The sequence below is a fragment of the Leptothoe kymatousa TAU-MAC 1615 genome (genome assembly GCF_018739865.1).
Classification (GTDB): domain Bacteria; phylum Cyanobacteriota; class Cyanobacteriia; order Phormidesmidales; family Phormidesmidaceae; genus Leptothoe; species Leptothoe kymatousa.
In genome coordinates this window covers 172,426-230,096 of the sequence record NZ_JADOER010000011.1, presented here as the reverse complement: position 1 = coordinate 230,096, position 57,671 = coordinate 172,426, and the positions used below count along the sequence as shown (strand labels likewise).

General features: G+C 50.2%; 53 protein-coding genes (2 of these 53 only partly in view). 29 read left to right on the top strand and 24 right to left on the bottom strand.

Features of this window, described 5'->3' with window-relative positions; genetic code table 11:
* A protein-coding gene (locus IXB28_RS12630; protein WP_215618952.1) for a Crp/Fnr family transcriptional regulator crosses the window boundary here: on the bottom strand, nucleotides 1–205 show its beginning. The gene continues 500 nt to the left of window position 1, outside the view; only the first 205 of its 705 coding nucleotides appear in the window; the start codon lies at nucleotides 203–205; its stop codon lies off the left edge, out of view.
* A gap of 566 nt (nucleotides 206–771) precedes the next feature.
* Here IXB28_RS12630 and IXB28_RS12625 point away from each other — a divergent pair.
* Nucleotides 772–6,030, top strand: a complete 5,259-nt coding sequence (locus tag IXB28_RS12625) for a hypothetical protein (RefSeq protein ID WP_215618951.1) — start codon at nucleotides 772–774, stop codon at nucleotides 6,028–6,030.
* A gap of 201 nt (nucleotides 6,031–6,231) precedes the next feature.
* Here IXB28_RS12625 and IXB28_RS12620 read toward each other — a convergent pair whose 3' ends face one another.
* A complete protein-coding gene (locus IXB28_RS12620; RefSeq protein ID WP_215618950.1) occupies nucleotides 6,232–6,621 on the bottom strand; it encodes an AbrB family transcriptional regulator in 390 nt (129 codons plus the stop codon).
* Between the two features lie 662 nt (nucleotides 6,622–7,283).
* Here IXB28_RS12620 and IXB28_RS12615 point away from each other — a divergent pair.
* On the top strand, nucleotides 7,284–7,475 hold the full coding sequence (locus IXB28_RS12615) for a chlorophyll a/b-binding protein (protein WP_215618949.1): 192 nt from the start codon (nucleotides 7,284–7,286) through the stop codon (nucleotides 7,473–7,475).
* Nucleotides 7,476–7,478: 3 nt separating this feature from the next.
* Here IXB28_RS12615 and IXB28_RS12610 read toward each other — a convergent pair whose 3' ends face one another.
* From IXB28_RS12610 to IXB28_RS12590, 5 genes are all read right to left on the bottom strand, one after another.
* Nucleotides 7,479–8,891 (bottom strand): trypsin-like peptidase domain-containing protein, encoded by a 1,413-nt coding sequence (locus tag IXB28_RS12610; protein WP_215618948.1) that lies wholly within the window; start codon nucleotides 8,889–8,891, stop codon nucleotides 7,479–7,481.
* 167 nt (nucleotides 8,892–9,058) lie between these two features.
* Nucleotides 9,059–9,262 carry a phycobilisome linker polypeptide gene (locus IXB28_RS12605; protein WP_215618947.1) on the bottom strand — a complete coding sequence of 68 codons (204 nt, stop codon included), beginning with the start codon at nucleotides 9,260–9,262 and terminating at the stop codon, nucleotides 9,059–9,061.
* Between the two features lie 383 nt (nucleotides 9,263–9,645).
* Nucleotides 9,646–10,131 carry an allophycocyanin subunit beta gene (gene apcB, locus IXB28_RS12600; RefSeq protein ID WP_215618946.1) on the bottom strand — a complete coding sequence of 162 codons (486 nt, stop codon included), beginning with the start codon at nucleotides 10,129–10,131 and terminating at the stop codon, nucleotides 9,646–9,648.
* Between the two features lie 75 nt (nucleotides 10,132–10,206).
* Nucleotides 10,207–10,692, bottom strand: a complete 486-nt coding sequence (locus IXB28_RS12595; protein ID WP_215618945.1) for a globin family protein — start codon at nucleotides 10,690–10,692, stop codon at nucleotides 10,207–10,209.
* A gap of 531 nt (nucleotides 10,693–11,223) precedes the next feature.
* A complete protein-coding gene (locus tag IXB28_RS12590; protein WP_215618944.1) occupies nucleotides 11,224–13,917 on the bottom strand; it encodes a phycobilisome rod-core linker polypeptide in 2,694 nt (897 codons plus the stop codon).
* 499 nt (nucleotides 13,918–14,416) lie between these two features.
* Here IXB28_RS12590 and IXB28_RS12585 point away from each other — a divergent pair, with 499 nt between their 5' ends.
* From IXB28_RS12585 to IXB28_RS12530, 12 genes are all read left to right on the top strand, one after another.
* Nucleotides 14,417–15,619, top strand: a complete 1,203-nt coding sequence (locus IXB28_RS12585; protein WP_215618943.1) for a class I SAM-dependent methyltransferase — start codon at nucleotides 14,417–14,419, stop codon at nucleotides 15,617–15,619.
* A gap of 264 nt (nucleotides 15,620–15,883) precedes the next feature.
* Nucleotides 15,884–16,309, top strand: coding sequence for an ATP synthase subunit I (locus IXB28_RS12580; RefSeq protein WP_215618942.1), 426 nt, complete (start codon nucleotides 15,884–15,886; stop codon nucleotides 16,307–16,309).
* A 76-nt stretch (nucleotides 16,310–16,385) separates the two neighbouring features.
* A complete protein-coding gene (gene atpB, locus IXB28_RS12575; protein ID WP_407659200.1) occupies nucleotides 16,386–17,147 on the top strand; it encodes a F0F1 ATP synthase subunit A in 762 nt (253 codons plus the stop codon).
* A 101-nt stretch (nucleotides 17,148–17,248) separates the two neighbouring features.
* Nucleotides 17,249–17,494 (top strand): ATP synthase F0 subunit C, encoded by a 246-nt coding sequence (gene atpE / locus IXB28_RS12570; RefSeq protein ID WP_006516215.1) that lies wholly within the window; start codon nucleotides 17,249–17,251, stop codon nucleotides 17,492–17,494.
* Nucleotides 17,495–17,667: 173 nt separating this feature from the next.
* Nucleotides 17,668–18,096, top strand: a complete 429-nt coding sequence (locus IXB28_RS12565; RefSeq protein ID WP_215618940.1) for a F0F1 ATP synthase subunit B' — start codon at nucleotides 17,668–17,670, stop codon at nucleotides 18,094–18,096.
* Nucleotides 18,097–18,185: 89 nt separating this feature from the next.
* Nucleotides 18,186–18,713 carry a F0F1 ATP synthase subunit B gene (locus tag IXB28_RS12560; RefSeq protein WP_215619084.1) on the top strand — a complete coding sequence of 176 codons (528 nt, stop codon included), beginning with the start codon at nucleotides 18,186–18,188 and terminating at the stop codon, nucleotides 18,711–18,713.
* Nucleotides 18,710–19,273: an ATP synthase F1 subunit delta gene (gene atpH / locus IXB28_RS12555; RefSeq protein ID WP_215618939.1), complete on the top strand. Its 564-nt coding sequence runs from the start codon at nucleotides 18,710–18,712 to the stop codon at nucleotides 19,271–19,273. The genes IXB28_RS12560 and atpH overlap by 4 nt, the downstream gene beginning before the upstream one ends.
* Before the next feature lie 140 nt (nucleotides 19,274–19,413).
* Nucleotides 19,414–20,928 (top strand): F0F1 ATP synthase subunit alpha, encoded by a 1,515-nt coding sequence (gene atpA / locus IXB28_RS12550; RefSeq protein ID WP_215618938.1) that lies wholly within the window; start codon nucleotides 19,414–19,416, stop codon nucleotides 20,926–20,928.
* Nucleotides 20,929–20,997: 69 nt separating this feature from the next.
* Entirely contained in the window at nucleotides 20,998–21,942 is a 945-nt protein-coding gene (locus tag IXB28_RS12545; RefSeq protein WP_215618937.1) for a F0F1 ATP synthase subunit gamma, read from the top strand.
* 162 nt (nucleotides 21,943–22,104) lie between these two features.
* On the top strand, nucleotides 22,105–22,572 hold the full coding sequence (locus IXB28_RS12540; RefSeq protein WP_215618936.1) for a hypothetical protein: 468 nt from the start codon (nucleotides 22,105–22,107) through the stop codon (nucleotides 22,570–22,572).
* A gap of 377 nt (nucleotides 22,573–22,949) precedes the next feature.
* Entirely contained in the window at nucleotides 22,950–23,165 is a 216-nt protein-coding gene (locus IXB28_RS12535) for a thioredoxin domain-containing protein (protein WP_215618935.1), read from the top strand.
* Nucleotides 23,166–23,333: 168 nt separating this feature from the next.
* Nucleotides 23,334–23,849, top strand: a complete 516-nt coding sequence (locus tag IXB28_RS12530) for a hypothetical protein (RefSeq protein ID WP_246559764.1) — start codon at nucleotides 23,334–23,336, stop codon at nucleotides 23,847–23,849.
* Between the two features lie 25 nt (nucleotides 23,850–23,874).
* Here the strand turns inward: IXB28_RS12530 and IXB28_RS12525 are convergent, their stop codons facing one another.
* Together IXB28_RS12525 and radA are read right to left on the bottom strand one after the other, a co-directional pair.
* Nucleotides 23,875–25,329 carry a cyclic nucleotide-binding domain-containing protein gene (locus tag IXB28_RS12525; protein WP_215618934.1) on the bottom strand — a complete coding sequence of 485 codons (1,455 nt, stop codon included), beginning with the start codon at nucleotides 25,327–25,329 and terminating at the stop codon, nucleotides 23,875–23,877.
* Between the two features lie 20 nt (nucleotides 25,330–25,349).
* Nucleotides 25,350–26,783 carry a DNA repair protein RadA gene (gene radA, locus IXB28_RS12520; RefSeq protein ID WP_215618933.1) on the bottom strand — a complete coding sequence of 478 codons (1,434 nt, stop codon included), beginning with the start codon at nucleotides 26,781–26,783 and terminating at the stop codon, nucleotides 25,350–25,352.
* Nucleotides 26,784–27,205: 422 nt separating this feature from the next.
* Between radA and rpaB the strand changes: the two genes are divergently transcribed.
* From rpaB to IXB28_RS12465, 11 genes are all read left to right on the top strand, one after another.
* Nucleotides 27,206–27,934: a response regulator transcription factor RpaB gene (gene rpaB, locus IXB28_RS12515; RefSeq protein ID WP_031294240.1), complete on the top strand. Its 729-nt coding sequence runs from the start codon at nucleotides 27,206–27,208 to the stop codon at nucleotides 27,932–27,934.
* A gap of 548 nt (nucleotides 27,935–28,482) precedes the next feature.
* The gene (gene plsX / locus IXB28_RS12510) at nucleotides 28,483–29,517 is read left to right on the top strand and encodes a phosphate acyltransferase PlsX (RefSeq protein ID WP_215618932.1); all 1,035 of its coding nucleotides are present in this window, start codon (nucleotides 28,483–28,485) and stop codon (nucleotides 29,515–29,517) included.
* A 6-nt stretch (nucleotides 29,518–29,523) separates the two neighbouring features.
* Nucleotides 29,524–30,522 carry a beta-ketoacyl-ACP synthase III gene (locus IXB28_RS12505; RefSeq protein WP_215618931.1) on the top strand — a complete coding sequence of 333 codons (999 nt, stop codon included), beginning with the start codon at nucleotides 29,524–29,526 and terminating at the stop codon, nucleotides 30,520–30,522.
* A 112-nt stretch (nucleotides 30,523–30,634) separates the two neighbouring features.
* Complete coding sequence (gene fabD, locus IXB28_RS12500) at nucleotides 30,635–31,546, top strand: ACP S-malonyltransferase (protein ID WP_215618930.1); 912 nt, start codon at nucleotides 30,635–30,637, stop codon at nucleotides 31,544–31,546.
* Nucleotides 31,547–32,203: a lysophospholipid acyltransferase family protein gene (locus tag IXB28_RS12495; RefSeq protein WP_215618929.1), complete on the top strand. Its 657-nt coding sequence runs from the start codon at nucleotides 31,547–31,549 to the stop codon at nucleotides 32,201–32,203.
* A 65-nt stretch (nucleotides 32,204–32,268) separates the two neighbouring features.
* Entirely contained in the window at nucleotides 32,269–32,592 is a 324-nt protein-coding gene (locus tag IXB28_RS12490) for a DUF2288 domain-containing protein (protein WP_215618928.1), read from the top strand.
* On the top strand, nucleotides 32,576–33,646 hold the full coding sequence (locus IXB28_RS12485; RefSeq protein ID WP_215618927.1) for an AI-2E family transporter: 1,071 nt from the start codon (nucleotides 32,576–32,578) through the stop codon (nucleotides 33,644–33,646). The genes IXB28_RS12490 and IXB28_RS12485 overlap by 17 nt, the downstream gene beginning before the upstream one ends.
* Before the next feature lie 169 nt (nucleotides 33,647–33,815).
* On the top strand, nucleotides 33,816–34,778 hold the full coding sequence (locus IXB28_RS12480; protein WP_215618926.1) for a homogentisate phytyltransferase: 963 nt from the start codon (nucleotides 33,816–33,818) through the stop codon (nucleotides 34,776–34,778).
* A gap of 71 nt (nucleotides 34,779–34,849) precedes the next feature.
* A complete protein-coding gene (locus tag IXB28_RS12475; RefSeq protein WP_215618925.1) occupies nucleotides 34,850–35,770 on the top strand; it encodes a 2-hydroxyacid dehydrogenase in 921 nt (306 codons plus the stop codon).
* 447 nt (nucleotides 35,771–36,217) lie between these two features.
* Entirely contained in the window at nucleotides 36,218–36,985 is a 768-nt protein-coding gene (locus tag IXB28_RS12470) for an HAD family hydrolase (RefSeq protein ID WP_215618924.1), read from the top strand.
* 6 nt (nucleotides 36,986–36,991) lie between these two features.
* Nucleotides 36,992–37,753, top strand: coding sequence for a serine/threonine protein kinase (locus tag IXB28_RS12465; protein ID WP_215618923.1), 762 nt, complete (start codon nucleotides 36,992–36,994; stop codon nucleotides 37,751–37,753).
* On the opposite strand, the gene IXB28_RS12460 is transcribed toward IXB28_RS12465, so the two are convergent.
* The 8 genes from IXB28_RS12460 to IXB28_RS12425 form a co-directional block, all read right to left on the bottom strand.
* Nucleotides 37,705–38,001, bottom strand: coding sequence for a DUF4058 family protein (locus tag IXB28_RS12460; protein ID WP_215618922.1), 297 nt, complete (start codon nucleotides 37,999–38,001; stop codon nucleotides 37,705–37,707). The genes IXB28_RS12465 and IXB28_RS12460 overlap by 49 nt on opposite strands.
* Before the next feature lie 45 nt (nucleotides 38,002–38,046).
* Nucleotides 38,047–38,880, bottom strand: coding sequence for a M48 family metallopeptidase (locus IXB28_RS12455; RefSeq protein WP_215618921.1), 834 nt, complete (start codon nucleotides 38,878–38,880; stop codon nucleotides 38,047–38,049).
* Between the two features lie 87 nt (nucleotides 38,881–38,967).
* The gene (locus IXB28_RS12450; RefSeq protein ID WP_215618920.1) at nucleotides 38,968–39,411 is read right to left on the bottom strand and encodes a YbjQ family protein; all 444 of its coding nucleotides are present in this window, start codon (nucleotides 39,409–39,411) and stop codon (nucleotides 38,968–38,970) included.
* 29 nt (nucleotides 39,412–39,440) lie between these two features.
* Nucleotides 39,441–39,785 carry a YbjQ family protein gene (locus IXB28_RS12445; RefSeq protein WP_215618919.1) on the bottom strand — a complete coding sequence of 115 codons (345 nt, stop codon included), beginning with the start codon at nucleotides 39,783–39,785 and terminating at the stop codon, nucleotides 39,441–39,443.
* Nucleotides 39,786–40,135: 350 nt separating this feature from the next.
* Nucleotides 40,136–40,522 (bottom strand): hypothetical protein, encoded by a 387-nt coding sequence (locus IXB28_RS12440; RefSeq protein WP_215618918.1) that lies wholly within the window; start codon nucleotides 40,520–40,522, stop codon nucleotides 40,136–40,138.
* Nucleotides 40,523–40,774: 252 nt separating this feature from the next.
* Nucleotides 40,775–41,848 carry a glycosyltransferase family 4 protein gene (locus tag IXB28_RS12435; protein WP_215618917.1) on the bottom strand — a complete coding sequence of 358 codons (1,074 nt, stop codon included), beginning with the start codon at nucleotides 41,846–41,848 and terminating at the stop codon, nucleotides 40,775–40,777.
* Nucleotides 41,849–41,953: 105 nt separating this feature from the next.
* Complete coding sequence (locus IXB28_RS12430; RefSeq protein WP_215618916.1) at nucleotides 41,954–43,417, bottom strand: HEAT repeat domain-containing protein; 1,464 nt, start codon at nucleotides 43,415–43,417, stop codon at nucleotides 41,954–41,956.
* A 764-nt stretch (nucleotides 43,418–44,181) separates the two neighbouring features.
* A complete protein-coding gene (locus tag IXB28_RS12425) occupies nucleotides 44,182–45,291 on the bottom strand; it encodes a DMT family transporter (protein ID WP_215618915.1) in 1,110 nt (369 codons plus the stop codon).
* Between the two features lie 157 nt (nucleotides 45,292–45,448).
* Here IXB28_RS12425 and sppA point away from each other — a divergent pair, with 157 nt between their 5' ends.
* A complete protein-coding gene (gene sppA / locus IXB28_RS12420; RefSeq protein ID WP_215618914.1) occupies nucleotides 45,449–46,306 on the top strand; it encodes a signal peptide peptidase SppA in 858 nt (285 codons plus the stop codon).
* Nucleotides 46,307–46,412: 106 nt separating this feature from the next.
* Nucleotides 46,413–46,811, top strand: a complete 399-nt coding sequence (gene aroH, locus IXB28_RS12415; protein ID WP_215619082.1) for a chorismate mutase — start codon at nucleotides 46,413–46,415, stop codon at nucleotides 46,809–46,811.
* Nucleotides 46,812–46,876: 65 nt separating this feature from the next.
* Here the strand turns inward: aroH and crtR are convergent, their stop codons facing one another.
* Nucleotides 46,877–47,779: a beta-carotene hydroxylase gene (gene crtR, locus IXB28_RS12410; protein WP_215618913.1), complete on the bottom strand. Its 903-nt coding sequence runs from the start codon at nucleotides 47,777–47,779 to the stop codon at nucleotides 46,877–46,879.
* A gap of 388 nt (nucleotides 47,780–48,167) precedes the next feature.
* Here crtR and pyk point away from each other — a divergent pair, with 388 nt between their 5' ends.
* Entirely contained in the window at nucleotides 48,168–49,952 is a 1,785-nt protein-coding gene (gene pyk / locus IXB28_RS12405; protein WP_215618912.1) for a pyruvate kinase, read from the top strand.
* A 124-nt stretch (nucleotides 49,953–50,076) separates the two neighbouring features.
* Here the strand turns inward: pyk and leuD are convergent, their stop codons facing one another.
* The 4 genes from leuD to leuC form a co-directional block, all read right to left on the bottom strand.
* The gene (leuD, locus tag IXB28_RS12400; protein ID WP_215618911.1) at nucleotides 50,077–50,676 is read right to left on the bottom strand and encodes a 3-isopropylmalate dehydratase small subunit; all 600 of its coding nucleotides are present in this window, start codon (nucleotides 50,674–50,676) and stop codon (nucleotides 50,077–50,079) included.
* Nucleotides 50,677–50,954: 278 nt separating this feature from the next.
* Nucleotides 50,955–52,769, bottom strand: a complete 1,815-nt coding sequence (locus IXB28_RS12395) for an alpha-amylase family glycosyl hydrolase (protein ID WP_215618910.1) — start codon at nucleotides 52,767–52,769, stop codon at nucleotides 50,955–50,957.
* 594 nt (nucleotides 52,770–53,363) lie between these two features.
* Complete coding sequence (locus IXB28_RS12390) at nucleotides 53,364–54,023, bottom strand: Crp/Fnr family transcriptional regulator (RefSeq protein ID WP_215618909.1); 660 nt, start codon at nucleotides 54,021–54,023, stop codon at nucleotides 53,364–53,366.
* Between the two features lie 343 nt (nucleotides 54,024–54,366).
* Nucleotides 54,367–55,770, bottom strand: coding sequence for a 3-isopropylmalate dehydratase large subunit (gene leuC / locus IXB28_RS12385; protein ID WP_215618908.1), 1,404 nt, complete (start codon nucleotides 55,768–55,770; stop codon nucleotides 54,367–54,369).
* Between the two features lie 200 nt (nucleotides 55,771–55,970).
* Here leuC and petL point away from each other — a divergent pair, with 200 nt between their 5' ends.
* Nucleotides 55,971–56,066: a cytochrome b6-f complex subunit PetL gene (gene petL / locus IXB28_RS17085; protein ID WP_215618907.1), complete on the top strand. Its 96-nt coding sequence runs from the start codon at nucleotides 55,971–55,973 to the stop codon at nucleotides 56,064–56,066.
* A gap of 56 nt (nucleotides 56,067–56,122) precedes the next feature.
* On the opposite strand, the gene IXB28_RS12375 is transcribed toward petL, so the two are convergent.
* Together IXB28_RS12375 and wbaP are read right to left on the bottom strand one after the other, a co-directional pair.
* Nucleotides 56,123–57,427 (bottom strand): O-antigen ligase family protein, encoded by a 1,305-nt coding sequence (locus IXB28_RS12375; protein ID WP_215618906.1) that lies wholly within the window; start codon nucleotides 57,425–57,427, stop codon nucleotides 56,123–56,125.
* 59 nt (nucleotides 57,428–57,486) lie between these two features.
* A protein-coding gene (gene wbaP / locus IXB28_RS12370; protein WP_215618905.1) for an undecaprenyl-phosphate galactose phosphotransferase WbaP crosses the window boundary here: on the bottom strand, nucleotides 57,487–57,671 show its end. Its footprint extends 1,258 nt past the window's final position; the window shows 185 of its 1,443 coding nt (coding positions 1,259–1,443); the start codon falls outside the window, past its right edge; it ends in the stop codon at nucleotides 57,487–57,489.

Below are 57,671 nucleotides of genomic sequence, written 5' to 3'. Positions count from 1 at the left end.
TTTTCACCCAGCCATCCAAAATGAAATAGACCGAGTTCCCCCAATCATTTTCCAATAGCAATACTTGTCCAGCGGGGTGGCGCCGTGTCACAACCTGCGCAGTTGCCTGCTGAACAGTAGCTTCAGGTAACGCTTGGAAAAATGGAGCCGTTGCAATCAGGTTTTCACTGGCTGAACTATCTCGGGTGCCGAATCTGCTGTCCATAGGAGGGGGAGGCCATGATTACGTGGACTCATTAAACAAGAAAATTAAACATAGAGATCATTATTTAGACGATCGATGTTTGGCACAATGCGTAGCCAAACCCCCGTTGACCTCATCCAAATGATGCTTGGGGAAATGCAAAAACCCTGAGGATTGTGCCCGAAAGCATCCGTGCTGGGTTAAACCAGCTTAATAGTTAAGACAACGGCTCCCCTAAACATGCAGGATTAGTTTGTCTTTAGTTCACTATGTGTTTGCCTAAATCAGGGTACAGCACGATTGCATTATCCTCCTATCCCCCTCGGCTCTTAACGTAACTTCATATGCTGGCTGTAAGCCGGGGCCTATCGACTAGGATGGCATGCATCTCAAGGTGCATTGCTAGATAGCGCTGATCCTCAATGGCATTGTCAGGATTTTTCCCTAGATGCCTGTAGATAGGAGGAAATTGTGATTTTTTAGCCAGCCTGCTTTACACTTTGGGCATTCCATAGGTTGGTGTTGCCCTGTCCTTGATGGGGCGGGTACCCTCCGCTTTGCAGAGTTCGTTGTTGAAAGGCCTCACTGTGACTTCTCAAAAGGATCAAATCCAACGCCTAATTGCTGAAATAGAAGCTACCCTAGCCAAGCCAGCGTCTCGCTTATCGTTGGGTTTGTCGGGGGAGGCAGATCGACAGCGGCAGCTTCTGAGTAAGCTCTCTGACTATTTGCAATCCCTAGATCAAGAATTGGAGTCTCCGGGTGGTTGGGGTCCCTTAGATCCTGGCACAGGTCAGCTGGTTTCGCCTCAGCCGTCTAATAGTGCTGCTAAGACTGAGCAGGAAGCCTCTCAGGTTTTGCAGGAATTAATGCTGGAGATGCGCTATCTCCGTGAAAATTCCCTGCGGCCCATGCGTCAAGAGCTGGAGGTATTGCAACAAAAGCGGGAAAGTCTGCAGGCGGAGTTGAATGTGCTGGAGGCTCAGCAGCGTGGCAATTCGGTGGTTCCGTTGCACTCTGAGGAGCAGCTCACGGCCTTTTTGGAAACCTTGATGCAGCGTCTGCAGGAGCAGTTGTCGACGCAGATGGTGCAAAATATTGCCACCATGGAGGCCGCCGCCGTCGAGCAGCTGTCGACGTCAGAAAATCCGGCACCGTTGCTATCGGGTCAGCGATTAGAGCAAGTGCGATTGTTGCAGGCCCAGTCGGATCATCTGCTTTTAAAGTTAGATGCTACGTTGGCCGCTGTTTTTGACTCTTTGCAAAAGAGCGTGGATAGTTATCGCGACTCTTTGGAGGAAGGGCTATCCCAAATGCATGGTTTGGGTCGTCAAGGGGAAGTTATTTTCCATGCGTTTGTGAATCATTTGGCGCAACAGCTGGGGCAAGATGCGTCTTCTTATTTGGCTGGGGATTTAGCGTCTGAGCAGAAGAACGTTGCCCAGGAGCCGATTCCGGGTGGGGTGGAAGTTGATTTGGATCCGATTCAATTGGATGAGTTGGACCAGGCCCTGGAAAATTTAGCGTTAGAAGAAGAAATTGGCGCGCCAACGACTCAGCCGGCCATTGGTATCGATCCAGATTTGATGCTGGATGATGAAGCGCCTCAAGGGGATGGCGAGGTTGCGCCGGGGCAAACGGGTGATGATCTTGCGGTGGATCCTGATTTAGCGCTCCTGGACGATGATCTGATTCTGGATGGTGATCTTAACTTTGAGGAAGATGCCCCTGGCCTGGAGATGGGGATTCAGAGCCTGGAAGCTTTGGAGGACGGGGCGGTTCAATCTGGGGATTTGCCGGGGCCGTTGGAAACTGCGATCGCAGATGCTAGCGCTTCTGGTGCCAATGATGATGATCTGAGCGCCGATAAAATTCCACTATTTGACGATCAAGAGGCTGCCCTAGCGTCCCAAAGCGATGCATCCTTAAACTTGGATGCTGGCCTAGGCGATATGGATGAGAGTCTGGGACTATTGGCCCTGGGGGCAGACAGCGCCACCGAATCAACCCTCTCAGATGAAGCACTAGAGTCCATCGTCCTATCTCCAGAATCCGACGATGGAGAACTATTTACATTTAATACGGGCTTTGATCTGTCCGAGTCGTCTGTAGATCTGTCGGAATCAGAAGCCGATGGCCCAGAGGCCGATGGCCCAGAAATTGCTAGCCCAGAAATTGCTAGCCCAGAAATTGCTAGCCCAGAACTCGATGGCCCCGCCGCCGATGGCCCAGCTGCCGCGGCTCCAGAGCAACCCAATGCAAGCCCTCTGTCCGAGGATCTGCTGGCATTCAGTTTCGCCGATGACGATGTCGCCCTGGAAGAGACAAATCTTGAGCTGGCTGAGCCGCTGACTGACACGGAACTGCTGGATGCTAGCCAGGTTGCAGAAGACTGGCTATTTGATCAATCCGATGATGCTCAAAATGATGCCGTAGGCGATGGCACAGCCCCAGATCCAGCCTTGGTGGCAGAGGATTTGGATGATGGGGGAGACCCTGAGCTGGAGCCAACGGTTGAAAACCTGTTTGGCGATAGTATTGCGGCGCCCCTCGACTCCGACGCTACGCCCGTGGACCAGCCGGATACGGTGGTGTCTTTGGAGGAAATTCTCCCGGAGACCCCGTTGGGTACGGTCGATGTCTCAGAAAATGTGCCTGATGATGTTTATATCCCGGCTTCAGCCGATGAGGATTTAATCAATCTGGTGGAGACAGATACTGAGCAGCGTTTACTGATTGAGTTAGCTGACAAGCAATTGGTAGAACAGCTGGATGAAGATCTCCAAAAATTAGCCAGCGACTCCTTGGATTCTGACTATGGTGTCGACGATGACGATGCCCTGGAACCCATTGACCAAAACACCCTGGAAACTATTGTTCGGGATTTAGAAATTGAGGATGTGGGGCTGATCGACTCATCTGAGGGAGAGGATGCAGATGAGGGCCCCTTCGAGCAGGGGCTAGTGGAGCAGGGGCTAGTCGATGCAGACCCTGCAGCTCAAGACCTGGTGGTGGATGCTTTACCTGAGACTCCGCTGGTAGAGGACCAGAGCGATCGCGATCTATTTGGCTCATTTACAACCGATGCGTTGGCTGTTGATGCTGATGCGTTGGCGGTGTCGAGTGATGGTGACCAGGAAGCTAGGGTAGACTTGCCCGAATTCGATCAAACCTTCGATTCTTTTGGGGATGACGGTGACTCGTTGGACGATGCTATTCCCGATTCTCTTGCGGATGAGCTCGCCGATCTGAGTCAGCAGTCCAATGCCCTGTCTGAACAAATTGATGACACTGATATCCAACTCCTATCCGATTTAGAGGAACCGGTGGTGGCCCTGGATGAGTTAGCCACCGAGGTGCCCACCGTAGAAAATGCTGCCCCCCATTTAGATTCAGCCTCGACGCCAGACGTTCCCTTGGATGGCGAGGGCGCTGATGGGGAAGACCTAGATTCTTCTGAGTTTTTGCAGGCTGAGCAACAGGCATTCTGGCAAACGTTAGCCAATGGTGACAGCGGTGCCGATGGGGCCAATCTTACCGCTGAGGCGACCGACGTGGCTCCTTTGGCCGAGCTTTCCTTGGGAGTAGATCCATTGGCTGCCACATCTGAGGCCACCTCTGATGCGGAACCAGATTTTGACGATTTATTGGTGTTAGACGATCTAGATGTCTCCAGTGAAGAACCCTCCAGCGAAGGCAATCTGGATCTAGGGGACTTAGATGACTTGTTTGGGCAATCCACGTTGCCCGATTTAGAAGAGTTGGATCAAGATAGCCTTGATATGGCTCCCACTGAGCCGGCTGATCCCTTAACCGTTTTAGGCTTAGATACGTCGTCGTCCACCGAAATGCGATTGCCCCAGGTGGACGCCCCTGATGCTTTCGTTGACCGGGATGTTGAGACCTTGGCGGATGTCCCATCTGCTGATGTCGATCTAATACCTGAGTCAACGGCGGATGTATCCCTGGCGTCTTCGGTGCCCCCGGTGAAAACAGCGCTGCCGGTAGTAGATATTGAAGGGGCTTGGTTTTTAGGGTTAGATGTGGGCTCCACCGGATTATCTGCGGTGCTGATGAATCGTCGCACAGGCCAGGTGTATCCCCTTTACTGGCAGATGGATTCGTCTGAGGCGAAGCACTTTCGCTTGCCAGCGATGGCTGTGGTGACGGCGGCCCAAGAAACGGTGGCGGTGGGCCATGATGCCCTGGGCGATCTGGAAGACTTGATGGATGCCTTTGGGCCAAAGATGGCTGACTTGATCGGGGTTAATCGTTTGAAGCCCCTGCTGAAAGTGGCGGTGGGCCATGGCCAAACCTTGCCCAATTCGGATCCTTGGCTCCGCTGGTCCGATACGGTGGAGCTGCCGATGTTGCAAGTGTTGCAGTCAATGGTGGCGTTGCTTAAGTCCGTGGTGGATCGTGGGCAGGCGGTCGGGTTGGATGGCGATAACCTGGCCCAGGTGTGGACCAAGCTGCAGGGGGTGATTGTGGGCTATCCGACCAATTGGCCTGATACCTACAGTTTTAATTTGCGGGAAGCGATTTTGATGGCGGGCATCATCACTCAGCCCGAGCAGATTGTGTTTGTGGAAGATTCCATTGCCACGGTACTGTCTGGGTTGCCCGATCCTAATGAGGTGTCGGTTGCCGAAACGGTCTCCTTATCCCGTCAGCCCAGTTTGTATAACTGTCAATGGCAGGACGGCACGGTGGTGATCAGTGCCGGTGCGACGATGACGGAACTGGGGCTAGTTCATGTGCCGAAGGATCTGTCCAGTCTAAATTATGGCGATTTTGCCCTCCGCAGTTTTGCCTATGCTGGCGATGCGCTGGATCAAGATATTATCTGCCAGCTGTTGCTGCCAGCGGAACGTAGTCAACCCTTGGGGGCTGATGATGTTGCCACCACGTCTTGGGATTGGCAGGGGCACCTATCTAGCGAAGATGGGGATTGGAGTCAGCTACGGTTGAATGACCTGACCCTACCGGCTGTGGGACATGTGGACTGGGCCCAGCGCTATCGTCTACAGCATCGACTGTTGACGTCGAATTTGGGGCAAAGTTTGTTAGCGGTTGCCCGGCATTTGAAGTTAGTGCTGCAACAAAAGAGCCAGGCACGCATTACCTTGGCGGGGCAGCAATGGTTGATTAAGCGCAGCCATTTGGAACAGCTGGTCTTTTTGCCCTACATTCATCGTATTAATCGTTATTTGAATGTGCTGCTAAGTCAGCATACGGTTGATGCCCAAGCGATTAAACAGGTGGTTTGCACCGGTGGGTCTGCTTCGTTGCCCGCCATTGCCCGGCTGTTACGGTCGAAGTTTCCCAATGCCACGATTATTCAAGATACCTACGCGGCGGAACTCCCCCAAAGCTGTAGCCGTGTTGCCTATGGCTTGGTGAATATTGCGCGCTATCCCCATGTGTTTAACATCACGCGTCAGCAGTATAGTGACTATTTCTTGCTGATGGAATTGTTGCGAGTCTTTCCTCAGCAGCCCTTGCCCGTGGGGGCGATTATGCATCTGTTGGAACAGCGCGGCATCAATACCCAGGCTTGCCATTTGCATATTTTGGCGTTGTTAGAGGGCCATTTACCCCCGGGGCTCGTGCCTACGACGGCGGATCGTGGTTTGATTTGCGATCGCACCACCGACTTACCCACCTATCGTGCACTACTCCAAACGCCGCTGTTTAGCAAAACCGTAACCGAGTCAGGTGGGCAGATTTACATTCCCAATGAAGCCCAAGCAGAACAATTACGAGCCTACTGTAATCGCCTTTTGCTGCATAAGGCTCAAACATTAGAGGAACCCTTGATTGCCCATCTTGAAGTAGCTGTTTAGGCTGAGTTTAAGACGTTGGTTATAGTCTTGCAGGTGCCCATGGTTGGGGCTGCATTCACGACATTTCCGCTATTCCAAAATCACTAAAAAAGCGACTGAGTAAATCCCAGTCGCTTTTTCGTGTATGGCTAAAATTTAGCGTGCGTTATAGGCCCTTCGTAAAAGTTTTAGCCTAGCCTGATGGGTCAAGCAACAACCCCTTTACTCATCGTCCTCATCCTTATTCCCATCTAATTGAATAAGATGAATGTGCTTGTACCCTAGCTTGATTTCGAATTCATCGCCCGGCTTCAATCCCATTTCCTGGGTATAGGTGGAGCCAATAACAATCTGGCCATTTTTATGGACGCTAACGCGATAAGTTGGTTCACGCCCGCGACCATCTTTTGTGCTTTCTGGTCCTAGAGGAATTCCCCGTGCCGCTAGTAAAGCATCATAAAAATCGGTTAAATTTACCCTAACCTGTTTATCTTTAGTAATGCTGAAATACCCACACTCCTTAGCTTTTTCGCGCTTAGGTAGATGGGTGATTTCCTTCATTTTTTGAAGTAAAGCTTTCCCTGTTAGTGGCGTGGTTTTGCTATCAGCCATCGGATTTGAAGATTGAATGAGTTAGAGCTAAAAAGATTGATTGTAGTTGATTCGCCCAAAAAAAATGGACCAAAAACTTTTGACTTTTAACCTATGATAGATAGATTTTTTAGATAGGACATGATTATAACAGACAAAAAACACGTTTATCTAGAAGTATGCAAAGTCAACGTATTATTAAAGTTAAATGCCAAATTTTTAGTGCAAAAAACTAATTTTAGAAAAGCTGATTGCCATGGTCTAAATACCTAGCCTATGTACAAAAAAGTAATGCTTGGATGTTAGCTATACTCTTGTTTTTACTGAATTTAGAAGTCCTATATCTTTCAGGGGACAGTCTTTAAAGTATTTATTTTTTGGGACTGTATGAAGATTTTTGCATTGTTTTATCTTAAAAACCAGGTTGAATTAAAGATTTAAAACAACGCTATATATCAAAGATTAAGCTGGCAATAGAAAGGTTTGAATTTTTAGCCATAGGTCTGCTTCACCTATTAAGGTGTGATGCCCCGTGACTGTTTGGAAAGGCGCAATCACTCAGGTTTGATGGGCAGACCTACCGGGTAGTCTGCAGCAGCAGCGATATTATAGGTAAGTTAATGGCGATGGCCTTCGGTAGAATGGTGAGGCTTTTAGGTAGCTAGCAATTTTTGATGGTAAATATGTCCAGTTCTGATTCTACACAGCCCGATTTGTCTGCAGCCGCTGAGGACGACGGCAATCAACCTGGGTTTGGATGGACTGTCTACGCAGAACGCATTAATGGTCGTTTTGCGATGGTCGGTTTCCTGGCTTTATTGATCCTAGAAATCTTTACCCGGCAAGATTTTTTTACATGGCTGGGGTTGCCATAGGAGTTAGCGAACACTGATTTGATATTGTCCCTGTCCCTGTTGATCGTAAGCGTTAACAATGATGCGATACTCCCCGGTATAGGGTAAAGCAATTCGGATGGAGGAGTTCGTATTGCTTTGGGAAATGTCATCACTTTCTGCCAGCTTGTTGCCTTTATTATCAACCAGTAGCAAGTATGCATCAAACTCTTCGCTGTTGAGGTTGATTGTGATATTTTGGCCACGCTCGCCACTAAATAAATATTCATCGTAGAGGCTGTTATCGGTGAGGCGCCTATCTTGATTGCTTAAGGTGCCGTCCTCATTGATCAAGTAAGGGTTATTGGCTCTGTTGCTGCTACCGCCGCTGCTACGGACCGTGAGTTCGTATTGTCCTTGTTCGCGTGCGCCATAGGAATTGGCAAAGACAAGGTAGGTCCCACTATTGGGCAGGGTGATGTCTAAACGCGCATTGCGACTATTGGAATTGTCGTCGTTTTCGCCTAAGTATTCTTGATTGGGTCCATATAGGAGCAAGTAGGAATCTAGCTGGCGACTGCTCATCGTAATGCTGATGCGTTGCCCGGCTTGGCCTTCAAAGCTATGAACGTTGAAATAGCTGTTGTCGGGTAGCACATTACTGGTGTTGTCGAGGCTGGCGCGGGTGGTTTCTCCGTCAATGCGGATGGGAGAGGGTGCTTTGAAGTTTTGGGATGGGCGGGACGCGACTGTACTGGCTGTTCCGTTTTCGATAGCGTTGATAAATGGCTGAATTTCGGATGTTGCGATCGCAAAGCCAATACCGATATTCCCCACATTTTCCCCGGTGCTAAAAATAGACGTATTGACCCCAATCAGTTCACCCGATCGATTGAGTAAGGGGCCGCCTGAATTGCCTGGATTAATCGCCGCATCCGTTTGAATCAATCCTCGTTCTGGATCAATACGACTCACAATGCCCACGGTGAAGGTCCCTTGCAGGCCAAAGGGATTCCCAATGGCAAAGGCTTGCTGACCTACCTGGGGACTGGCGTTTTCCAAACGGATGGTGGGAAATACAGTATCCCCCCCTTCAATTTCAACGGCGGCCAAGTCCAAATTGTTGTCCGCATACCCCACGACACGGCCTGAAAACTCACGACCATCCGCCAATCTAATAGTGACTTCTCGAGCATTTCCCACCACGTGGGCGTTGGTTAAAACTAAACCCTCCGACGTGATGATGCTTCCACTGCCTGTACTGTCGCCTGCATCAATGGCAACAACGGCAGGACTTGCCTGTTGATAGACCCGAATGTTGGTATTTTCATCAATTTGCTGAGCGTTCGCGACAGTTGGCACCAGTCCATGTTGCCAACTCAGCTGAGTCCCAATGACAGTCCATCCCAAGGCACATGCCAATAGCCCGGTGCAGGATTTAAAAACAATGGATGCCATGACTGTATTAACGGAGTGAACGACTTTTTTACAAGATACTCTGGGTGTTCAAACTATTCCGGTAACCATCATAAGATTTACGCTTTTTGCACAAAAAACGGCAGCAGTTTAACTGCTACCGTTTTTTCTAAAATTTTTATGGGAGAAATTATCTCTACTAGCTGTTTCTAAGCTAGACCAGTATTAGCGCCGGGCTTCCCAGTAGCCAATTCTACCTTGACAATTTTTCCACCCATTTTTTGAATTCGCTGCTGTTCACGAAACCAGCTGTCGTAGGGAACGAGCTTAGTAAAAAAAGTATTCTGAAGCTCACGCTGGGTGCGAATGCGAGATTGACTCGGCACACAGGCAGTAACCCGAAACATACGCATAGTAGAGATGTCTCCTAATCTCAAACAAAAACCTTATTTTGCAAATTAATTGCGAATAGCTAAAGACCTAACCTATTGAACGATTTGGCCCCAGCCTAATTTGGCTAAATATCAGTTGAGTGACTACACTAGCGCTGTTCAACTAGATGTCAATTCTCAAACTGCCCGTACATAAAGTCTGTCTAATTAAATTCTAGGATCTTAGAAAAACGATTTCTACGCTTTAACAATCCAGAAATAGACCGAAAATATCGGAAGTCCGACAACCAATGACCGTTACAAAAACCTCTTAGAAAAAAGACTATGCAATCAACACTCGTTTCAGACTTCCGAATCTGGCTTAGATCAACCAACTTTGGCTAATCAAACCACATTTTTACGACCTAGCTAAGGCCAGAGCAAATGTAGTCGAAGTAAACGCCCATTTCCTTACCAGCGTCAGCGCCAACAACACTAGCAGTAACTTCTTTCATAGCTTGGATAGCTTGAACAGTTGCACCAACGGGTACACCCAAGGAGTTATAAGTTTCCTTTAGGCCGTTTAGTACACGCTCATCCAGGATGGAAGGGTCACCAGCCAACATTGCGTAGGTGGAGTAGCGTAGGTAGTAGTCCAAGTCGCGGATGCAAGCAGCATAGCGACGAGTGGTGTACATGTTGCCACCAGGACGGGTGATATCGGAGTAAAGCAGAGCTTTAGCAACAGCGTCCTTAACAATCTCGGAAGCGTTAGCACCGATTGCAGTCGCCGCACGAACACGAAGTTCACCAGTCTGGAAATAAGCAGCTAGCTTATCCATGGAAGACTGATCAAGATATTTACCTTGAACGTCTGAAGAATTAATTACAGCAGTAATCGCGTCTTGCATGATCTATATTCCTTAGTGAAAATTAACGAAGTGGCTCAACAATGTGACCGGCAAATGACAATAACTCCTGGAGAGTTAGAGCATTGCGCCAACAACGTAATCAAAATAAGAAGCGGCTTCAGCTGCGTCATCACCAGAGAGCAGAGAAGAGGCAACGCCCTTCATGAAGCGAATGGAGTCAGCAACAGCAGGAATGGAAGTCCCTAAGGAGTTGTACATTTCCTTAGCACCTACTAGACCAATCTCTTCGATGGGAGTTACATCACCAGCAACAATACCGTAGGTGATCAGACGTAGGTAGTAGTCCATGTCACGTAGGCAAGTCGCAGTCATTTCTTCACCGTAGGCGTTACCACCGGGAGAAACAACGTCAGGGCGCTTTTGGAAAAGCTGGTCACCAGCTTGCTTAATGATGCGCTCACGGGACTCAGTTAGCACCTGAGCGATACGTAGACGACGCTCGCCAGAGGTAACAAATCCCTTGATGCGATCTAATTCGCCAGGGCTCAGGTAGCGAGCCTCAGCATCGGCATTCACGATAGATTTCGTGACAATACTCATTTATGGATTCCTCCGAAAGAATATAACCAGACAAATTATCTGGCTTTAACCTTCAAAGGGCTAAAACCTACCAATCTTCAATAAAAAGATTAACAAGTTAGCCCCTACTTACTTTAACTCTGAATCGAGCCGGCATTTGATTCTCTAATGCCATGCTTAATTCGAAAATTGAAACACACCAATTAGGTGAGCCAGATTCTATGAATCCTATATGTCAGCTCAGCTGCCTTCCGATAGTATTTTCCGGCATTCGGTTAACCTTCTAAGGGGATGCGAAACATTTTGTAACATCATCCTCAGAATTTATCAAAAATGGCTCAAACGTTAAGCAACGAGGGCACATCTATGGGACTCGTTGCTTCTACCATTTTTGAGTACTCCACAAAAGCAAAACACCCACGCGCTTCATTAAACGCGCCTGTATATGGATGAACATGACAGTGCATGGGCAACACCTATTAACCCATGCACTGTCTATTATTTCCAAGGTGTGAGCACATTAGTTGTTCTTACACCTTGGTGGGTCTTTACCTACTGAGCCTTAGTGTCAATGGATGATAAGGCTGATACTGAGGGTTCGAAGCTCGGTACCACCACATCATCGCTCTGACGGGTGAGCTGCTGATATAGGCGCTCTGTGTTCGGGAAGTTAGCCGCTGGCAAGGTGGGGAAACGACGGTAGGGGACGGTGTCCTCACCGAAGAATTCGGCATATTCGGGGGTCTCTACCATGGTTTGGATAAAGCCACGGATACCCTTCGTTGCCAAAATCTGGTTGTACTTGCGGATTTCAGCCTGGTTGAGTGGCGCACGACCTAGGAAGTGCTTAGTGCCAAGCTCAATCACCTTGGTATTGGGATAGGGAGCATAAAACTCCTTCTGATATAAATCAGAGCATCCCAAGGCTTCGATAAATTCCTTCATGTTGATCTCACCGTTGCTCAACTGACTCTCAATGGAGGTGAACTCGGTTTTGATTACATATGGAGAGATATCCCGCTCAAAGATTTGACGATAGGCTGCCTGGGTAACCAGTTTGATATTTGCCTTGTCGAACAGGCTGGTGAGTTTGAATACCTTGGATTGAACACGCCGTAGATTAACGCCTTGGGTGACGCGATTATTAACTTCGATATCACCACGGGAAGAGCTGACGGCACCTAGTTCGACAAAGCGGGGAACCTGGGGCTGAGGTACGGGCTTAATGCCAGTGCTGCTGACGGTGCCGGCGCGGAACGATCTGAGGGACTGGCCCGCCGGAGTCACATAGCGTTCATAGGGGATGGTGTCTTCCCCAAAGGATTCGTTGTACTCAGGGCTATCAATCAGGGTATCGACCAGGGCATAGAAGCCTTGCTTGGCACAAATATCGAAATACTTGTTGGTTTCTTGACGACCGTAGGTAGGACGTCCCAACAACCGACGATGGATGTACTCAACGGCCTTCATTACATAGAGAGAAGACCAGTAGGTTTTGCGGAATGCTTCTGATTTAGCGATCGCACGAACAAAATCGCGCATGCAGATATCACCATTTTCCAGGCGATTTTCCGCAGACTTTAGCTCTTGTCCGGCATACACATCACGCCCGAACACCTGCCGATAGGCGGCCCGAATAATGCTTTGGGTAGAGCTTTCTGAAAATTTGATGCTGTCGCCATTGCCCGCTGGAATCTGGTCTAGTTTGAAGACCTTGGGGCCTAAGCTACCTGGAGCCTTAGGCCGTGCCCCTGGATTGCTGACCTGGCTATCAATACCTGCACCGCGACGAATCAAAATACGACGGGTGTCCTTATTGAAGGGCGCAGGGCTGCTGCTGGGCTTGCGAGTTTCCTTCGGGAAGATTGCGCCAAATTGAATTTCCAGTGGGTCGTTACCCGAGCCATAGGGGTGCTGATCGGGCAGCGGCTGGTCGTAGGACGCAAACGTAGTTAGAAACTCAGGATTCTTGCGGAAGGGAGCGCTGTAGTTCAGCAGGTTTTGCTGAGGGCCCCAGTTGCGACACTCCTGGGCTTCTTGCCCTAGTCCGCGGAGATAGGGGACGGTTTCTTCGCCAAAGTAGTCACCGTACTCATTCGAGTCGATTAGGGCGTCCACTAGCTTAGCCAGACCCCCTTCAGACACGATGGAGAAATATTTTTGAACTTCTTCGCGGGAGCTGGGGCCACGACCCAAGATATGGCGGAAAGCAAGTTCTAGGGCCCGACTATTAATGTAAGGCTCGAAGAAATTCTTCCGATATAGGGGGGATTTTGCCAGGCGACGGATAAATTCCTTCATGGCGATTTCGCCATTTTTAACCTGGGATTCCAAATTGGAAATCTCTAGGGAATAGGCCCGCTTGATATCGCGCTCAAATACTTGTCTGTAAGCGGCCTTCACAACAGTAGATTTCTCTGCTGTGGATAGCCCTGGCTTCATTACAAACTTGGGGCGACGCTCCGAGGCGTTGAAGTAAATCTGAGGTAGCTGCAGACCTTGGAGATCTTTAGAGGGACGCTGACGTAACTTGTCAGAAGGAGCCGGTGCTTTGAATTCGTCAATTAAAAGGTTGAAATAGAATCTGACTAATTCTTGTGCATCCGCATCACCGCGAAAATAGCCGATGCTGGCAGCCCGCATGGTTTGTAGGGCCACAATGGTGGCTGCCGATGAACAGGCATCTTCGATAATTTCCCGCAGACCGCGCACGTTAACCGCAATGATATTGGGATCCCCCGCCACCAGTGCATAGGTTAAATAGCGCAGGAACCAGCTCATGTCACGCAGAGACTTCTGCATGTTGCTGGGGCCATAGCGGCCAATATTAATGGGGCGAAAACCAGCTGGCGTTTGGCCTAAATCACCACTGCTACTAACTAGACTTCTCAGTCCAGAAAAAAGACCGGTATCCGCACTTTCAATTAGCCCTTCTTCCTCAGAGCTGTCTTGGGCAGCCACGGCCATTTGGGGGTCTGGCTCAGTCCTTTCTAGATAGGTAAGTGGGGAACCACCGGTAAAGATGCGATTAGCAGCTTGGGAAACGATCAGTTCCGAGTACTGGGTAATAGTTTTAGCGATCGCAATGCGCTTACGACCTGACTTAAAAAAGCCAGATAGCTCATCTAACTCACCCCGTTCCATGTAGCGATCTTGCTGCTCGGCTTGGGTAATCGCGGTAACCGGCAAGGTTTGATAAAGTTGTGGCCGCGCTAAAGAGCTTCCACCACTAGCTGTTACAGTCATTCCTTTTCAAAGGCTCCCTTCTAATAGTTGATTGCAATAAATTCATTGCATCAGACCCCTCTCTCAGCGCCGGGCAACTTAAACCTAAATTATTTAGGTAATGCTGAAGACCAGCAATCAGCGCGATGGGCCTATCGGCTCTTACGACAGTTCCAGATTAAAACGATTACGGAACACAAGATAGTTGTCTAAAGACTGTGTAACATCTTGTTATTAGCCCTCTGAATAATCATAAAAGACGACGTCGGGCTAATGAGAACAAAAATAAGTTTTGTTACTTGAGTTTACGAAGTCTATCTGTGTCCATGGCAGTCTTGAACTGTAGAAGCCTTGATCTACGGGAGTAAACCGCTTGTTTGTCCCACGTCAGACTTCGAGCTTGTCTGCTTAAACTTTCGAAGCTTTCCAACAAATATGTCTTACTGGTTTGTCTAATGCCCTTTGTCTAGAGTGGCAAATTCAAAGCAGTTCAAACGTAAGAATTTAAATAACGCCTGCCATGTCTTCCGAGAACGAAGCTGCCGTTAGTGCAGCGGTCGCTAAACTTTACGACACCTATCCCTTTCCCCCTGAGCCGCTGATCGATGAGCCGCCGCCGGGCTATAACTGGCGCTGGTACTGGCCCACTGCCTATAACTTTTGCACGGGTAGACTACCCCAAACAGAGCAGGTCAAAATATTAGACGCCGGCTGTGGCTCTGGGGTCGGTACTGAGTATCTGGTCCATCTCAATCCCCACGCCCAGGTGACTGGGATTGATTTAAGTGCCGGGACGCTGAAAGTGGCCCAAGAAAGATGTCAGCGTTCTGGCGCCGATCGAGTCACCTTCCATAACCTCAGTATTTATGATGTCGATCAGCTAGAAGGTCAGTTTGATCTAATTAACTGTGTGGGGGTTTTGCACCACATGCCAGATCCAATTCGGGGGATTCAAGCACTAGCCAATAAAGTTGCCCCGGGTGGTCTACTACATATATTTGTGTATGCCGCCCTGGGTCGCTGGGAAATTTCCCTCATGCAAGAAGCCATTGCCATGTTGCAAGGCGATCGCCGTGGGGATTATCGGGACGGTGTTTCGGTGGGCCGTCAGTTATTTGATGCCCTGCCCGAAAATAACCGCATCGTCAAACGAGACAAAGAGCGATGGGCGTTGGAAAATCATCAGGATGAATGTTTTGCCGACATGTATGTCCATCCCCAAGAGGTGGACTACACCATCGATACCTTGTTTGAGTTGATTGATGCATCGGGCCTAGAATTTGTTGGCTTTTCGAATCCTACCTATTGGGATTTAAAACGATTGATTGCTAAGGCCCCAGATGTCATGAAACGGGCTGAGGAATTAGATCAACGTGCCCAGTATCGGTTAACAGAACTCCTAGATCCTCAGCTTACGCATTACGAGTTTTTTCTCGCTCGACCGCCATTGACCCATACTGATTGGTCCGATGACCAGCAGCTATTAGCCGCTTCTCCCACCCTCACCCCCTGTCTATCTGGATGGCCCAGTCGTTCTTTTTTCAATCCGGACTACCAGCTTGTCCAGGTCAGTGAAAACGAATATGCATTTTTGCAGGCTTGTGAGACCAATGCGGGGCAAAAAACGATTGCCGACCTGATTGAGGCCTGTCCATTAGAGCTGAGCGCCATTCGCGCATTGCAGACCCAGCAGCTGCTCCTGCTAACGCCAGCGACGCCCTAGGCGCTCTTGGCCTGAAAAACGTCTGTAATCGCTGAACCAGAGCCTCGACCCGCCGTTAGCAAATCTTCAACGTTTCTTGTTTATTGGTGGTAGAAAGGTCTTGGTTCGAGTAAGCCCAAGGGATTCGTATTAAGTATTGTTAGCTTTAAATGATATGATCGATCTCGGCTTGCAGACGGGGCTTCGCCTATTCTTGCAAGTTTGCCTAGGCTAGTTTGAGTGATTTCTGTGAACTTGCCAGACAAACCTCTTAGAGACTCATCTATGGATGAAAATAACGACGCAACGGAAACTAATTCCGAAGCGGCTGTTCTTGGAGGGTTACCTCTAGAACCTGACTCTTCGATGCAAGAGTACTACCAGCTTCAAAATGAATTGCTTTTGTTGAGCATTTCATTGATGGTGGTAGGGTTTGTTTCGGTTTGGATGGCTTACTCCCTGACTACGGCTCTCAATTATTTAATTGGGGCATGTTCGGGTGTGGTTTACTTAAAATTGCTGGCTAGAAGCGTTGAGAAGCTCGGTAGGAGTGCCTCTAAAGTGAGCAAGAATCAACTTGCTCTTTTTATTGGAGTTATTGTAGTCGCATCTCAATTAGATCAGCTGCAAATTGTTCCAGTATTTTTAGGTTTTCTGACCTATAAAGCTGCGCTCATCGCTTACATGTTCAAGGCATTGTCAACGACTTAGCCGGTTTTTGATTGTGTCCTGGCTAGTTTAGCCACTAATCATTTGGCCTAACGTCTTTTTGGTCAACCTAACCTGAATTAAGATGCTAAGTTTGCTGCACTTTGATGTGTTGCCATTAGCGGAGTTAGAAGTTGGTCGTCATTTTTACTGGCATCTTGGGGGTCTTCAACTCCATGGCCAAGTATTTATGACCTCCTGGTTCGTAATTGGACTACTTTTGATAGCTTCGGTTCTGGCTACTCGAAATATGCAGAGGGTCCCTCAGGGCCTGCAAAATTTTATGGAGTATGTCTTTGAGTTTGTCAGAGACATTGCTAAAAATCAGCTTGGCGAAAAAGAGTATCGGCCTTGGTTGCCGTTTGTTGGCACATTGTTCTTGTTTATCTTTGTGTCCAATTGGTCAGGGGCACTTTTACCCTGGCATGTGATTGAAATTCCTGAAGGCGAGCTTGCTGCGCCTACGGGGGATATCAATACAACGGTAGCTTTAGCTTTATTAACGTCTTTGGCATACTTCTATGCAGGCTTTAAGAAGCGGGGTTTAGGATATTTCGCGAAATATATTGAGCCAACTCCGATTTTGTTGCCGATTGCAATACTTGAAGACTTTACCAAGCCACTTTCCCTGAGCTTCCGTCTCTTTGGAAATATCTTGGCAGACGAACTTGTAGTTGCAGTTTTGGTTCTGTTGGTTCCCTTGTTTGTCCCCTTGCCAGTTATGATGTTGGGGCTGTTTACCAGTGCTATTCAAGCGTTGGTGTTTGCTACTTTAGCAGCAGCTTACATCCACGAGGCTTTGGAAGGGCATGGTGACGAAGGTCACGAGGAGCATGCTTAGCCGCTATTGCTAGAGCGCTTCTAACCTGCAGGTTGTTTCTTGCCTGCGTTTACTGACTCTCAGTCTTTTTTGTTTCGTATATACCGAGAAGGAAATACATTATGGATCCGTTAGTTGCTTCTGCTTCAGTTATCGCTGCTTCTCTAGCAGTTGGCTTGGCCGCAATTGGCCCTGGTATTGGTCAGGGTAATGCTTCTGGTAAAGCTGTCGAAGGTATTGCTCGCCAGCCCGAAGCAGAAGGTAAAATCCGCGGTACTTTGTTGTTGACTCTTGCATTTATGGAGTCTCTAACTATCTACGGTCTAGTAATTTCTCTGGTACTTCTGTTTGCAAACCCCCTCGCATAAGGAAGATTGGCTCAAGGGGCGTTATCTATCTTTGTTTTGAATGGAACAGATAATTTTAGGATGACGCCCTATGGCTTAATTGTGTATTAATGCCATTGAATCGAGCCAATAAATACTTTTTTCTTTAACTTTCTTACGTGTTGGTGGGTTTTCAGGTTTAGGGAAATCGAAAAATGTTTGATTTTGATGCAACATTGCCTCTGATGGCGTTGCAATTTTTGCTGTTGACGTTTCTTCTAAACGCGGTATTTTTCAAGCCTGTTTCGAAGACGATTGACGAGCGCGATGGCTACATCCGAACCACCAAAGCCTCATCTGCTGAATATTTAGAGTCCGCTGAAAAGTTGGCTAAGCAATATCAGCAGGAGTTGGCTAGCAGTCGGAAACAGGCACAACAGTTAATTGCTGACGCTCAAGCCGAAGCTCAAGAAACTGTTGATAAGCAGGTCGCTGAAGCTCAAATGGAAGCCCAGCAGCGACGTGAGCAAGTTCAGAAAGAGTTGGACCAGCAAAAACAAGAGGCTATGCAATCTCTTGAAGGTCAAGTTGATGTTCTAAGTCAACAGATTCTGGATAAGCTTTTGGGTGCTCAAGCTGCTTAGGTCCTAGTTTTGTGGCCCTATGGCTCATTTGATAGTGAGTCTTTTTGAAAACTGCATTCATAAAGGATTATCTGTGCGCAGTGATGGCTATGGTTGAAAATTTTTGGCTACTAGCAACAGAAGAAGGTGGTTTCGGTTTAAATTTCAATATTTTAGAGACCAATCTTATTAACCTTTCTATTCTGATTGCTCTGATTGTCTACTTCGGAAAAGGCTTTTTAGGCAGCATTATGGCTGAGCGACGCTCAACCATTGAAACTGCTATTAAGGATGCTGAGAAGCGTCTGAAGGAAGCGTCGAAAGCGCTTGTGGAACAGCAGAAGAATCTGGCTGAGGCCCAGGCTACTGCTGTTCAAATCAAGTCTGATGGCGAGGCGGCTGCTAAAGTTGCCAAGGATAACATCATGGCTCAAGCTGCGAAAGATATCCAGCGTATGAAGGATGATGCTTCCCGAGATCTGACTTCTCAGAGGGATCGTGTCGTAATTGAATTGCGTCAGCGGGTTTCTGCCCTTGCGGTTGAGAAAGTAGAGGCGCAGCTACGGTCCCAAGTTGATGATGGGACTCAACAGAAGCTGATTGATCAGAGCATTGGTCTATTGGGAGGTAGCTTGTGAAGGATAGCGTAGTGATTGAGGGCTTGGTTGCCCCATATGCCCAGGCGTTGTTGTCCATTGCTAAGGATGGCAATTTGACCGATCGCTTTGGTCAAGACTGTTCTGTTTTGACTGAATTGTTGGCGTCCTCTGGCGAGTTGACTAAGCTGCTTGAGAATCCCATCATCGAGCCTGACATTAAGAAGAACGTCATGCGTCAGATCGCTGGTGAACAGCTGCATCCAACCATGCTGAACTTCGTTTTGTTGTTGGTTGATCGGGCGCGCATCGCGTTTCTAGATCGCGTTTGTGAACGTTATCAGGAACTTTTGCGGGAGCTTAATCAGACGGTTTTGGCCGAGGTTACATCTGCTGTTGAGCTTTCTGACTCTCAGAAGGATTCAATTCGTCAGAAAGTGGCAGAAATGACCGGTGCTAACTCTGTTGACCTCAACACAGCTCTGGATTCAGACCTGTTGGGCGGTGTCATTATCAAGGTTGGTTCCCAGGTGATAGACGCCAGTTTACGGGGTCAGCTACGGCGCATCAGCATCCAGTTGGGTAGCGCTGCTGCACGCTAGGGTGCTTTCGGTAAAGGTGATTGAGCCTTTACGCGTTCGGAAGGTGTACTTGAGCCGTGGACTGGTAGTTTTGGTCCAATCTAGGCTGAGCACTGTTTAAGTGATTTTTTGTTGATATCTGAGTTAATAGAGCAACTCCAATGGTAAGCATCAGACCTGACGAAATCAGTAGCATTATTAAGCAGCAGATTGAGCAGTACGACCAGGATGTCAAGATATCCAACGTTGGTACTGTGCTGCAGGTAGGTGACGGTATTTCGCGCATCTACGGTTTAGAGCAAGCGATGGCAGGTGAGCTGCTTGAGTTTGAAGATGGCACTATCGGTATTGCCCTCAACCTGGAAGAGGACAACGTTGGTGCGGTACTTATGGGTGACGGCCGCAAGCTGAAGGAAGGTAGTTCGGTAAAGTCCACCGGTAAAGTAGCCGAGGTTCCCGTAGGCGACGCGATGTTGGGCCGCGTTGTTGACGCGCTTGCCCGTCCCGTCGATGGTAAGGGTGATATTGCGACTACGGCTTCTCGTCTGCTGGAAGCGCCTGCTCCCGGTATCATCGCCCGGAAATCTGTATATGAGCCTATGCAGACGGGAATTACGGCGATTGACGCGATGATTCCGGTTGGTCGTGGCCAGCGTGAGTTAATCATTGGTGACCGTCAGACTGGTAAGACAGCGATCGCAATCGACACCATCCTTAATCAGGCCGACCAAGACGTAGTTTGCGTATACGTCGCCATTGGTCAGAAGGCTGCCTCTGTTGCTCAGATCGTTAGCGTACTTGAAGAGCGCGGCGCCATGGACTACACCGTGGTCGTTGCTGCCAACGCCAACGACCCTGCTCCGCTTCAGTTCCTGGCTCCCTACACAGGTGCTTCCATTGCTGAGTACTTTATGTACCAGGGCAAAGCGACATTGGTTATCTACGATGACCTGTCTAAGCAAGCCCAGGCATATCGTCAAATGTCCTTGCTTCTACGTCGTCCACCCGGTCGTGAGGCATATCCTGGTGATGTATTCTTTATCCACTCTCGCCTACTAGAGCGTGCTGCTAAGCTAAGCCCCGAATTGGGCGAAGGTAGTATGACCGCTCTGCCTATCATTGAAACCCAGGCGGGTGACGTATCGGCTTACATTCCCACCAACGTCATTTCCATTACCGACGGTCAGATCTTCTTGTCTTCTGACTTGTTCAACTCTGGTCTACGCCCAGCGATTAACGCAGGTATTTCCGTATCCCGTGTAGGTGGTGCGGCCCAGACGAAGGTAATGAAGAAAGTGGCCGGTAAGCTGAAGCTTGAACTAGCTCAGTTTGACGAGTTGCAGGCATTTGCCCAGTTCGCATCCGACTTGGATGCTGCCACACAGGCCCAGCTGGCCCGTGGTGTGCGCCTACGTGAGCTGCTCAAGCAGTCCCAGTACTCTCCCCGTTCTCTGCATGAGCAGGTGACTGTTGTGTACGGCGGCATTAACGGTTTGTTTGATGACGTTCCTGTTGAAAAGGTTGCGCCTCTGGTGGCTGAGCTTTGCAACTACATCAACACCAGCAAGCCTCAGTTGGTTAAGGAAATCAACGAAGGCAAGAAGCTAACTGATTCAGTCCAAACTCAAATGAAAGAAGCGATTGCTGAGTGCAAGCAGTCCTTCATGGCAGCATAGGAGGAGGTTGGCCATTGCCTCCAACTAACTAAACGTTAGGTTGGGGGCAGCAGGCTAAAAGAAACGCATATGCCTAATCTCAAATTTATCCGTGACCGAATTAAATCGGTTAAAAACACTCGTAAAATTACCGAAGCAATGCGTCTGGTGGCCGCCGCCAAGGTACGCCGTGCCCAAGAGCAGGTGGAAGGGACCCGTCCTTTTGCTGATCGATTGGCTCAGGTTTTTTACGGTCTTCAAACTCGTCTGAAATTTGAAGATGCGAATTTGCCTCTGCTCCAGCAACGTGAAGTCAAGAACATTGGCTTGGTTGTTGTCTCTGCAGACCGCGGTTTGTGTGGTGGTTATAATTCCAACATTATCCGCCGTGCCGAAAACCGTGCCAAGGAGCTCCAGGCTGCTGGGATTGGCTATCAGATGATTCTGATTGGCCGTAAAGCGATTCAGTATTTTCAGAACCGTGATTATCCCATTGATGCCACGTTTGATGGCCTAGAGCAGATTCCTACTGCTGAAGAAGCTTCGAAAATTGCTGATCAGGCGTTATCGTTGTTTCTTTCCGAGGAAGTGGATCGCGTAGAGTTGATTTTTACCAAGTTTGTTTCCTTGGTCAGCTCCCGTCCGGTCACTCAAACGCTGTTACCCCTGGATCCCGAAGGGTTGGATAAAGAAGACGAAATCTTCCGCTTAACCAGCCGTGGTGGTCAGTTTAAGGTTGAACGGGATGCCGTTGAGACCGAAGAAAAGCAGCTACCCCAAGACATGATTTTTGAGCAGGATCCTGCTCAAATTTTGGATGCTCTATTGCCTCTTTATCTGAATAATCAGATTTTGAGAGCACTGCAAGAATCTGCGGCTAGTGAGCTTGCTGCTCGAATGACAGCCATGAACAATGCTAGTGATAATGCTAGTGAGTTGGTTAAGACATTGACGCTTGACTATAACAAGGCGCGTCAGGCTGCGATTACCCAAGAAATTCTTGAGGTTGTAGGTGGTGCTGCTGCCTTAGGTTAGAGACTATCTAGTTGAGTTGCTCTAAATTCAATTTCTTTTTAGGCAGTGCCCAGGCACTGCCTTTTTTATTGGCTGCTGGGGCAAGTGTATTTCCCCATTTCTCAGAAAAGGCTATATCCTAAACGTTAATCAAGCGTCAATTAACTATTGCGGACAGTGTCCATGGTCAATGAAGTATCCCAGTGGTTGGCAGAAATTCAAGCACTCCGGCAGCAGCTACAGGCTCTAGGCCAAGAGCGTGACCAGGCCTATGCCAGTGCAGCTAATTGGCGGCGTTTGTATGAGTCTGAATCGGAACAGCGCCGTAATGATTCGGAAAGAAGCCAGCTGCAGATTCGGGCATTGGCGAACGAACTGGAGGTATTTAAAGATTCTCCGTTGGCCGCTGATGGTTCGCCGCCGCGCGATCTGAACGAAGTTTTAGAGCGGGTGAATCAGGTTGGATCTGTGGAAGAGCTGAGATCGCAGTTAGCAGAAGCATTAACCCTGTGCGATCAGCTCTCTAATTCCCTGAAGGCTGAGCAGGTTGCCCATGAAGAAACCCGCCAAAACTTAACCATGGCCCTAGGCGACACCATTGACCTAATTACCAAAGAACCCGCCTCTGAGGCTAACCCTGACGCAACATAAGCTTCTGATGATGACCCTTTGCTGGTGCTAGCCATAGCAACAGGAGGCAACCCAGCACCAGCTATTAAACAAGCCGTAATCTATTTTTCAACTAAATCCTATAGGGTTGCTTCACCCCATACGCAGGTGCTGAGGATATACCTAATACCTAGTTCCTATGGGTATTTACTGAGAAAGCATTTGCCTCGGTAGCAGCTATGGCAAGCCCATATAAAACCTAACAATTCATATGTTGGGCTATTTAGCAAATACATTCGACGTAGTAAATTCACAGGGACAGATTAAATATTGGTATCTTTTGATGAAGTTTTGACGGGGACTTTTGGGTTAATATTTGCATGCAATTGCGCTGAGTACTTATTACTAGCGACATCATTATGAAAACTATTTCCGAGACCAAAGTGATTACTGAGTCTGCGACTAACACACAAGCTGTAAGGCGCCAAACTCAGCCTGCATCGGATGATAAAAAACTCTATATGGCCACCATGAAGCGCTACCCGTATCAGCCGGATATTCAGGTGGAGATTCTGCATTTGCAAGCTGAAGCAGATGCTCTGCTGTTGCAGCTCCAAGCCATGGGCTGTCAGTAACGTTTCCCATCGTTCTACTACTAGGGGTTTGGCTTGGTTAAGCGCTGGAACTAGCACACTGTTTTATTAAGCGGTGTTGCTAGTGCATCTTTTTGTATTAAGAAAAGCAGCATATTCAAATGTTCCCCCTGCCAAACAGCATAGGTTAGGAAAACAGTTACCTCACCTATGCTTTCTATGACCTACCAGCGCAATTATTTGTCGGCTTCAGATTTATCAGACGACATAACGCTGCGTGCCCTTAATTATCACGATACGTACACATGTCCAGTGTGTGGGCATGGTGAGTTATCGGTCTTAACGCTAACCGATGCGTTTGCCTGTGGGTTTTGTCGTCACATTTTTGCGGCAGATCTGAACGCTCAATCGGTGCAAATGATTGATAGCGTTCAACCTATGGTGTGGTTCTGGACCGGCAAGCGTTGGCAACATCAGCGTCGTTCAGATGGCAACGTTACCGTTGTTGTTTGGAGTTTTGCCCTGGCTATTGCCTGTCTACCGGCGTTGCTGGTGATGCTTTCGAACTACATGTTTCCACCCATTGATAGCGGTGGTATCCATCAGTTTTCGATCATTTGGACGGTTGCCACATTGTTGGCCCACGCGGGTATTGTGCTTTGGCTGATTGCAGAGCATTACCAGTGGCCCTGGTATGTCACGGCAAAGATTAAGTTGAGCCGTTGAAGTCACTGGCAAGTCGAAAATTTTTCTAGAGATCAAACATGCGCTTAATGCGATTTCGCGCCCATAGCACGGGGTTTGCATCGTCTTCGCTAGCATCCACCAAATTGAGCGCTCTCATTTCACGCTGACGTTCGGCTAATTCGTCCCGGTGCTGGGCCATGGCCTGGAGGACTTGGGTGGATAAATCGGGATAGCGTCGTAGTAGGTCAGAGAAGCTAGGTTGGTTGATGACAAATAGCAGGGCATCTTGGGAGGTGCGGGCCATGGCGGTGCGGGGAACGCCTAGTAGTAAGGCAACTTCGCCAAAAAATTGACCCGGCTGTAAGGTGGCAAGATGTCGGTTGAGTTTTTCCGCCAGAATTTCAATTTCGCCTTCCAGCAAAATGTAGAACGAATTTCCCTGCTCGCCTTCGTGGAATAGGATGGTGCCTGCTTTGCTCCGTTGGCGGTGGCCGATTTCAATTAGTTGGCGGATTTCTAAGTCGCTGAAGTTGGCAAAGTAGCTCACCTGTCGCAGCATATGTTTGAGGGTGGGTGGAGAGGTTTCCACCGGCCGGTGTTGGAAGCTAACTTGGCGGTTAAACATGGGGATGTGCCTGGTGCCCTCATATTGGGGCGGAAAATTACGAATCCAGACGTCCCTTTGGGGGAAGGCAATGTCTATGTTGTGTTGCCTGAGGTTGTATTCAATGGTGAAGTGCAGCGAGCTTTGGGCCTCAAAGCGATGATTGACATCTACCCATACCCATAGTTCAAACTCAAGGCCATCTTCGCCAAAGGCTAGGAACATCGCCTTGGGCATTGGTTTGCTGCAAACGGCGGATTCTGTGTGGGCCGACTTGAGCAATATTTCAGTCACTAAAATCGGATCGCTATCGTAGGACACCACCACCGGGATTTTTAGACGGGCGATGGAGGTGCGGTGGCTCCAGTTGAGCACTCGGTGATTGATGATTTGGCTGTTGGGAATGACCACATCGCCATCGTCGAGGGTGCGGATAATGGTGGATCGTAAATTAACTTCCGTGATGCGTCCGACGAGGCCCTGAAATCGGTGGTCATCGATTTCAATCAGGTCATTGACCTTGAGGGTGCGTTCAAATAGCAAAATTAAGCCGCTAATAAAGTCATCGGCAATGTGCTGGAGGCCAAAACCAATACCTACGCCCAGGCCGCCCAGGACGATGCCTAAGGAGCGTAGGTTAATGCCGGTGTACTGAATGGCGATAACAATCGCCATGGTGCCTAGTCCGTAGCTGACGAAGGTGGCAATGGCTTCGCGGTTATTGGGGTCGATGCCGGATAATAGGGACCGTTTGAGAAAACGCTTGACCAGACCGATGGTGAAAAAGATCAGGGTTAACCAAATGGATAGGCTGACTAGGAGCTTGAGGGTAATGGTGGTGCTGCCTAACTCAAATAGTTTGGTGTCGAACAGTTGGCTGAGTTGTTGAAAAAAGTCTGAAAGTACGGCTGTCATGGGGGCAGAAGTTCGATTCCTCACTCATCCGTATCGAACTGAAAGGCGAGGGCGGTGGCTATAGCATCTACTACTCTGCCCACTTCTGTAATTTCCATGGGCAGCCCTGGAAGTTTCTGTCCTTTGGGTACGAGTGCCCGTTTGAATCCGAGTTTGGTGGCTTCTTTGAGTCGCAGCTCGATTTGGGAAACTGGGCGTACTTGGCCCCCTAGACCCACTTCGCCGATGAGGACTAACTCTGGGTCGACGATGCGATCGCGAAAACTAGCTGCCACGGCTAGGGCAATGCCTAAATCCGCCGCCGGTTCCCCCACATTCAACCCGCCGGATGACGCGACATAGGCATCCAGCTTCGAGAGGGGAATGCCCACTCGTTTTTCCAAGACTGCCAAAATTTGGAGCAACCGATTGTATTCAATGCCTGTGGCTGAGCGTCGAGGCGAACTGTAGCTGGTGGGGCTAACCAAGGATTGCAATTCGACCACTAAGGGCCGTGAGCCTTCACACGCCACGATAGTCGAAATCCCGGGCACCTGTTCATCACGGTTGCCCATAAAGAGTGCCGATGGGTTAGGGACCTCCGCTAGACCTTGGGAGACCATTTCAAATACCCCGAGTTCATGGGTGGCGCCAAAGCGGTTTTTTACGGAGCGCAGCAAGCGATGGCTAGCAAACCGATCGCCCTCAAAATAGAGCACGGTATCCACGAGGTGCTCAAGTACCTTCGGCCCTGCGATCGCACCTTCTTTGGTAACGTGGCCCACGATAAATAAAGTAATGCTTTCCCGTTTGGCTAACCGCATCAGGGCCGAGGTACATTCCCTAACTTGGGACACCGAGCCGGGGGCAGAGGTGAGCTGATTGTAAAACAGGGCCTGGATACTATCGATGACGGCTACTCGAGGTCGCAGAGATTCCAATTCTGAGAGAATTGTTTCGAGATCTGTTTCGGGTAATAAATAAAGGTTGTCCAGGGTGTCACCATGGTTTTCTTGCTCGGCCATCTCTGCTGCCCTGGCAATGCCCAGCCGTTGCGATCGCAACTTGACCTGCTGGGCAGACTCTTCCGCGCATACGTACAGCACCGACGAATGGGCTGCCAGCTGATTGGCCGTTTGCAACAGCAATGTGGACTTACCAATGCCCGGGTCGCCCCCGACCAAGACTAACGACCCCGGCACGATACCGCCCCCCAGCACGCGATCTAGTTCACCATAGCCAGATCCAACTCGGGTTTGCGGATGGTCCGCAATCTGGCGAAATGTTTTAGCGCTGCGGGGCTGACGCGCTGATTGTTTACTGCTGCTGCTACGGTGGCCTGGGCGAGTGGTTTGAGCTTCCACCACCTGCTCCACCAACGAATTCCAACTACCGCAAACCGCACATTTACCAAAGTACTGGCGCGATTCTGCCCCGCATTCATTGCAAACATAGATTGAGCGAGACTTAGCCATGCCTGGAAGTAAAACAAATGAACTATATACCTATGGTAGTCTTTGGCAACGGTTTCGATAGGTGTGCCTAGACCGATAAAACCCTGCACAACTTTAAGGAAATCTGTGCAGGGTTTGTTAATAAAAAAAATACCGATAAGATACTCTACAAATTTTGATCGGTGAAGAACAACCTTAAGAAACGTTGAAAACCTTGGATATAAAAGCTCATAGCCCCAAAAAAGCAATACAATGTTAGTTATCTTAAAAAGATTTCTAATAAAGCTTTGATAACGAGCCCTGTTATCCCTGAAAATCAGGCTTTTGCTTGAGGCGCTTACAGTGGCGATGTTGTTGGTTTTTTACAGAAGAAGGGCGTCATTCGCTCTCTCTAAACGGTCGAAATCTTCTGCCGTCACCGTTATGTAGGAGTTCAAGAAACTTTGGAAAGCGTAAAAGAGAAAATCTTAGTCGTCGATGACGAAGCTAGCATTCGTCGGATTCTGGAAACTCGCCTTTCGATGATCGGGTATGACGTTGTGACTGCGGCGGATGGCGAAGAGGCTTTAGATACGTTCCGCCATGAGATTCCTGACCTAGTGGTGTTGGATGTCATGATGCCTAAGCTCGATGGCTACGGCGTTTGCCAAGAGTTACGCAAAGAGTCTGATATTCCTATCATTATGCTGACCGCCCTGGGCGATGTGGCCGATCGCATTACCGGCCTAGAGCTAGGTGCAGATGATTATGTGGTCAAGCCCTTCTCCCCTAAGGAGCTAGAGGCGCGTATTCGTTCTGTGCTGCGCCGTGTTGAAAAGACTGGAACGTCTGGTATCCCCAGTTCCGGTGTGATCACCATCAATAATATTCGCATCGATACCAACAAGCGTCAGGTCTACAAAGGCGACGAGCGCATTCGGCTGACGGGCATGGAGTTTAGCCTGCTAGAGCTGTTGGTTAGCCGTTCCGGTGAGCCCTTTTCTCGGTCTGAAATTCTTCAAGAGGTTTGGGGATATACTCCCGAGCGTCATGTGGATACTCGGGTTGTGGATGTTCATATTTCCAGACTGCGGGCTAAGTTAGAGGACGATCCGAGTAACCCTGAGTTGATTTTGACCGCGCGGGGAACGGGCTATTTGTTCCAGCGAATTGTTGAGCCGGGTGAAGAGTAGTCATCCGTAGGCTGATAGCGTCATCTTTTTTTAGCCGCTGCTGGTTGCTATAGCTTTTGTCTGCCCCATGGTTTGGGGCACAGGGTGGGCGAAATTTTTTTGGTCACTAAGCTGGGTTTATTAGCTCTGGTGTTGGTCTGTGAGTTGATCTATAGCTCCTGAATGGTGAGGCCGTTGGTGGTTGTGCCTGTGAGCTGATCTGTAGCTCCTAAATGGTGGGGTGATTAAGGTTTTATAGCTTAGCTATGTAAAAAACTGATTGATAGCGGCCTAATAGTCCTCAATTCCTAGGGGCATCCCCCAAGAAATGCCCCTAGGGAACTAATTTTTTTGAGCCGGGCCTGCTGAATTTTGAGTTGGGATTACGGGCTTTTTACCTGGTTATTTGGCTGTTTATATCCTTTGTATCGAGCCACACATCGGACGCTTGTGGAAATACTGGACTATTTGAAAGCTTACAATAGGCTTTTATCAGAAAACTGAGGTTGTAAATTTTCACTCGGTTTCAGTCTGATAGAATTTCTTAAAGTTTCTATAGATTCAATTCGATGGGCTTAACTCAAGCGCGGATCGCAGTTGATGCAATGGGGGGCGATTATGCACCTGCCGAAATCGTTGCTGGAGCTATTAGGGCAAAGGAAGAGCTAGATGTTGAAATCTTGCTTGTTGGCGATCCTGATCAAATCAGGGCGTCTGTTGCTGATACTGAAAGCTTAAGGCGAATCGAAATTATCCCTGCTGAGGGGACAATTGAAATGCATGAAGAGCCACTGAGTGCCCTGCGGCGTAAGCCTAAGGCCTCCATTAACGTGGCTATGAGTATGGTGCGTGAAGGGCGGGCTGATGCCGTGGTGTCGGCGGGGCACTCCGGGGCAGCTATGGCGGCGGCTTTGTTGCGTATGGGACGGATTAAGGGCATTGACCGTCCTGCCATTGGTGCTGTTTTTCCCACGGTGGTGAGTGGTAAGCCTGTTCTAGTGCTGGATGTGGGGGCGAACGTTGACTGCCGTCCTAAGTTTTTAGAGCAGTTTGCGCTCATGGGTAGTGTTTACTCTGAATATGCCTTTGGGGCGACAAATCCCCGGGTGGGCTTGCTCAATATTGGTGAGGAGCCCAGTAAGGGTAATGATTTGGCAGTTCAGGTTCATCAAGCTCTGAGCGAATCTACGGCAATTAATTTTGTTGGTAATGCTGAGGGGCGTGATGTGCTCTCTGGCAATTTTGACGTCATTGTGTGTGATGGATTTGTCGGTAACGTCCTACTCAAGTTTGCTGAGGCCGTCGGTGAACTTGCGGTCAATATCCTCAAAGAGGAGCTGCCACGCGGTATTTTAGGAAAGCTAGGGGTGCTCTTGCTGAAGGGCAATCTGAAGCGAATTAAGCAGCGTCTTGATCATGCTGAACATGGTGGAGCTTTGCTGTTAGGGGTGAATGGTGTGGCTGTGATTAGCCACGGTAGCTCTAATGCTCCATCCATTTTTAATGCAATTCGTCTTTCCAAAGAGGCCGTGGATAACGGTGTGATCGGCCATATTCAGGGGCAGTACCAGCAGGTTACTGCATCAGTGACCAACGGAGATTAAACGGTAATGACAAATGGTGGGGCCGGTGTGGCCTTTGTTGGTAGCGGTAGCGCTCAGGTGAAAACAGTGCTGAGCAATGAAATGCTCAGCCGCATGGTAGATACCTCCGATGAGTGGATTTCTACCCGCACAGGTATTCGCCAGCGCCATGTTGCCAACGGTGACGAGTCCCTCGCATCGCTTGCCGCCCAGGCAGCGGAATCTGCGATCGCAGCGGCAAACATGACCCCGGATGCGATTGATTTGATTATCTTGGCGACATCGACCCCTGATGATTTGTTTGGTACGGCCTGCCAGGTGCAAGCTGCCATTGGGGCAACTAAGGCGGTGGCCTTTGATTTAACGGCTGCCTGCTCCGGGTTTGTGTTTGGTGTGGTAACCGCTGCCCAGTTTATTCGTACTGGCGCATACGAAAATGTGCTGGTGATTGGCGCTGATCTGCTCAGTCGCTGGGTTGATTGGGACGATCGGACGACCTGTGTTTTATTTGGCGACGGGGCCGGTGCTGTCGTCATGCAGGCCTGCGATCGCGACCGGCTACTGGGCTTTGAAATGCACAGTAATGGCACCATGAATGGCTGCTTAAATTTGGCCTATACCCCCAATTCATTGCCTTTAGTTGACGACATCGCGTCTCAAAAGGGGAGCTTTACCGCCATCACCATGAATGGTCGTGAGGTCTATCGTTTTGCCGTTAGTCGCGTGCCAGAAGTCTTAGGGAAAACCCTATTCCACGCTGGGTTGTCGGCCAGCGATATTGACTGGCTGATTTTGCACCAGGCCAACCAGCGCATCCTAGATGCGGTAGCCAAACGCCTAAAGCTGCCTGCTGATCGGATGGTGAGCAATATGGCTAAGCACGGCAATACCTCTGCGGCGTCTATTCCCATCGCGTTAGATGAATGGGTGCGCTCAGGCAAAGTACAGCCCGGCCACAAAATTGCCATGTCGGGGTTTGGTGCCGGTTTAACCTGGGGTGCGGCGCTATTGGAGTGGGGGCTGTAGCCCCTGGTATACCTCTGGTTCAGTGCGTATTAGCCCGCTGATGTGATCACAAGGCCCTTTTCTAATGCGGCATTTACTGAGACAGTAGCAATAGATTAATTAAGTATTAACAATGACGAAGAAGACGGTGTGGGTGTTTCCTGGGCAAGGTTCTCAGGCAATTGGGATGGGTGCTGATTTAGCGGCCGTTGCCAAGGATAAATTTTCCCAGGCTGACGATATTTTAGGCTGGTCGATTTTAGACCTGTGCCAAAGTGATGATGCTCAGCTGGGTAAAACCCTATACACTCAGCCCTGCCTCTACGTCGTTGAGTGTATTTTGGCCGATTTACTGAAATCTCGAGGTCTTCAGCCAGATGTGGTGGCGGGCCATAGCCTAGGAGAATATTCGGCCCTCTACACCGCTGGGGTATTCGATTTTATAGCGGGCTTGCGGTTGGTCAAACGTCGCGCTGAGCTCATGTCCCAGGCCGAAGATGGCGCGATGGCTGCCCTCATGGGGTTTGACCGAGATGAGCTGGATGCCAAATTAGCGGCCATGGAAGGCGTGGTGCTGGCCAATGATAATAATCCCGGTCAGGTTGTGATTTCAGGTACCCCAGATGCCGTAGAAGCCGTAATGGCTGGCATTAAAACTAAGCGGGCCGTCAAGCTCAACGTCAGCGGTGCGTTTCATTCTCCGTTGATGTCTCCGGCCGCCCGAGAGTTTGATCAAATCTTGTCTGGTGTGCCCTTCAAAACGGCAACTGTGCCAGTAATGTCCAATGTGGATCCGGAGCTCAGCGTGGACGGCGAGGTGTTGAAACAGCGACTCATGGGCCAGATGACGGGCACCGTGCGCTGGCGCGAAATTTCCCTAGCTTTACCAGAGCAGGCGGTGGAAGCTGTGGTGGAAGTGGGGCCGGGGAAGGTTTTAACCGGTTTAATCAAACGCACCTGCCGGAGCTTAAGGCTCAATAATGTAGGCACATTGGAGCAGGCAGAGGCTGTTACCAGTAGTCTTTTGGCCCAGCCTACGGTTTAGATGGTGGTTCCTGTGGACCGGCAACAGCGCGAGTCTAAAGTTAGTCTTGCCCTATACCACCTCTTTAAGTGGTCCGTGGTGAATACGGTGTTTCGTGGATACTTTCGCGGTCGTATTCATGGGGCTGAAAATATGCCCACATCGGGGCCGGTGTTGGTTGTGGCCAATCATGCCAGTGATTTTGACCCGCCCATCGTTTCATCTTGTGTGCGGCGGCCGGTCTCTTATATGGCCAAACAAGAGCTGTTTAAGGTGCCAGTGTTAGCTCCCGCGATTCGCTTATATGGTGCCTACCCGGTGCAGCGGGGGGGCTCTGCTCGCGGCGCTATTCGCGCTGCCCTAGGTCAACTCGATCAGGGGTGGGCCGTGGGCGTATTTCTGCAGGGCACGCGCACGCACGATGGGCGCATTTCAGAACCGAAACTAGGGGCGGCGATGATTGCGGCGAAGGCCCAGGTGCCATTGGTGCCGGTGAGTTTGTGGGGGACCCATCGCATTTTGCCTCGCGGGGCCAAATTCCCCAAACCGTTGCCAATTACTGTGCGCGTGGGGCAACCCATTGAGCCCCCTAGCTCTAGCAAAGATAAGGAACAACTGATGGCGGTGACTGAGTATTGTTGCGATCGCATTCACTCGATGCTCGACTTGGGACGCTGATACAACGGTTACAATAATTCTCTATTCGGAGTGATATCTTCACCCCTGTCCAGCGGAGCAACAATATGACCCAAGATCTCAGAAAAGAGTTGACCGATATGGTGGGGCCAACCCACTGGAATTGGCTAAAGCCCCACATTGCTCGTGATGCGGTTGTATTTGTCGATCCACATCTAGATTTAGTCGATGTGGGGGTGGCACTGACCAACGACAATGTGCAGTCTGTGCAGCGATGGATTGGTGAACAACTCATTACTAAGCCTACCCGAGAGCAGTTAGATGCCTGGGGCATATCGGGGCCTACAAATCAGCTCCAGTCGCTCATTGTCCAACCCTATGTATTGGTGCAAGAAATTTTAGCATCAGCGGACAGTGGCTCCCCGATCTAACCCCCCGGCCTCACCCTCGCTGGCAAAGTTACAGACGCTTTTTGCCCAGTTAGACAACTCCACCCTGGTGCGTTTCTTACTGATTTTGGCCAGCGGTTGGGCCGTCATTAAGGTGCTGACCTATTTTGAAATCGTAGTGGTCATTTTTGTGATCTCTACGATTTTGGCGTTTTTACTGGGCTATCCGGTGCGGTGGTTGCGCCGCTTCTGCCCCCACAGCATGGCTGTTTTCACGGTGTTTTTAGTCTCCTTGGTGTTGGTGGGTGGGGTGGTGACTACCCTCGCCCTCGCTGTGGTTGCCCAAGGGCAAAGCCTATTGGAAAACGGTGTAGACTTTCTCAACTCCCTACTGCCCTGGATAGAGCAGATTGAATCCATGCTAAGTCAGTGGGATGTCCAGGTCGATTTACAGACCCTAGGGGAACAAATGCAGCAACAGGCCACTACGTTGCTAGGGTCAGGCTTAGGGCTGATACAAACCCTGCTAGAAAATTTTATTAACGGCATTTTAATTGCCGTTGTTACCTTTTTTATGATGTTGGACGGTCCTCGACTGTGGCGCTTTGTCCTGAAAGCTGTACCCGAGGAACAGCAGCAGCGTTTGACCCTAACTATTCAGCAAAATCTTCTAGGTTTTTTCTGGGGGAGGTTGTTGTTATCTATCTTTTTCGCCAGTTCCACCTTTGTTGTTTTTCTACTGCTAAAAATTCCCTACGCGCTGGTTTTAGCCGTGATTGCCGGTTTATTTGACCTGATTCCCGGCATCGGCGCTACCTTGGGCGTGGGCTTAGTGGGGCTGTTGCTTTTGTCCCAGGGCGTGGGGCTGGCGGTGCAGTCGGTGGTGGTCTGTATTCTGTTGCAGCAGGTAGAGGAAAATGTGTTGTTACCCCACATTATGCGCGACTCGTTAAACATTAATCCGGTCGTGATGTTTTTTGCCCTGATTGTGGGTGTGCGGATTGCGGGACTGCTGGGCCTATTTTTGGCGATTCCCATTGCTGGGGTATTAGTCAGTTTGCTGGATGTGGATGAGATGAAAGGTCGTTCCACGTGAGCGGGTGATCCGATCTGGCAATGCCCAGGGGACATTGGAATCTGAGAAATTTCGGTGCGAACGATACAAATGTTTAGCAGTTCTATTAAGCATTTCAACAATGCTCGGAATCTGTTGACGGCCATAGGAAAACTCGGCATGGTGATGTTAGAGGTCCCATGCAACGTCCATGACTAAATCTGCACTTAGCCCTCCATCGCTCAACCTGATTCAAAGCCCTATTCCCTGGCTCTATGCCTTTTGGAAGTTTTCCCGTGCCCACACGATGGTGGGTACGAGTCTGAGCCTGCTCGGGGTATTTGCCATGGCCTGGGCGCTCCGTCATCCATTAGGTCTGGTGCCAGGCACATTTGATGTATGGCAGGCCCTTAGTTGCCTGTGGATTACTTGGTTAGCCTGTATCTGCGCCAATTTATACATTGTTGGCCTCAACCAAATTGAGGATGTGGCCGTAGACCGTGTGCACAAACCCTATCTACCGGTCGCCTCGGGGGAGTTTTCCGCCGCCCAGGCAAAAATGCTGGTGGGGATGGCGGGGAGTGCCGCTGTGCTGCTAGCGGTGGCGTCTAACAGCGTGTACCTAGTGGCGTCTATTCTGCTCAGTTTGGTGATTGGGTCGATGTATTCGTTGCCGCCGCTGCAGCTGAAGCGTTTTCCGGTGTTTGGCTCACTGTGTAAGCTTTTGGTGCGTGGTGTGGTGGTTAATGTGGGCATCTTTTTACATGCCGCCAGTCAGCTGGGGCTAACGGCCCAGATCCCACCACAGATTTGGGTGCTGACCCTGGTAATAATGATCTTTAGCGGCGCGATCGCATTGCTAAAAGCCCTGTGGGATGATGCCTCGTCTGCGGGCGACTTAGATGTCAGCTACAACATCCGCATTGTGTGGTGGTTATTAACGGCTTGTTACAGTGGCTTAATTGTCACAGCCATATTCATTCCAGCCGCCAACACGAGTTTTCTCATGGTCACCCATGGTCTGGCGCTAGTCTATTTTTGGACCTTAGGTCGCCAACTGTATCCAACCGAGACGGGTGAACTAAGCTATCGAGAGTTTTACCAGTGTGTGTGGAAGTTATTTTTCCTGGAATATCTAATTTTTCCAACGGCTTGTTTGCTCAATCCCCTATAGCCATTCTGGGCTGATGCCCAAAAGGGGCTATTGACAGGCTATCAACGGGTTTTACGGGGGTGCCTATTGCCATGGCGCTGAGCCTCATCTGCCCAACCAAATACTCAGAACCTTGGGTCGACGCGATGATGGCGGTTGACCCTTCGTTGGATCTGCGAATATGGCCCGAAGATGGCAATCGGGCAGAGGTAAAATTTGCTTTGGTGTGGGCCCAGCCAACGGGTATTTTTTCCGAATACCCTAACCTCCAAGTGATTGCATCCATGGGGGCGGGGGTGGATAACCTGTTGCAGGATCCGTCGATTCCGGTCCATGTGCCCGTGGTGCGCATGGTGGATCCAACCCTGGTGCGCCAGATGGGGGACTATGTTTTAGCCGCCACGCTGAACCATGGGCGCCAATTTCCTGATTACATGCAACAGCAGCAATGGCAGCCCCTTGCACCGCGCAATGTAGATCGTATTACCGTTGGCGTCATGGGGGTGGGTCAAATTGGAATGTCCGTGGCCAAGCGGTTGCGTGCAGTCGGGTTTCAAGTGCTGGGTTGGTCGCGTCGACCTAAGACATTGGCCGACATTCGCGTTTTGGTTGGGCAACAGCAGCTGTCTGATTTTTTAGCGGCTAGTGAGATTTTGGTGTGTTTGTTGCCGCTCACCCCCGAGACAGAAAATATTCTCAATGCTCAAACCCTTGGGCAGCTGCCCAAGGGCGCCTATGTGGTGAATGTGGCGCGAGGCAACCACATGGTCGAAGCAGATTTACTCGCCCTAATCAACAACAATCATCTTGCCGGGGCTTGTTTGGATGTCTTTCGCCAGGAACCCTTGCCCCAGGGACATCCTTTTTGGAGCCATCCGAAAATTGTGGTGACCCCCCATATTGCCAGTTTGACCGATCCCACATCGGTGGCGACGCAAATTGTTGAGAACTATCGCCGCATGCTAGCTGGGGAACCTTTGCTGAACCAGGTTGATAAACAGCGGGGTTATTAAGTTCCCCGTTGGCTGTGTCGAAAATGCCATGGCGGATGGTTGCATGCCAGCCAAAAGAAAAAAAGCCCATCCCATCGGGTTGAGCTTTTTTTGAAACGCTTCGAGAAATGCCTGACTAGGCACATGAGAACGACATTTTTATCAAGCGAAAACCCTCAAACTGAGCCATCAAGGCGTCTGGTGGTCTGAGCCGATTAGCCATCCAACGTAACCATATCAATAGAATCAGGTGGCTGTTTGTAGCAAGCCTTACGAGTTCCACATTTAAACTGGACTTGTCAACGCATGCGATACCCGTGCCATGCGGGGTGATTTTGCCAGGGGCGAAAGTCTGAACTCTGACTTTCGAATTCCGAATTCAAAAAGGCCGGGTATGGTGAATTGCAAATTCCGAATTCCAACTAACGGTAAGATCAACCCTGGAGATTTTGTGAACAGGAGCAGTCCGTGGCAGAGCTAAAGGCGTTGATTTTTGATGTGGATGGTACCTTAGCGGAAACTGAGCGGGATGGCCATCGCCCTGCCTTTAACCAGGCGTTTGCCGATACGGGTTTAGATTGGGATTGGACGCCTGAACTCTATGGCAAACTGTTGAAGGTTTCGGGGGGCAAGGAGCGGATGCGGGCCTATGCCACTGAGTATTTGAGCGAGTTTCAAGTGCCGTCAGAGTTTAGCGATTTAGATGCCATGATTAAGCATCTACACGCCACGAAAACTAACTATTACAAGCAGTATGCGGCGGCGGGTAAAATCCCGCTGCGACCGGGGGTGGAGCGTTTGTTGGATGAGGCCCGCAGGGAAGGGGTGCGACTTGCGATCGCAACCACCACCACCCCAGCCAATGTGCAGGCCCTGCTAGAAAATACCCTCGGGGCCGAGAGCCTCAAATGGTTTGATGTGATCGCAGCCGGGGACATGGTGCCCAAGAAAAAGCCCGCTGCCGATATCTATGAATATGCCCTGGAGCATTTGAATCTGCCCCCAGACAACTGCCTTGCCTTTGAAGACACCAACAACGGTTTGCTATCGGCTACACCCACCGGTCTCAAAACCGTAGTCACCGTCAATGAATACACCAAGGCCCAGGACTTTACCGGGGCTAAGCTAGTGCTCAGCGATTTGGGTACCCCAGAAACGGCCTTTACGGTGCTTGCGGGGGATGCGGGCGCGGCCACCTATTTCACCGTAGATCTGGCGCGTCAGCTTTGCGCCTAAATCTCTATGGCAACGGTCTTTAGCCCGCTAGAGTTTTGGCATAGCCCAGCTCGACAGCTATTGGCCTATCCCAGCGGCGATGGGCCTACGTTGCAGCGCCGCTGGGCAGAGCTACAGGCCTTTCAGCTTGATGCTATCTATGCCCACGGCCCCGCCAACCTGGCGGGGCTGGATATTCTGGGGGTGGGCTACTGTGGTGTGGTGCTGCGCGTGCGGTCCCACGGTGGCGACCGAGTGCTGAAGGTGCGGCGAGAACCGGCCCCCCAGCTTAGTTTTGAGACCGAAGCAACCCTGCAGCAGCGGGCCAATACCGTAGCTGTTGGCCCCCAGTATGTGGCCCATAGCGATAACTTTTTGTTGATGGACTACATCGATGGTCCAATGCTGGTGGATTGGTTGCAATCACCCCAGTCTGCTGAGGCCATCCAGCATAGTGTTTTCCAGCTGATTCACCAGGCCTATCGTTTAGATCAGCTGGGTCTGGACCATGGGGATCTGCGCTGTATTACGGCCCATGCTTTGATGCCCGCCGATAGCCCAGTGCTTATAGACTTTAGCCGTGCGAGTGCAGAGCGTCGCCCAGCCAACGTCACCACGTTAGTGCAAGGATTGTTTATTAGTACGGAGATCGCCCAGCTCCTGCGTCCTTGGTTTCCCAACACCATTAGAGCCGAGCTAATTGAGTATTTGCGTCGCTATAAACATCAGCCATCCTGGCCTCAGTTAAACCCGCTACTGGCGTATTTAGGCATACAGCCAAGCCACTGAGAGAACGTGTCTGTTTCATCTGTTTTGGCATCGTCTGTGGATGATGTCACGGCCACATCTGGGATGCCTATGAGCACTTGCTCCTCGTTCTGGCTTAAATACACGCGCTTTTCTACAGCTACGCGATAGGCACGACTGAGGAGCTGATCTAAGGCATCTGAGATCGCAACGATCAGCCGACTATGGAACTCAGACCATAACTCTGGCTGTTCAATAAAGGGGTTCATCCCAGGCAGTGGAGACGGCATGCTCTAGCTCCAACACTGCTTTTATCATAACCACTTTGTTTCCAGTTACTCCTGGGGCAGCGCCGTTGGTTCCCCTTCTAAAGACCAGCCCCGTTGATTTGCCAATTCTTCTAACCGTTCAATGCGGGATTCGGTCAGTGGATGGGTGGACTGCCATTCCAATAGGCGATCGGCCACGCCAAAATCCAACTCATCTTCGTTTAAACGCCTAAAGAAGTCCAAGGCATGGTCCACATGGCCATAGCGTTCCTGCATAATTTCCAAGGCATACACGTCTGCCCGATTTTCCTGGTCGCGGCTGTAGTGCAAATCGGCTAACCCCATAGAGCCGGTTAACAGTGAAGGCAATTGCACACCGCTGGCGGCCACCACGCCATTCAAACTTAGAAAAACAAGCGAACGGCCCAGGCTCCTGAGGTTGTCGCGGTGCTCATAGTGACCCAACTCGTGGGCCAGGACAAAGGCTAGCTCGTTTTCGGTTTCGATGTCATCCAACAGTCCCTGGGTGACATAGACATATCCCCCAGCGGACACCATGGCATTGGGGGCGGGCTCTTCGAGAATGTGGAGTTTGAGGTCAGGCCGTTTTTTTAAGGCATCACTACGTAATGATTCGGCCAGATCGCTCAGGTATTCAAAGTCATCTCCCTCTGTCGTTAGGGGCATTGACGAGAACACACTATCAAAAATCATGTCGCCGACTTTATTTTCGGCGTTGGGGCCCAGGCGAGCGGCAAGTTGTGCCCCGGCAACGCCCAACCCTGCATAGACGGCGATGGCTGCTGCCACAACCGTGCCCATTAAATAGCCAAAGTTGACCAGGGGATGGACCGGGGTGACGTTGACTTCGTCGACAATTTCGCGGGGGACGTATTTCATGGCGCTTGGGGGTAAAACCTGGGGCCACGTCCAAAATGAGCTGCTTGAGTAGAAACCCTTTTGGACGTGTTTGCGATCGCTGAGGGGTTAGCGAATACCGGTGCCGTAGACCATTATTTCTACCGCACCCGTGCCGCCATTTTGGCTTTGGCCAGCAATGTTAGCGGTTTCAAACCGCACATTTAGCACCTGGGAGGCGCCCCATTCAATGGCCGACTCTTTCATCCGTAGCATGGCCTCTCGCCGACCTCGGTCAATCAGGGTTTCATAGACCGTGACGCGTCCACCTACCAGGTTGCGCAAACTGGCCGAAATGGTTTTGAAATAGTCATTGGCGACAACGACGCTACCGACAAACATTTCGGCTTCATGGGCATAGGGCAGGTCCTGTTTGGCCCCCCAGCTCATGATGGGAATATGGAGAGTTTGTTTTTCTCGGCGTTTAATATCTTCGTAATGCTTTTGTTCACGACGGTTACCGATGAAGTAGCCGACGCCAACCAAAATGAGAAACGTGATGAGTTCAATCATGGTGTGCTCCTGGGAATAGCCGGTTCTGATTACTGCACTTTGACAGCGGTGCCATAGGCAAAGAGTTCGGCGGCCCCTGGGGCAACGGATGATGTGGCAAAGCGGACATTGACAACGGCGTTGGCCCCTAGCTGTTCGGCCTGTTCTAACATGCGGTTGACGGCTTCTTTGCGAGACTCTTGTAGTAGCTCGGTGTAGGCTTTGAGTTCACCACCGACAATATTTTTGAACCCGGCTAAAATATCTTTGCCGACGTGCTTAGCGCGAATGGTACTGCCTTGGACGAGACCATAGTGCTCGATAATTTCTTTGCCCGGTACGCCTTCTAGGGTAGTTAAGGTAATGCCAGTGCTGCGGGCAGTTGAGCGTGTCATTGCGAAGCTCCTATGCGGTTAGTGTATCTGTTATTTGGACTTTAGATAGTTCTAAAACAGTCCCCTGTGGGTATTAATACAGGCTGTTGCTATCTAATTCCGTTGATGATGCGTAGATAGCTAGACCTAAGGCCCACCACCATGGCTTGGGTCCGTTAATGGGAATAAGTTTGAGCCATAACGGGCTGATAATAATACCTACGCTAAGGGTGCCCCGGCGTTACCCCACTAGCAACGGGATAAAAATTACTTAGGAGCTGTTAAGGAACTACTTCACGGTTTAGTCCCGAAAGGCTTGTTAAGTCATAATTCAAATGGAAAAGACCATGATTTTATTTTTTAACAGGCCCTTAATCGGTGGGGACGCGGCTGTTGTCAAAACTTTGGCAAAACGTATCTATGCCGGTTTTGCTGATATATAGAGCCACGGGAATGGCTAATAGGTTAGGGCAGTGGCTGTTTTGCAGTAGGTGTTGGGCCAGACCGAGCACCTGCTGCTGGGTGAGGTCGTCTCGGAATTCGGGTAAGCAGGCAATGTGTCGGTAGCGTTTGGCAAACCCTTGGAGCCAGCCGTCGTTTTCGCTGGGTTCTAGACCCGCTTTGAGGGCAAGGGATAGGGCGGCATCGTTGAGGTCGCCATCACAGTCTTCGATTTCTTGGAGCGATCGCAACGCTTCTGGGTGATTGGCGAGTTTTTCAATGAGCTGAGTGATTTCAATGAGAGGAATGGAAAGCATTAGTGATATGCGGGGCGACGCATGGTGGAGTGGGTATTGGGCTGAGCAGACGCGATGGCTGCTTCCAGGGCGTTCCAAATAATGGACGAAAAATTGTAATAAAGAGAGCCTGGTGAATAATGGCCGTTCCTGACGTTAATTAATTTTATTCTGCTAATTTAGCTCAACTTTAGTCGTCGAAAATCTAGAGAATACATAGTTTCCCAAGGCAGACTAACCCCCTACATTTGACCGATAAAACCACACCGAAAGTCAGGAATTCTGAATAATTTTTGCAAACCAGTTTTCAAACCGTTCCCCTAAAGCCGATAGGGAGTAATGGGTTTCGGCCACTTGCCGACAGTCCCGTCGGTTAATGTGGTCGAGGTTTTGAATGCCATTGACGAGCCCTGCTACGCTGTCGGGTTCCACTAACCAACCGGTTTTGCCATGGGCAATAATTTCGGCGGGGCCGCCACGACGATAGGCCACGACGGGCACGCCACAGGCTAGGGCCTCAATCGCTACATTGCCAAAGGCCTCTACCCAGCGGGGGGTCATCAGCAAGCCTTGGCAGGACCGGACGATGGTCTGTAGCTGTTGGGTATTGACAAACCCTAGATATTCCATGGGGGCATCGGGGTAAGTGCGCTGAATCGTATTCCAATAGTCTTGGTTTTCCAGCTTGCCCAAAATTTTTAGCTTGGTCCCTGTTTGTTGAATGGCGGCAACGGCATCTTCTAGGCCTTTTTCTGGGGAGATGCGACCTAGCCACACGAGTTCTGGTTTAGGGGTAGCGCAATAGTCGTATTGGGTAATGTCGATAGCACTGCTGAGGAGTTCCCAGTCGATGCCTGGAGGGAATGTGTCGACCTGGGATTGGGTATAGGCCCCCAGGGTGCCTGGATAGTGATGGTGAATTTGGTTAATCGCTCTATCCATGATCCGGCTTAGGGAGCCCATGCTGATGAAATGAGCAATGGGTGTTTGAAAAAAAGGAGTGAGGTAAAGGGGGAGCCAGTCGTAGGCAAAGTTGATAATCAGGTCGTAGTTTTGTTGCACGCTGCGGGCATAGTCCCACTGGTTGGCAAGCACGGCATTGTCCACCATGGTGGCTGGGGTATCGCGCCCTTGGGTGTGAGCTGTGGGCTGCAGCAGTCCAGTAATTTGAATCAGTTGGGCACCGCTGAGTTGGGAGTTTTCGGGCGCTGCGATCGCAACTTGATGGCCCCGTTGGGTTAGGGCGGCCACTAAATTCACAATCGTTAGCTCCACACCGCCCCCCAATCCAGATCCTAAAGGTCCCACCGGTGTGGAAACAAACAAGACGTTTAAGCAGCGTGCCATGGCAATCCCGTTGACTGAGCCCTATGACCCTATCTGATCTCGGAACGGCACACCAGCCAATGGGCAATGAACCCGCCCAAACCATGATCCGGGGTGCGATCGCGACTAGTTTTTTAGGTTTTCCATATCTTCAGACATTAGGCCCGATGGGGATGCCTCTAAGCTATTGGTTGCCGCTTGCTGTAACTTAGGGGCTTCGCGAATGCGATTGAGTTGCCCCAAGGCCCATTCCGCCGTGCGTCGCACCTCTGGATCCTCATCTTCTGTGGCGTGGCCCAGCATCTGACTGATTTGAGTGACCAAATCATAGACCCGGGTTAAATCACGAATCGCATTTTTGCGAACATCGGGGTTTTCATCCTGCAAAGCAATGGCTAACGCCCGACTCATGGGTTTCAAGGAGCGGATGCCAATTTCAGATAGAGCCGCAAGGATTAAACTTTTTTCCTTGGAGTCAGCATCTACCATCCCATTGACAAGGTGCTGCACGGCAGACGAGTTACCCCGTTGTCCCAATTCCCAGATAGCCTTGCGTCGTTTGGCCGGATCGCTCACTTGCAAATTGGCCACCAGCTCATCCATGACATCCACTTTGGCGAGCCGTGTGGTTTGGCCCACCATGGCATTAGCTGTGGGAACGACCGTCGGTAAATCGCTTGGGGATGGGTGACTAGGCTGCTGATTCGTGGGAATAGGGTCGATGACAACGTCTGCATGGGATGCGCCATTGGTGCCATTGCCATTCATCGGCATAAACCGCTGACCTACGTCACCGTTTTGAGGGACTTCTTCAGGCACAGCCCCCCACGATGAGTCGACTTCTTCCTCCTCATTGTTGCCGCTGGTGCGGTTGACCAATATAAAGCCGACGCCGAAGCTGCCTAGGGCTGCCATCAGCGCTAACCCCGCCCACAGCATAGAGCCCGGACCTGAGGGCGAAGGCTCAGCCGTGTTGGTAACGTCGTTCTCAGTGCCGTTCACCTCAGTGCCGTCCGCCTCAGCGCCGTCCGCCTCGGCGCCGTCTACTGCGGGGGGCGTCGTGCCTGTTGCAGGTGAAACCTGATCGCCTATGTTGATGCTTTCATTTGCCTCAGCATTCGGTGTCTGGGGGGCATTCGTCTCCGTTGCTGTACCCCCACTGGCCTGGGCGCTTTCGGTCTGAGCCGTGCCCACCGCCGCCGGAGGCTGGGGGATGGCTGTGGGGGTTGGCGCAGCATTGTTGGCTGGTTGGCCCTGGGCACCGCGCAAATTACGAATCGCTGCGTCAGTTGCAGGCCCATAAATGCCATCGATGGGGCCTTTGTAGTAGCCACGATTTTTTAATTCTTGCTGGAGCGCCTTAACTTTCTGGATTTGTTCCGCGGAGTTGGCGCTTTGTAGCGGTGAGCTTTGGGGCTGCCCACCAAAATTGGGAACGGCTTGATTTGTATTGACTGCGCTATCTGGGTTGACAGTTGCAGACTGGGATATTAAGACAGGCGCGTCCTGTGCTTTAGCCTGCCAATTTTCACCTGCAAGGTAAAAGGCTGCAAAGCCTGTGAACAATACCAGAGTAGAGCGCCAAATCATATTAATTCAGTATCCAGTACCTGCTTCGTTTAGTTCACCGTCTAGATTGTCTATTCAGTGGCCCAATGGCAGATTCCTACTAAATCTACATAAACAATCAGAGTATATTCTGATGCCTAAATAGAGTTTTTGATAGAAGGTGGCTAGAAGCTTTCAAACCCTCAATATGAGGAAGCTTCAAGCATCAAATTGCCAACCCAGCAAGTGGCAAAGCGCACCGCATAATACCATCACTGTACCCAACATTAGGGGGGGATGCGCAAGGCCATAGCCCTGTCATACCCGCTATTTCAAGGCTGAGATAGCTGTTTGGGAACGTATAGAATCTGGACCAAAAGACCAAACTCCAATGACCTAGAAATTCGTCAATCCTGTTTGTCATCAGGTAACTAGGCCAACTATAAGTAGCTTTTAAAATAAAAATTAGACAGTGACAATAGATATTTAAAGCTTGCAGCTAATACTAACCCAAATGGGTGAGGATTATTTGACCTGACCTATCAAGAATTCTTAGTGCAAAATGCCGCTGTGTAAAGGTCTGATGTATTTTTTGGGTTTTCGGGAACTGGGCGTAGACACATTAGAACATTGCCGATTTGAACCATGAACTCATCAAGATTTTTGATGGTCAACGGTGGGATATCAAACAAACTGTGACGTGGTTTTCCCTCGGTTCCCTATGGTTTAGACGCGATCGCAAAATACGTTCAAACGGCTGGTCCGAATCTAGTGCCGCGATCGTTGGAGTCAGCCTACTCTGCCCTTTACTTATTGTCTGGCGGTGTCATGGGGGTTTGCGAGGCGGCCCAGGCGACTACGGCCTTAGCTAACTCAGGGTTAAAGGGTTTGATGATCGTCATCACCGATGGGCCAGCCAATATTTGCAGAAAGGCTTGACTGATGGTGTTGCGTTGATTGACTAAATAAATACTGACCAGGGTAAGGGCCACACCGCACCATTGCACCCCGGTTAGGTTTTCCGACAACAGCGATGTGCTAAAGGACAGGGCAAAGACCGGTGTTAAAAATGTGAGGGCGCTCAGGCTGGTTAAGTTGCCCTTGGAGGCCAAATAGAAAAAGATGCCGTAGGCAATGGCACTACCAAAAATAGTGGCGTAGAGAATGGCAAACCATCCCGGTAGAGTGATGCTTTGCCACTGTTGCGTTTCGGTATAAGCCGATAGCCCCAGTAATGGGATGCCGCCGATGACCATATGCCAGCCCGTTGCCACGACGGGGTCCACATGGCGAGAGACATAGGCAATCATGACGGTACCAACAGCCATCGATAAGGCTGCCAGTAGCATCAACCACTCACCCCGCTCCAGTAGCATCAACCAAAAACTATCTGCAGCGGTGAGGGGCACCGAAAACGAGGGCAGTTGCCAATGCCCTGTGGAGAAGCCCGTGGTGAGCCTAGAACCGAGTTCTAAAACCCAATGATCCGGTAGGCCGAGAAAGCTGATGCCGATGATGCCAATGATTAATCCAATCCATCCCAGCGGCCCCACCACTTCTTGAAATAGAAAGCGTGCCATCAGCGCCACGGCGATGGGTTGGGAGTCGATCATGACTGACCCTAGACCGGCGCCGGTGCGCTGTAATCCCTCTGCTAGAAACCCTTGGAATAGGGTGCCATCGATCAGGGCAAAGCCTCCAATCCAAGCCCACCCTTTCCAGGTTTGGGGCTGTTTACGCCCGAGGATGGAGGCCGCTATTAACACCAGCAGACCAGCGGGCAATAACCGGAGGGTGGCTAAAAATAATGGAGTGGTTGTGTCAATCACCCCCTTCATAGCTACCATGGCCGTACCCCATAAAAAGAAGGGCGCAATTAATAGGGGGGTGGGAGTCTTGTCTGGGTTAAGCGCCATGCAGCAAGGAATATATCGGCTACCGTTAGCCTTATCATAAAGGAATGTTAAGTTTCGATGGCGGTTCTTGCCAGCCCACAGTCAATTTACTTGCCTACCAAACTTGGGCAAGTGGGTTAATAATTGAAGCTTTTGGTTGTTTATCACGTTGTTGTCTATGATTTGGCCATTCAAGCCACGATTTCGCAAGCAGATTGCCCGTATTGAAATTTCTGGCGCAATCGCTGGTGGGACCCGAAAACGAGTGCTGGAGGCCCTTGAAGAGGTTAAGGAAAAGAAGTTTCCAGCATTACTGCTGCGGATTGATAGTCCCGGTGGAACGGTGGGGGATTCTCAGGAAATTTATAGCGCCCTGAAGCAGCTGCAGGAAACGGTAAAAATTGTCGCCAGTTTTGGTAATATCTCCGCCTCGGGCGGTGTCTATATCGGCATGGGCGCCCAGCATATTGTCACCAACCCCGGCACGATCACGGGCAGCATTGGGGTGATTTTGCGAGGGAATAACCTGGAGCGACTGCTGGATAAGATTGGGGTTTCTTTTAAGGTAATCAAGTCTGGCCCGTATAAAGATATTTTGTCGTTTGATCGGGAATTGACCCAGCCAGAGCAAACAATTTTGCAGGAGCTTATTGACGTTAGCTACGGTCAGTTTGTTTCGACTGTGGCGACTGCGCGTAATCTTGATGAAGAGACGGTGCGTGGGTTTGCCGATGGTCGCATTTTTACCGGTGCCCAAGCGTTAGATCTGGGCGTGGTAGATCGTCTGGGGACTGAGGCCGATGCTCGTCGTTGGGCGGCTGAGCTAGCGGGGCTAGATCCAGAAAAAACTGAGGTTTATACGATTGAAGAGCGTAAGCCGTTTTGGAATAAGTTTGTGTCGGGGAACAATCAGGCTGCTGCTTGGATAAGTCCACAGGTTTTGAACTGGTTGGAGTTTGAGATGGCCTATCAGGGGGTGCCGCTGTGGATGTATCAGGTGCCCAGGGCGACATTGCCTGGAGCGTTTGGTAAATAATCTGCGTGTGGGCGGCATTTAGAATACCTGGAACAGGCTACGCTATCTAAATATTAGGGAGTTGGCTGGTGAGCGGCCGATCGAGGTACTACGAGGAATGGTCAATATGCAGCAAGGGGACGTGGGTGACTGGCGAGTACGGGCAATTCGAGGGGCCACCACTGTATCTGAAAATTCGGTAACGGCTATGGCTGAGGCGGTGACTGAGCTGCTGGATGCGTTTGAGGATAATAATCCAATTACTACCGATGACATGATCAGTGTGACGTTCTCGGTGACGTCGGATTTAGATGCGATTTTCCCTGCTGCGATCGCACGACAACGCCCAAACTGGGATACTGTTCCCCTGCTAGATGTGCAACATATGCAGGTGGCCGGCAGCCTACCCATGTGTATTCGCTTTTTAATCCATGCCTACATGGCCATTCCCCAGGCCAATATCTACCATCCCTATCTGCGGGGCGCTAGCGGTCTTAGACCCGACTTAGCTAGCCTGACTGCCTAATGCGGGTAGCTGCCATAGCTTTAGATCAAAAAAAGCCGGTGCCTTTCCAAAGGCACCGGCTTTTTTTAAGAGTCCTTTTTGTGATGATGGAAACGAATGCCCAGAAAAATATCGTAAACAAAGCCCCAAAAATCCTTTCGCCGCATTAACCCTAAGGATTGGGGTGACCCCTTTTCATCCAATAGTGGCTTCATCAACTCGTAGGCAGGCTTGTACTTATACCAAGGAATAGAGGGCCAGAGATGATGCACCAGGTGATAGTTCTGGCCCATGATCAATAGGTTTAGCACTTGCCCCGGATAGACCCTGGCATTTTTCCAGCGATTCCGTTCCTCAAAGGGACGATGGGGTAAATAGTCGAAAAATAGGCCTAGGGCTACACCCATCACTAACGCGGGGGCAAACCAGTAGTTGGCAAAATAATCGAGAAAGTCAAAACGGTAGGCGGAATAAATCAATAGACCGACCGTTAAGCGACTTAAAAACCACTCAAGCAATTCATACTTCTTCCACAACCGGCGCTGAAAGAAGTAAATCTCATGGTAGAAAAACCTTGGTGCAATCAGCAACAGAGGCCCACAGGTGGAGACGAAGTGGTCAGGATCGTTTTCCGGGTCATTCACATTGGCGTGGTGCTGTAGGTGCACGCGGGTGAATACGGGAAATGTAAAGCCGAGCATGAGAGCACTGCCGTGGCCCAAGATGGCATTCACAATTCGATTGCTATGGGCTGAATTGTGGGACGCATCATGGATGACTGTACCCACTAGGTGGAGGGCCAGTGTATTTAATACAAAGCACATCCAATGGGGTAGATTCCACGCAAAATACCCAAACGTTGCAAGGGTAACTAGGAGAATGGCTCCTAAAAACATCAATAAATCCAGACTGACCCCACCGTCTGGATCTAAAAGCTCTTTAGGTACTCGTCTGAGCACCGTTGCAGGGCGCGTTGCCACCGAAACCACAGAAATACTCCTTCACACCTATGTTTCGAAGTATACGCTACCTAGAGGGGATAATAAAGTTTTGTGACGTTATCTCATCTATCTGTTACATCCCTTGCCTAGGGGAATGAGAGTTTATCCAAGGGAGGTGGGCTGTTTTTTCCTATGGACGTGTGAGGGCAAAATCTCTTATGTGTGGCAGAGATTTTTTTGTTTCTAAGGTTTCAGATTTTGGCTGTGGGTGAGCGTAGGGGTGAGTGAAGCGGAAGCGAACCCCGGCATGCTACTATCCGGTGGTTTGCTTAACACATATTTGCATCCAGAATTATTGTTTTTCGTTGAACTAACAATGATCGTTTCTTTTTGGATGTGTCAAACCCACTAACGGCTAGCCCACGGACAAAGCACTATGCCACTGCGCCACGCCCTGCGGCGGACTAAAATCGTATCCACTATTGGTCCGGCAACCCAGGATCCTGCTACGTTGCGATCGCTGATTGAAGCCGGTGCCACTACCCTGCGTTTGAACTTTTCCCATGGGACCCATGACGATCATCAGCGCAGTATTCGCTTAATTCGTCAGATTTCGTTCGAACTCAACCAGCCCGTTGGCATCCTGCAAGATTTGCAGGGGCCCAAAATTCGCTTGGGTAAGTTCGAAAATGGTTCCATTCGTCTAAAGACTGGCGATAGCTTTATCCTGACCAGCCGCCAACTGCCTGGCACCCAAACCATTAGCTCTGTTACCTATGAGCCCCTGGTCGAAGAAGTGCCCACCGATGCCACCATTCTGCTGGATGACGGCAAAGTGGAAATGAAGGTGGTTGGCAAGGACATGGAAAAGCGTGAACTGCACTGTGAAGTGGTAGTCGGTGGCAAATTGTCCAACAGTAAGGGCGTCAATTTCCCTGGGGTTTACCTATCCATCAAAGCCCTCACCGATAAAGATAAGGTAGACCTTGCCTTTGGCTTAGACCAAGGCGTAGATTGGGTCGCCCTCAGCTTTGTGCGCAATCCCCAAGATGTCTTAGAGATCAAAGAAATTATCTCCAATGCGGGCAAGCGTGTGCCCGTCATCGTCAAAATTGAAAAACACGAAGCCATTGAGCAGATGGAGGCAATTTTGTCCCTGTCTGATGGTGTCATGGTGGCGCGGGGCGATTTAGGCGTAGAACTACCCGCCGAAGACGTGCCCATTCTCCAGAAGCGTTTAATTACCACCGCCAACCGTTTGGGTATTCCAGTGATTACGGCCACCCAAATGTTGGACAGCATGGTGAGTAATCCTCGACCCACAAGGGCCGAAGTATCTGATGTGGCCAATGCCATCCTCGACGGTACTGACGCGGTCATGCTGTCCAATGAAACCGCGGTCGGAGAATACCCAGTAGAAGCCGTTGCGACCATGGCCAAAATTGCTCGGCGCACTGAAAAAGAGCAAATTACCCAAAACTCATTGGATACGGTGACCAGTCGCACTATTCCCAACGCCATTAGCCGTGCGGTAGGGCAAATTGCCTCCCAGCTAGATGCGGCCGCCATTATGTCGTTGACCAAGACCGGCGCTACCGCTCGCAACGTATCCAAATTCCGCCCTCGCACCCCCATCCTGGCCGTTACGCCCCACGTCGAGGTCGCCCGCCGGTTGCAGTTAGTTTGGGGAGTAAAGCCTCTACTGGTAGTGGATTTACCTTCCAGTAATCAAACATTTAACTCAGCGGTTAACGTAGCCCAAGAAAAAGAACTGCTCCATGACGGTGATTTAGTGGTGATGACCGCCGGTACCTTGCAGGGGGTTTCCGGCTCCACAGATTTAATTAAAGTGGAATTGGTGACCGCAGTACTAGGCCATGGCAAGGGCATTGGTGAAGGTGTAGCCACTGGTCGCGCCCGCGTCCTCAGTAAGGCCCTGGCCGCTGGCAACTTCAACCCTGGTGAAATATTAGTCGTGTCCAATACCAGCGCTGACTATGTCGATTTAATTCGACATGCTGGGGGCATTATCACGGAAGACCCGAGCTCCAACGGCCATGCCGCAGTTCTCGGCCTCCGCCTTGGCATTCCCGTATTGGTAGGCGTGGAAAATGCTACCGGCATTATCCGTGACGGCACCATCGTCACTATTGATGCCAAGCGCGGTATGGTCTTTTCGGGGGCCACCAATGTGCCTCGGGAAATGACCATGGCCCATTAAGTAAGCTCGACCTTAAAACCTTGAACGGACATAAATAAGCAGCCGAGCAGAGAAGCGTCAGGCCCCTCTCTGCTCGGCTACTGTGTATGGGCCTTAATGGACCACCAAAAACAAACTCAGGCGATTAGCGACTCCAGGCAACATAGGGGAGGTTCGCCGCTGTGGCCTTGATCTGTTCTGCCCCTTGCAATAACTGGCCACAGGCATCCCAGGTGCCACTCATCAGCATTTGACGGTTACCTTCCTTAATGGAAACGGGATGTGAGCCACTGTCACCCGTCACGGTCAACTGGTCTAAATCCAGAGTGAGGTCAGTATTGGGTGACTGTGCTATCAGCGCTTGTAGCTGGCCAATAATGTCCGGTGTTGCTGTGACACAGGGCATGCCAATCGCAACACAGTTGCCTAGAAAAATTTCTGCAAAACTTTCCCCAATAATGGCTTGAATTCCCCAGCGCATAATTGCCTGGGGGGCGTGTTCGCGGGATGACCCACAGCCAAAATTGCTGTTAACGACTAATATTTTTGCCCCTTGATACTGAGCCTGATCAAACGCGTGGTTGCCGCCGGTTCTATCGTCGGCAAATACATTTTCACCGAGGCCATCAAACGTGACGCAGCGGAGGAAACGAGCCGGAATAATCCGATCCGTATCGATATCGTTGCCTAGTAAGGGAATGCCGCGGCCGGTAACGGTGGTGATTTTGGATATTGTCTGAGCCATGGAAAAAATGCCGTTGCTGCTTTCAGAAGTTAAACCAACGTGTAAAACATGCCGTTCAAGTTCTCTATGGTAGCTTGATACCCGTCGTCCGAGCAGACTTTCCCCTGGCCGACATAGCTAGCTGCCCACCGTGTTCGCATGGGCAACGCAAAAGACCCCGAGGCCAGGGCCGAGTATTAGCTGCCGACGGGCATTAAAAGCATAAATAGAGTAACGACTCCCCTTGGGCAGAAAATGCCTGCCCAAGGGGAGTCGTGATCGGTGCGAGCCTAGGCTACTTATTCGATTTCGTATAGAAACTCTAGGTCCCGGTGGTCTGGAGTGTTACTACGGTCGTAATAGGGATGATTCGTGAGCCACATGGACTGATAGGGCTGCAGTTCATAGACGGCTTGTAGGTCATCAACGGGGGCTCCGCTGATGAGATCCATCCAGGTGTCAGTGTTGACCAGATTTAGGGCGCTGAGCTCTAATTTATGGGGCTGATCGCTGAGGTTGTGGATCGAGAAAATGCTCTGATCGCGGGCAACGCTCTGGCGCCAGAAGGCCAAAATGGCAGGATTTTCTGGGTGTAGGGTGTACTGTGTGGCATTGGGGTGGAAGGCTTTTTGCTGACGACGAATTTGAATCAGTCGGGATAGTTCTTTCAGCACGATGGCCTGGGGCGATTGTTCATCGGCAAGTCGTTGGCTAAGTTCGACTTTATCCCAGGAGTGACGGTTAATGGAACGATTACGGCCAGTGGCTTTCATCCCTTCCACATCATTAGGCGTGGCCAGTAAACTATGCAGATAAAAGGCGGGAATGCCTTCTAAGGACATCATCACTGTCTGGGAGCAGATAAACCGTTCGATTTGCCATTGATCGATACCTTTGGCAGTCCCTTTGCAGGCATCAAAGAGGGAAATGTTGATCTCGTAGGGAGACTCGCTGCCGTCCGCTTTACTGCGCATACTGATTTGCGCACCAAAGTTTCGCATGGTGTCGATCAGGGTGTTGAATTCCTGCGCTTCGAGCAGGCCTTCGGTCGGGCGTAGACCAATGCCGTCATGGGAGGCAGTGAAATTAAAGTAGGCACAACCAATGGGGGCTGGGGGCATACTCATCATCCAGGTTTTGAGATGGTCGGCGCGCCCTTGCATTAAGGCGTTCAGCAGTAAGGGAGGCAAGCTGAAGTTGTAGATCATGTGGGCTTCATTGCGATCTCCGAAGTAGCTCAGGTTTTCGCGATTCGGCACATTGGTCTCGGTAATCAGCGCCACGCCGGGATCTACCATCTGTAGAATTTCTCGAAACGCTTGAATGATGGCGTGGGTTTCAGGTAAATGAATACAGCAAGTGCCCAAGGACTTCCACAAAAAGCCAACGGCGTCTAAGCGAATATATCTAGCGCCATGGCCCACGTAGTCCAAAATGATTTTGACAAATTCTAGGAAGACGTCAGGATTTTCATAGTTTAGGTCCACCTGATCGGCGCTAAAGGTGGTCCACACATGTTGGATGCCCCCGTGGGTCTCAACAGGCGTGAGAACCGGGCTACTGCGAGGGCGCACAACCTCTGCGGTGTGGGTATCTTTTGGCAGACTAATAAAGTAATCACGCCCTGGCAGTTGATTGTGCTTAAACTGCTCAAACCATTCGCTTTGACTGGAAACGTGGTTGGCAACGAGATCGAACATCAAATTGAAATTACGACCAATGGCCTCTACATCGGCCCAGTTGCCAAGCTCAGGATTGACCTCTAGAAAATCAATGACTGAAAAGCCATCATCCGAGCTGTAGGGAAAAAATGGCAGGATATGAACGCCCGTTACCGTGTCCGATAAGTGGGTGTTTAAAAACTGGTGTAGCGTTTGTAATGGAGAGGTGTCTTCACCGACAATGCTATCGCCATAGGTAATCAGCAGTACCTTATCTTGATCCCACTTGCCTAGGTCTTCTCGAGCATGAGCTTTAAGAGATGCCTTCGTTAGTTCAAATAACCGTGGTAAGAGCACGTCGATTTGTTCTGTGCTGTATACACGGGTTAACAGAGGACGAATCTTGGCACTGAACTTCTCAAAAGAAATGGTAGGTTGCGACGTGGTTAACATGAATAATTAAGCTTGATGTGATAGTTTCATTGAGCAGTAGATGCGAATAGCAGGGGAGCATAGATACAAAAATCTATGGCTCAAGGTAACCCTTGCTCCTGCAAGGACCCTTGCTCCTACGAGCTCCATCTATTCCCGGTGGTTTAAATGTTTGGCGTTGCTGATTCAGGGTAATCGTGTCTGAAAGTACTGTTAGACAGTCTGTTTGCCAGACGCTTTAATCCAAATCAGTAACAGCAATGTCTAGCGAGTTTTTGAATAATTGGCTCAATTCAGGCCTATTTGGGACAGCTTAACTCAAGCAGCTGAATAATTCACTACCTAAATTGGCTATCTTGTGATGAGGCCAATAGCAAAAATAACCGAGCCCTAAATTGTGGCTATGGATACATAGAGTATCACCGGTTTTTGGAGCAGATCTGAGTTGCAGGACAAATATCGAATATGCTTCATATCTCGCAATAAACTCTAAAGCCTGTGTAAACACGGGAATTTCTTGAACATTAGAGTTGGTAAAAAAAAGGTATTTGACGGTTAGTCAAATACCCACGTGTCATATTTTCAAGCAGCACTGACTGATCACTGACTGATGCTCTACACCATGTGGGGATGCTCTGACATTTCCTGGAGCATGCTCAGGGGTAGGATCAAATAACGCTGATGAATTTTAAGCCACCCTTCGTTGCGAAAGTCTCTGAGTAATCGAGTAACGGTTACGCGTGTCGTGCCAATGGTGGTAGCTAGCTGGTGATGGGTTAACCGAATGGTTAGCTTTACGCCTTGGGTTTCTACTTGGCCAAATTCTTGGGCCAACATAATTAATAACTGACGCAGGCGGTCGGCAACTAACCGTTTGCCAGACAATGCTAGCCAAGCTTCGGTCTGTTGCAGGCGTCTGGATAGGTGGGAGAACAACCCGGCCATTAATGTGGGCGAGTTTTCTAACTCTGCCATCGATAGCGGTAGCACGTCTATTTTAGTTAAAGCCGTTGCCCAGTAGGGAGTCACGCTGGTGAGGCTAAGGCCGAACGGCATGGAAGGACCGGCTAGACCCAACAATGTTTCACTGCCATCGGGATGAATGGTGTGGAGTTGGACAATGCCTCGACAAATAATATAAATTTCACCACGTCGCAGCGGAATGCTTTGACCTGCCGGAAAATGGGTCAAGTTTCGCTCATGGTAAAGCTCTTCGAGGAGGGCAATGTATTGGTCGGATGACCGAGTTCGGTGGGTTAGTTGAGATGCTGACATGGAAAGACTAGGTCCCTGTGAGTGCTATGGGAGCAATCGACAGCAGAGATATATTTTCGCCAATGGCAGTGTGACTCTGCTAGGTGTAAAGTTGTTACTGCTGTTTGGGCGTACTCCTTGGGTGCAAACGCATAGCTTTGAAAGCAAGGGCTATAGTTCGACTTAACAGCAGTGAGATACGGTTCGCTTAGTCGATATTACTGGCATGATTAAGGGCAAGAATTAACGCAAGGTAATCAAAAGGTTAAGGAAAGCAAAACCTTTGGATGTTGTTGATTTCTAATTGTCGAGAGAATTTTTGGCTCTTTATTTTATGGTTGGCCAGCGGGTTGGCTGTAGGTCTTTATGCCAGCTGGCGGACATCGCTGACTTTGCCATTGATGGCGGCCAATGCAACCATGGCGGGACTCATGAGGAGAGTGCGCCCTGAGGCTGAACCTTGGCGGCCTTTGAAGTTGCGGTTAGAAGAGGAGGCGCTGATTTGGCGTCCTTGTAATTTATCGGGATTCATGGCGAGACACATGGAGCATCCAGGTTCTCTCCATTCAAATCCGGCATTTAGAAAGATTTTGTCTAGGCCCTCGGCTTCGGCCTGTTGCTTGACTTGTTCGGACCCTGAAACGACGAAGGCTTTAATGCCTTGGGCCACTTGTCGTCCTTGGGCCACTTTCGCGGCTTCTCGTAAGTCGCTGAGGCGACCATTGGTGCAACTGCCGATAAAGCAGACATCAATGGGGGTGCCTAACATGGGCTGGCCCGGATCCAGGTCCATGTAGGTATAGGCTTCTTGAATTAGGGCCTGTTCATCTTTGGTAAAGGAGGCCAGGGCGGGGATGGCTTCATCTACGCCGATGGCTTGGTCTGGGCTAATGCCCCAGGTCACGGTGGGGGCAATGTCTTTGGCGTCGAAGACAACGGCATCGTCGTATTCGGCGTTGGCATCGCTACGCAGGCTTTCCCACCAATCGATGGCTTGGGTGAAGGTGTCTCCTGTGGGGGCAAATTTGCGATCGCGTAAATAATCGTAGGTCACCTGGTCGGGGTTGACATAGCCGCAACGCGCGCCCCCTTCGATGGACATATTGCACAGGGTCATGCGCTCTTCCATGGACATGGCCTCGATGGTGCTACCGGCATACTCATAGGCGTAGCCTGCACCGCCTTTTGCCCCGAGAGTGCGAATAATGTGGAGGATAACGTCCTTGGCATAGACGCCTGGGGCTAGGTCCCCGTTCACTTCGATGCGGCGTACCTTTAGCTTTTCTAGGGAGAGGGTTTGGGTGGCGAGTACATCGCGAACCTGGCTGGTGCCAATGCCAAAGGAGATGGCCCCGAAGGCGCCGTGGGTCGAGGTGTGGCTGTCGCCGCAGGCAATGGTCATGCCCGGCTGGGTGAGGCCTTGTTCTGGGGCGATCACATGGACAATGCCTTGGCTGCCAGAGCCCACATTAAAAAAGCGAATGTCGTTGGTTTGGGTATTATTTTCCAGCGCGACAATCATGTCCTCGGCCAGGTTGTCGGCAAAGGGACGGGCCTGATTTTCGGTGGGCACAATGTGGTCCACCGTGGCGACGGTGCGCTCAGGAAACATGACCTGGAGGTTGAGATCGCGCAGCATGGCAAATGCCTGGGGGCTAGTGACCTCGTGGATCAAATGCAGGCCAATAAAAAGCTGAGTCTGCCCGGACGGCAATGTGGTGACCGCGTGCAAATCCCAAACTTTGTCAAATAATGTGCCCTTGCTCATGAGCTGCCTCTGCCTAACCGAAAATGCCTAACCAAAAAAATTGCTAGGCTTTCCATTCTAGCCCTAGAGGTTGCCATTCGACCTAGTTTCTAAAGCACATTAATGGTGCTTAATAGGTTTCCAATGGAGGACAAACGGTCAATGAACATGATTCAATGGATTACTATACGGCTTTTTTTCTTTTTATAAGGAGTTTGGTGATGGCTGGAGCAGTAGTCTATTTGGTAATTCTGTTGGGCGGAGCAGGCGCTGGTATTGGCCTTTACTACGGTCTGAAGTCTGCAAAGCTAATTTAAGACGTCAGCCAAAAATCAATACTTAAAAACGCAGGTAGAAAGTGCCATTAGCTTTTCTACCTGCGTTTTTGTCTGGCGGGGACCGCTGCGGCAGGGCTAGTTGTAGCCTGTGGGCGGCTGGCCAAGATGCCAATGCTGGCCACAATAAACCAGCTGAGTACATTAATGCGGGCGTCAAACAAAGTGACATCAAATAGGGCAAATAGAATGCAGCCCGTAAATGCCAGCACGTAGCTAAGCAAAATGGGATGCCCTTCACCTGTGGTGAGGCACCTAATGCCCCCGACATAGGAGCGCCCTACCACCCAACAGGCCATCAGCATGGTGGGAATGCCGGTGTCGCCAGCTAAATAGAGCCAAAGATTGTGGGGATGAAACAAGCGTTCATGGTCAGTGACGCTAAAGGGCACATACTGATCACTAAAGCCCCCTAGCCCCCATCCCATCAGGGGGCGCTGTTGGATGAGATCCCAGGAAATTTGCCAGGCGGCGATGCGAGGGTCGTTGGTAAATAGGCCTAAACTTATGGCCCGCCCGCCAAACCCTAGGGTGGCCAGGCCAGCGGCCATCGCCCCCAGCACCCCTAGACCCAGGAGCCAGACCCAGCGATGCTGGCGGGCGCAGTAGCCAGCAATCGCTAATAAAACAAGGGCGGCTAGCAGTCCGTTGCGGGAGCTAGTACAAAATATGCCTATCCCCGCCAGTGCCACTGCCATCGCCACCGCCAGCACCATTTTGCTAGAAAGCTTGCTATGGCGATTGGCCAGTAGCAGCCCTAGGCCCAGCCCTAGGATAATCACCAGATAGTTGCCCAAAATATTAGGGTGGCTAAGGCCGCCATGGGCCCGATGCCCGGCAAAGCTAACATCAAATATCCACTGAAATATGGCCCAGTCCCCAACCTGGGCTGTGATGCTAGGAAAGCGAACGACGTATTCCACCAGGGCCGCCATGCTAAACGGGAAAGAGCCAAGTACGAGGGCTTGGGCCGCTGTGGTGAAAAATTGGTCGGATTGGCGAAACCTGGGGGCGGTGGCCAGTACGCCGACCAGTAAAAAATAGGGCAGAAAATTTGCGAGCTGTAGCCAGCCATCGCTTTGATTGACGGCAAAACAGGCACTAATCACTAAGCCCAGGGTCAACAGCCCATAGCCCTGGTGCCATAAATAATCACGAATGTTAGGCCCTCGCTGCCATAGGGCTACTAGCATCAGGGTGACTAAGATGGCCAAGCTCAAATAGCTAGCAAAGGGTAATACCACTAAAGCCCCCAGCCATAGCCAGTCATACCAAGATTTAGCATCCAAAATGGATAGAGGATTCTGGGGGGGTGTTTCTCGGTAAGACTTTTGTTCAAACATGTTGCATCTGCAATGCTTTAGTAGATGGCATTATTCCCCTGATGGGCAGGGGGGATCAACTAATATGCGCCGTCTCCTACGAGCACCACCCAAACGGTACGAATAAGAATATAAAGGTCTAGCCACACTGACCAGTTGCGCACATAGTAGGCGTCTAAATTAACCCGTTCTTCATAGGTAATATTATTGCGGCCTGAGACTTGCCATAGGCCCGTCAGCCCTGGTAGGACCTGGGTGTAGAGTT

Excerpts from the sequence above, each read along its gene's own strand:
- IXB28_RS12620 (WP_215618950.1), bottom strand. The coding sequence starts at position 6,621 with ATGGCTGATAGCAAAACCACGCCACTAACAGGGAAAGCTTTACTTCAA.
- IXB28_RS12615 (WP_215618949.1), top strand. The coding sequence starts at position 7,284 with ATGTCCAGTTCTGATTCTACACAGCCCGATTTGTCTGCAGCCGCTGAG.
- IXB28_RS12610 (WP_215618948.1), bottom strand. The coding sequence starts at position 8,891 with ATGGCATCCATTGTTTTTAAATCCTGCACCGGGCTATTGGCATGTGCC.
- IXB28_RS12605 (WP_215618947.1), bottom strand. The coding sequence starts at position 9,262 with ATGCGTATGTTTCGGGTTACTGCCTGTGTGCCGAGTCAATCTCGCATT.
- apcB (WP_215618946.1), bottom strand. The coding sequence starts at position 10,131 with ATGCAAGACGCGATTACTGCTGTAATTAATTCTTCAGACGTTCAAGGT.
- IXB28_RS12595 (WP_215618945.1), bottom strand. The coding sequence starts at position 10,692 with ATGAGTATTGTCACGAAATCTATCGTGAATGCCGATGCTGAGGCTCGC.
- IXB28_RS12590 (WP_215618944.1), bottom strand. The coding sequence starts at position 13,917 with ATGACTGTAACAGCTAGTGGTGGAAGCTCTTTAGCGCGGCCACAACTT.
- IXB28_RS12585 (WP_215618943.1), top strand. The coding sequence starts at position 14,417 with ATGTCTTCCGAGAACGAAGCTGCCGTTAGTGCAGCGGTCGCTAAACTT.
- IXB28_RS12580 (WP_215618942.1), top strand. The coding sequence starts at position 15,884 with ATGGATGAAAATAACGACGCAACGGAAACTAATTCCGAAGCGGCTGTT.
- atpE (WP_006516215.1), top strand. The coding sequence starts at position 17,249 with ATGGATCCGTTAGTTGCTTCTGCTTCAGTTATCGCTGCTTCTCTAGCA.
- IXB28_RS12565 (WP_215618940.1), top strand. The coding sequence starts at position 17,668 with ATGTTTGATTTTGATGCAACATTGCCTCTGATGGCGTTGCAATTTTTG.
- IXB28_RS12560 (WP_215619084.1), top strand. The coding sequence starts at position 18,186 with ATGGTTGAAAATTTTTGGCTACTAGCAACAGAAGAAGGTGGTTTCGGT.
- atpA (WP_215618938.1), top strand. The coding sequence starts at position 19,414 with ATGGTAAGCATCAGACCTGACGAAATCAGTAGCATTATTAAGCAGCAG.
- IXB28_RS12545 (WP_215618937.1), top strand. The coding sequence starts at position 20,998 with ATGCCTAATCTCAAATTTATCCGTGACCGAATTAAATCGGTTAAAAAC.
- IXB28_RS12540 (WP_215618936.1), top strand. The coding sequence starts at position 22,105 with ATGGTCAATGAAGTATCCCAGTGGTTGGCAGAAATTCAAGCACTCCGG.
- IXB28_RS12535 (WP_215618935.1), top strand. The coding sequence starts at position 22,950 with ATGAAAACTATTTCCGAGACCAAAGTGATTACTGAGTCTGCGACTAAC.
- IXB28_RS12530 (WP_246559764.1), top strand. The coding sequence starts at position 23,334 with ATGCTTTCTATGACCTACCAGCGCAATTATTTGTCGGCTTCAGATTTA.
- IXB28_RS12525 (WP_215618934.1), bottom strand. The coding sequence starts at position 25,329 with ATGACAGCCGTACTTTCAGACTTTTTTCAACAACTCAGCCAACTGTTC.
- radA (WP_215618933.1), bottom strand. The coding sequence starts at position 26,783 with ATGGCTAAGTCTCGCTCAATCTATGTTTGCAATGAATGCGGGGCAGAA.
- plsX (WP_215618932.1), top strand. The coding sequence starts at position 28,483 with ATGGGCTTAACTCAAGCGCGGATCGCAGTTGATGCAATGGGGGGCGAT.
- IXB28_RS12505 (WP_215618931.1), top strand. The coding sequence starts at position 29,524 with ATGACAAATGGTGGGGCCGGTGTGGCCTTTGTTGGTAGCGGTAGCGCT.
- fabD (WP_215618930.1), top strand. The coding sequence starts at position 30,635 with ATGACGAAGAAGACGGTGTGGGTGTTTCCTGGGCAAGGTTCTCAGGCA.
- IXB28_RS12495 (WP_215618929.1), top strand. The coding sequence starts at position 31,547 with ATGGTGGTTCCTGTGGACCGGCAACAGCGCGAGTCTAAAGTTAGTCTT.
- IXB28_RS12490 (WP_215618928.1), top strand. The coding sequence starts at position 32,269 with ATGACCCAAGATCTCAGAAAAGAGTTGACCGATATGGTGGGGCCAACC.
- IXB28_RS12480 (WP_215618926.1), top strand. The coding sequence starts at position 33,816 with ATGACTAAATCTGCACTTAGCCCTCCATCGCTCAACCTGATTCAAAGC.
- IXB28_RS12475 (WP_215618925.1), top strand. The coding sequence starts at position 34,850 with ATGGCGCTGAGCCTCATCTGCCCAACCAAATACTCAGAACCTTGGGTC.
- IXB28_RS12465 (WP_215618923.1), top strand. The coding sequence starts at position 36,992 with ATGGCAACGGTCTTTAGCCCGCTAGAGTTTTGGCATAGCCCAGCTCGA.
- IXB28_RS12460 (WP_215618922.1), bottom strand. The coding sequence starts at position 38,001 with ATGCCGTCTCCACTGCCTGGGATGAACCCCTTTATTGAACAGCCAGAG.
- IXB28_RS12455 (WP_215618921.1), bottom strand. The coding sequence starts at position 38,880 with ATGAAATACGTCCCCCGCGAAATTGTCGACGAAGTCAACGTCACCCCG.
- IXB28_RS12450 (WP_215618920.1), bottom strand. The coding sequence starts at position 39,411 with ATGATTGAACTCATCACGTTTCTCATTTTGGTTGGCGTCGGCTACTTC.
- IXB28_RS12445 (WP_215618919.1), bottom strand. The coding sequence starts at position 39,785 with ATGACACGCTCAACTGCCCGCAGCACTGGCATTACCTTAACTACCCTA.
- IXB28_RS12440 (WP_215618918.1), bottom strand. The coding sequence starts at position 40,522 with ATGCTTTCCATTCCTCTCATTGAAATCACTCAGCTCATTGAAAAACTC.
- IXB28_RS12435 (WP_215618917.1), bottom strand. The coding sequence starts at position 41,848 with ATGGCACGCTGCTTAAACGTCTTGTTTGTTTCCACACCGGTGGGACCT.
- IXB28_RS12430 (WP_215618916.1), bottom strand. The coding sequence starts at position 43,417 with ATGATTTGGCGCTCTACTCTGGTATTGTTCACAGGCTTTGCAGCCTTT.
- IXB28_RS12425 (WP_215618915.1), bottom strand. The coding sequence starts at position 45,291 with ATGGCGCTTAACCCAGACAAGACTCCCACCCCCCTATTAATTGCGCCC.
- sppA (WP_215618914.1), top strand. The coding sequence starts at position 45,449 with ATGATTTGGCCATTCAAGCCACGATTTCGCAAGCAGATTGCCCGTATT.
- aroH (WP_215619082.1), top strand. The coding sequence starts at position 46,413 with ATGCAGCAAGGGGACGTGGGTGACTGGCGAGTACGGGCAATTCGAGGG.
- pyk (WP_215618912.1), top strand. The coding sequence starts at position 48,168 with ATGCCACTGCGCCACGCCCTGCGGCGGACTAAAATCGTATCCACTATT.
- leuD (WP_215618911.1), bottom strand. The coding sequence starts at position 50,676 with ATGGCTCAGACAATATCCAAAATCACCACCGTTACCGGCCGCGGCATT.
- IXB28_RS12395 (WP_215618910.1), bottom strand. The coding sequence starts at position 52,769 with ATGTTAACCACGTCGCAACCTACCATTTCTTTTGAGAAGTTCAGTGCC.
- IXB28_RS12390 (WP_215618909.1), bottom strand. The coding sequence starts at position 54,023 with ATGTCAGCATCTCAACTAACCCACCGAACTCGGTCATCCGACCAATAC.
- leuC (WP_215618908.1), bottom strand. The coding sequence starts at position 55,770 with ATGAGCAAGGGCACATTATTTGACAAAGTTTGGGATTTGCACGCGGTC.
- petL (WP_215618907.1), top strand. The coding sequence starts at position 55,971 with ATGGCTGGAGCAGTAGTCTATTTGGTAATTCTGTTGGGCGGAGCAGGC.
- IXB28_RS12375 (WP_215618906.1), bottom strand. The coding sequence starts at position 57,427 with ATGTTTGAACAAAAGTCTTACCGAGAAACACCCCCCCAGAATCCTCTA.